47 protein-coding genes (1 of these 47 cut by a window edge) are annotated in these 56,785 nt (G+C 73.7%); 25 read left to right on the forward strand and 22 right to left on the reverse strand.

All coding sequences use genetic code 11. From position 1 onward, the window contains the following. Positions 1 to 2: 2 nt before the first annotated feature. Positions 3 to 842, reverse strand: coding sequence for a 2,3-dihydro-2,3-dihydroxybenzoate dehydrogenase (locus ACZ4M8_RS11140; RefSeq protein ID WP_467605630.1), 840 nt, complete (start codon positions 840 to 842; stop codon positions 3 to 5). Then, positions 839 to 1,819 carry an ABC transporter substrate-binding protein gene (locus ACZ4M8_RS11145; protein WP_467605631.1) on the reverse strand — a complete coding sequence of 327 codons (981 nt, stop codon included), beginning with the start codon at positions 1,817 to 1,819 and terminating at the stop codon, positions 839 to 841. The genes ACZ4M8_RS11140 and ACZ4M8_RS11145 overlap by 4 nt, the downstream gene beginning before the upstream one ends. Positions 1,820 to 1,973: 154 nt before the next feature. Between ACZ4M8_RS11145 and ACZ4M8_RS11150 the strand changes: the two genes are divergently transcribed. From ACZ4M8_RS11150 to ACZ4M8_RS11160, 3 genes are read left to right on the forward strand one after another with little or no spacing between them, the layout of a single operon-like run. Next, complete coding sequence (locus tag ACZ4M8_RS11150; protein WP_467605632.1) at positions 1,974 to 3,059, forward strand: FecCD family ABC transporter permease; 1,086 nt, start codon at positions 1,974 to 1,976, stop codon at positions 3,057 to 3,059. Then, positions 3,056 to 4,147, forward strand: a complete 1,092-nt coding sequence (locus tag ACZ4M8_RS11155; protein WP_467605635.1) for a FecCD family ABC transporter permease — start codon at positions 3,056 to 3,058, stop codon at positions 4,145 to 4,147. Before ACZ4M8_RS11150 ends, ACZ4M8_RS11155 begins: the two co-directional genes overlap by 4 nt. Before the next feature lie 6 nt (positions 4,148 to 4,153). Further along, positions 4,154 to 4,972 carry an ABC transporter ATP-binding protein gene (locus ACZ4M8_RS11160; protein ID WP_467605636.1) on the forward strand — a complete coding sequence of 273 codons (819 nt, stop codon included), beginning with the start codon at positions 4,154 to 4,156 and terminating at the stop codon, positions 4,970 to 4,972. 138 nt (positions 4,973 to 5,110) lie between these two features. Here the strand turns inward: ACZ4M8_RS11160 and ACZ4M8_RS11165 are convergent, their stop codons facing one another. Beyond that, positions 5,111 to 6,622, reverse strand: coding sequence for a glycoside hydrolase family 3 protein (locus ACZ4M8_RS11165; protein WP_467605637.1), 1,512 nt, complete (start codon positions 6,620 to 6,622; stop codon positions 5,111 to 5,113). 657 nt (positions 6,623 to 7,279) lie between these two features. On the opposite strand from ACZ4M8_RS11165, the gene ACZ4M8_RS11170 reads away from it, so the two are divergent. From ACZ4M8_RS11170 to ACZ4M8_RS11190, 5 genes are read left to right on the forward strand one after another with little or no spacing between them, the layout of a single operon-like run. Then, complete coding sequence (locus ACZ4M8_RS11170) at positions 7,280 to 8,341, forward strand: phytanoyl-CoA dioxygenase family protein (protein ID WP_467605639.1); 1,062 nt, start codon at positions 7,280 to 7,282, stop codon at positions 8,339 to 8,341. Continuing rightward, positions 8,323 to 9,639, forward strand: coding sequence for a DUF6271 family protein (locus ACZ4M8_RS11175; protein WP_467605641.1), 1,317 nt, complete (start codon positions 8,323 to 8,325; stop codon positions 9,637 to 9,639). The genes ACZ4M8_RS11170 and ACZ4M8_RS11175 overlap by 19 nt, the downstream gene beginning before the upstream one ends. After that, the gene (locus ACZ4M8_RS11180) at positions 9,636 to 10,844 is read left to right on the forward strand and encodes a type III PLP-dependent enzyme domain-containing protein (RefSeq protein ID WP_467605643.1); all 1,209 of its coding nucleotides are present in this window, start codon (positions 9,636 to 9,638) and stop codon (positions 10,842 to 10,844) included. Before ACZ4M8_RS11175 ends, ACZ4M8_RS11180 begins: the two co-directional genes overlap by 4 nt. Next, positions 10,834 to 11,397, forward strand: coding sequence for a GNAT family N-acetyltransferase (locus ACZ4M8_RS11185; protein ID WP_467605646.1), 564 nt, complete (start codon positions 10,834 to 10,836; stop codon positions 11,395 to 11,397). The genes ACZ4M8_RS11180 and ACZ4M8_RS11185 overlap by 11 nt, the downstream gene beginning before the upstream one ends. A 4-nt stretch (positions 11,398 to 11,401) precedes the next feature. Continuing rightward, positions 11,402 to 12,610, forward strand: coding sequence for an MFS transporter (locus tag ACZ4M8_RS11190; RefSeq protein ID WP_467605648.1), 1,209 nt, complete (start codon positions 11,402 to 11,404; stop codon positions 12,608 to 12,610). A gap of 61 nt (positions 12,611 to 12,671) precedes the next feature. Here the strand turns inward: ACZ4M8_RS11190 and ACZ4M8_RS11195 are convergent, their stop codons facing one another. Then, positions 12,672 to 13,082, reverse strand: a complete 411-nt coding sequence (locus tag ACZ4M8_RS11195; RefSeq protein WP_467605649.1) for a DUF5997 family protein — start codon at positions 13,080 to 13,082, stop codon at positions 12,672 to 12,674. 59 nt (positions 13,083 to 13,141) lie between these two features. On the opposite strand from ACZ4M8_RS11195, the gene ACZ4M8_RS11200 reads away from it, so the two are divergent. After that, a complete protein-coding gene (locus ACZ4M8_RS11200; protein WP_467605651.1) occupies positions 13,142 to 13,924 on the forward strand; it encodes a LysR family substrate-binding domain-containing protein in 783 nt (260 codons plus the stop codon). 103 nt (positions 13,925 to 14,027) lie between these two features. Here the strand turns inward: ACZ4M8_RS11200 and ACZ4M8_RS11205 are convergent, their stop codons facing one another. After that, entirely contained in the window at positions 14,028 to 16,223 is a 2,196-nt protein-coding gene (locus ACZ4M8_RS11205; protein ID WP_467606523.1) for an FUSC family protein, read from the reverse strand. Between the two features lie 434 nt (positions 16,224 to 16,657). On the opposite strand from ACZ4M8_RS11205, the gene ACZ4M8_RS11210 reads away from it, so the two are divergent. From ACZ4M8_RS11210 to ACZ4M8_RS11220, 3 genes are all read left to right on the forward strand, one after another. After that, positions 16,658 to 17,761, forward strand: coding sequence for an NAD(P)-dependent alcohol dehydrogenase (locus tag ACZ4M8_RS11210; RefSeq protein WP_467605653.1), 1,104 nt, complete (start codon positions 16,658 to 16,660; stop codon positions 17,759 to 17,761). 204 nt (positions 17,762 to 17,965) lie between these two features. Next, on the forward strand, positions 17,966 to 18,835 hold the full coding sequence (locus ACZ4M8_RS11215; protein WP_467605655.1) for a D-alanyl-D-alanine carboxypeptidase family protein: 870 nt from the start codon (positions 17,966 to 17,968) through the stop codon (positions 18,833 to 18,835). 259 nt (positions 18,836 to 19,094) lie between these two features. Next, positions 19,095 to 19,631 (forward strand): DUF4232 domain-containing protein, encoded by a 537-nt coding sequence (locus ACZ4M8_RS11220; protein ID WP_467605658.1) that lies wholly within the window; start codon positions 19,095 to 19,097, stop codon positions 19,629 to 19,631. 27 nt (positions 19,632 to 19,658) lie between these two features. Here ACZ4M8_RS11220 and ACZ4M8_RS11225 read toward each other — a convergent pair whose 3' ends face one another. The 3 genes from ACZ4M8_RS11225 to ACZ4M8_RS11235 form a co-directional block, all read right to left on the reverse strand. Beyond that, the gene (locus ACZ4M8_RS11225; RefSeq protein ID WP_467605660.1) at positions 19,659 to 20,738 is read right to left on the reverse strand and encodes a chitinase; all 1,080 of its coding nucleotides are present in this window, start codon (positions 20,736 to 20,738) and stop codon (positions 19,659 to 19,661) included. A gap of 211 nt (positions 20,739 to 20,949) precedes the next feature. Then, entirely contained in the window at positions 20,950 to 21,687 is a 738-nt protein-coding gene (locus ACZ4M8_RS11230) for a class I SAM-dependent methyltransferase (RefSeq protein ID WP_467605662.1), read from the reverse strand. 316 nt (positions 21,688 to 22,003) lie between these two features. Further along, positions 22,004 to 23,068: an ATP-dependent DNA ligase gene (locus ACZ4M8_RS11235; RefSeq protein ID WP_467605663.1), complete on the reverse strand. Its 1,065-nt coding sequence runs from the start codon at positions 23,066 to 23,068 to the stop codon at positions 22,004 to 22,006. Positions 23,069 to 23,142: 74 nt separating this feature from the next. Here ACZ4M8_RS11235 and ligD point away from each other — a divergent pair, with 74 nt between their 5' ends. Continuing rightward, positions 23,143 to 24,147, forward strand: a complete 1,005-nt coding sequence (ligD, locus tag ACZ4M8_RS11240; RefSeq protein WP_467605666.1) for a non-homologous end-joining DNA ligase — start codon at positions 23,143 to 23,145, stop codon at positions 24,145 to 24,147. 66 nt (positions 24,148 to 24,213) lie between these two features. On the opposite strand, the gene ACZ4M8_RS11245 is transcribed toward ligD, so the two are convergent. Together ACZ4M8_RS11245 and ACZ4M8_RS11250 are read right to left on the reverse strand one after the other, a co-directional pair. Then, entirely contained in the window at positions 24,214 to 24,693 is a 480-nt protein-coding gene (locus ACZ4M8_RS11245) for an Lrp/AsnC family transcriptional regulator (protein ID WP_467605668.1), read from the reverse strand. 143 nt (positions 24,694 to 24,836) lie between these two features. Beyond that, the gene (locus ACZ4M8_RS11250) at positions 24,837 to 26,630 is read right to left on the reverse strand and encodes a coagulation factor 5/8 type domain-containing protein (RefSeq protein WP_467605671.1); all 1,794 of its coding nucleotides are present in this window, start codon (positions 26,628 to 26,630) and stop codon (positions 24,837 to 24,839) included. Positions 26,631 to 27,190: 560 nt separating this feature from the next. Between ACZ4M8_RS11250 and ACZ4M8_RS11255 the strand changes: the two genes are divergently transcribed. Continuing rightward, positions 27,191 to 28,696 (forward strand): FUSC family protein, encoded by a 1,506-nt coding sequence (locus tag ACZ4M8_RS11255; protein WP_467606525.1) that lies wholly within the window; start codon positions 27,191 to 27,193, stop codon positions 28,694 to 28,696. Between the two features lie 174 nt (positions 28,697 to 28,870). After that, complete coding sequence (locus ACZ4M8_RS11260; RefSeq protein ID WP_467605673.1) at positions 28,871 to 29,926, forward strand: lactonase family protein; 1,056 nt, start codon at positions 28,871 to 28,873, stop codon at positions 29,924 to 29,926. 276 nt (positions 29,927 to 30,202) lie between these two features. Here the strand turns inward: ACZ4M8_RS11260 and ACZ4M8_RS11265 are convergent, their stop codons facing one another. From ACZ4M8_RS11265 to ACZ4M8_RS11275, 3 genes are all read right to left on the reverse strand, one after another. Next, positions 30,203 to 31,159: a sirohydrochlorin chelatase gene (locus ACZ4M8_RS11265; protein ID WP_467605676.1), complete on the reverse strand. Its 957-nt coding sequence runs from the start codon at positions 31,157 to 31,159 to the stop codon at positions 30,203 to 30,205. 387 nt (positions 31,160 to 31,546) lie between these two features. Further along, positions 31,547 to 32,554 carry an N-acetylglucosamine kinase gene (locus ACZ4M8_RS11270; protein ID WP_467605679.1) on the reverse strand — a complete coding sequence of 336 codons (1,008 nt, stop codon included), beginning with the start codon at positions 32,552 to 32,554 and terminating at the stop codon, positions 31,547 to 31,549. After that, complete coding sequence (locus tag ACZ4M8_RS11275) at positions 32,547 to 33,554, reverse strand: LURP-one-related family protein (protein WP_467605682.1); 1,008 nt, start codon at positions 33,552 to 33,554, stop codon at positions 32,547 to 32,549. Before ACZ4M8_RS11275 ends, ACZ4M8_RS11270 begins: the two co-directional genes overlap by 8 nt. A gap of 572 nt (positions 33,555 to 34,126) precedes the next feature. On the opposite strand from ACZ4M8_RS11275, the gene ACZ4M8_RS11280 reads away from it, so the two are divergent. After that, entirely contained in the window at positions 34,127 to 34,804 is a 678-nt protein-coding gene (locus ACZ4M8_RS11280; RefSeq protein ID WP_467605684.1) for a uracil-DNA glycosylase, read from the forward strand. A gap of 173 nt (positions 34,805 to 34,977) precedes the next feature. Here ACZ4M8_RS11280 and ACZ4M8_RS11285 read toward each other — a convergent pair whose 3' ends face one another. The 3 genes from ACZ4M8_RS11285 to ACZ4M8_RS11295 all read right to left on the reverse strand — a co-directional run bounded on the left by ACZ4M8_RS11285 (position 34,978) and on the right by ACZ4M8_RS11295 (position 38,103). After that, positions 34,978 to 36,063, reverse strand: a complete 1,086-nt coding sequence (locus tag ACZ4M8_RS11285) for a WD40/YVTN/BNR-like repeat-containing protein (RefSeq protein WP_467605687.1) — start codon at positions 36,061 to 36,063, stop codon at positions 34,978 to 34,980. Between the two features lie 223 nt (positions 36,064 to 36,286). Next, a complete protein-coding gene (locus ACZ4M8_RS11290; protein ID WP_467605690.1) occupies positions 36,287 to 36,868 on the reverse strand; it encodes a DUF4352 domain-containing protein in 582 nt (193 codons plus the stop codon). 137 nt (positions 36,869 to 37,005) lie between these two features. After that, a complete protein-coding gene (locus ACZ4M8_RS11295) occupies positions 37,006 to 38,103 on the reverse strand; it encodes an NADH:flavin oxidoreductase/NADH oxidase (protein ID WP_467605692.1) in 1,098 nt (365 codons plus the stop codon). 297 nt (positions 38,104 to 38,400) lie between these two features. Here ACZ4M8_RS11295 and ACZ4M8_RS11300 point away from each other — a divergent pair, with 297 nt between their 5' ends. Beyond that, positions 38,401 to 39,120, forward strand: a complete 720-nt coding sequence (locus ACZ4M8_RS11300) for a DNA polymerase ligase N-terminal domain-containing protein (protein ID WP_467605694.1) — start codon at positions 38,401 to 38,403, stop codon at positions 39,118 to 39,120. A 125-nt stretch (positions 39,121 to 39,245) separates the two neighbouring features. Here the strand turns inward: ACZ4M8_RS11300 and ACZ4M8_RS11305 are convergent, their stop codons facing one another. The 4 genes from ACZ4M8_RS11305 to ACZ4M8_RS11320 form a co-directional block, all read right to left on the reverse strand. After that, a complete protein-coding gene (locus tag ACZ4M8_RS11305; protein WP_467605696.1) occupies positions 39,246 to 39,716 on the reverse strand; it encodes a DUF5709 domain-containing protein in 471 nt (156 codons plus the stop codon). A 45-nt stretch (positions 39,717 to 39,761) separates the two neighbouring features. Continuing rightward, complete coding sequence (locus ACZ4M8_RS11310) at positions 39,762 to 40,424, reverse strand: phosphoribosyltransferase (protein ID WP_467605699.1); 663 nt, start codon at positions 40,422 to 40,424, stop codon at positions 39,762 to 39,764. 38 nt (positions 40,425 to 40,462) lie between these two features. Further along, on the reverse strand, positions 40,463 to 40,879 hold the full coding sequence (locus ACZ4M8_RS11315; RefSeq protein ID WP_467605702.1) for a DUF2795 domain-containing protein: 417 nt from the start codon (positions 40,877 to 40,879) through the stop codon (positions 40,463 to 40,465). A 151-nt stretch (positions 40,880 to 41,030) separates the two neighbouring features. Continuing rightward, positions 41,031 to 41,573 (reverse strand): type 1 glutamine amidotransferase domain-containing protein, encoded by a 543-nt coding sequence (locus tag ACZ4M8_RS11320; RefSeq protein WP_399082514.1) that lies wholly within the window; start codon positions 41,571 to 41,573, stop codon positions 41,031 to 41,033. A 588-nt stretch (positions 41,574 to 42,161) separates the two neighbouring features. Between ACZ4M8_RS11320 and ACZ4M8_RS11325 the strand changes: the two genes are divergently transcribed. Continuing rightward, positions 42,162 to 42,974, forward strand: a complete 813-nt coding sequence (locus ACZ4M8_RS11325) for a VOC family protein (RefSeq protein ID WP_467605705.1) — start codon at positions 42,162 to 42,164, stop codon at positions 42,972 to 42,974. A gap of 252 nt (positions 42,975 to 43,226) precedes the next feature. On the opposite strand, the gene ACZ4M8_RS11330 is transcribed toward ACZ4M8_RS11325, so the two are convergent. Further along, positions 43,227 to 43,415 carry a DUF6381 family protein gene (locus ACZ4M8_RS11330; protein ID WP_467605708.1) on the reverse strand — a complete coding sequence of 63 codons (189 nt, stop codon included), beginning with the start codon at positions 43,413 to 43,415 and terminating at the stop codon, positions 43,227 to 43,229. Positions 43,416 to 43,812: 397 nt separating this feature from the next. On the opposite strand from ACZ4M8_RS11330, the gene ACZ4M8_RS11335 reads away from it, so the two are divergent. The 3 genes from ACZ4M8_RS11335 to ACZ4M8_RS11345 all read left to right on the forward strand — a co-directional run bounded on the left by ACZ4M8_RS11335 (position 43,813) and on the right by ACZ4M8_RS11345 (position 50,007). Further along, positions 43,813 to 44,628 (forward strand): SigB/SigF/SigG family RNA polymerase sigma factor, encoded by an 816-nt coding sequence (locus ACZ4M8_RS11335; protein ID WP_467605710.1) that lies wholly within the window; start codon positions 43,813 to 43,815, stop codon positions 44,626 to 44,628. Between the two features lie 263 nt (positions 44,629 to 44,891). After that, positions 44,892 to 45,893, forward strand: a complete 1,002-nt coding sequence (locus ACZ4M8_RS11340) for an SCO6745 family protein (RefSeq protein WP_467605714.1) — start codon at positions 44,892 to 44,894, stop codon at positions 45,891 to 45,893. A 1,519-nt stretch (positions 45,894 to 47,412) separates the two neighbouring features. Next, positions 47,413 to 50,007, forward strand: a complete 2,595-nt coding sequence (locus ACZ4M8_RS11345; RefSeq protein WP_467605717.1) for a phosphoketolase family protein — start codon at positions 47,413 to 47,415, stop codon at positions 50,005 to 50,007. A gap of 35 nt (positions 50,008 to 50,042) precedes the next feature. Here ACZ4M8_RS11345 and ACZ4M8_RS11350 read toward each other — a convergent pair whose 3' ends face one another. Continuing rightward, on the reverse strand, positions 50,043 to 50,699 hold the full coding sequence (locus ACZ4M8_RS11350) for an endonuclease (protein WP_467605720.1): 657 nt from the start codon (positions 50,697 to 50,699) through the stop codon (positions 50,043 to 50,045). Between the two features lie 267 nt (positions 50,700 to 50,966). Between ACZ4M8_RS11350 and ACZ4M8_RS11355 the strand changes: the two genes are divergently transcribed. The 4 genes from ACZ4M8_RS11355 to ACZ4M8_RS11370 all read left to right on the forward strand — a co-directional run. Beyond that, entirely contained in the window at positions 50,967 to 51,338 is a 372-nt protein-coding gene (locus ACZ4M8_RS11355) for an ArsR/SmtB family transcription factor (RefSeq protein ID WP_467605723.1), read from the forward strand. Positions 51,339 to 51,594: 256 nt separating this feature from the next. Then, positions 51,595 to 52,743 carry a DUF6214 family protein gene (locus ACZ4M8_RS11360; RefSeq protein ID WP_467605725.1) on the forward strand — a complete coding sequence of 383 codons (1,149 nt, stop codon included), beginning with the start codon at positions 51,595 to 51,597 and terminating at the stop codon, positions 52,741 to 52,743. Positions 52,744 to 53,194: 451 nt separating this feature from the next. Then, the gene (locus ACZ4M8_RS11365) at positions 53,195 to 54,925 is read left to right on the forward strand and encodes a recombinase family protein (RefSeq protein ID WP_467605727.1); all 1,731 of its coding nucleotides are present in this window, start codon (positions 53,195 to 53,197) and stop codon (positions 54,923 to 54,925) included. 1,744 nt (positions 54,926 to 56,669) lie between these two features. After that, positions 56,670 to 56,785 carry the 5' portion of a P27 family phage terminase small subunit gene (locus ACZ4M8_RS11370; RefSeq protein ID WP_467605728.1) on the forward strand. Its footprint extends 364 nt past the window's final position, so 116 of the gene's 480 nt are visible here — the first part of the coding sequence; the start codon lies at positions 56,670 to 56,672; its stop codon lies off the right edge, out of view.

Consider the following 56,785-nt stretch of genomic DNA (forward strand, 5'->3'; position numbering starts at 1 on the left):
GGTCAGGCGCGGAGTGTGGCGCCGCCGTCCACGTACAGGTCGTGCAGGGTGATGTGGCGGGCGCGGTCGGACACCAGGAAAGCGACGGCCTCGGCGATGTCGGACGGGTCGGCGATCCGGCCCAGCGGGATACCGGTGCGGTGCGCGGTGAGGTCACCCTCGATGACGCGGCGGGCGGCGGCCTCGGCGTCCTGGCCGGACGCCGACCACATGGCGCGCTGCATGGCGGTGAGGGTCGAGCCGGGCGAGACGGTGTTGCAGCGCACGCCGTGCGCGGCGACCTCCAGCCCCAGGCACTTGGTGAACATCACCGCGGCCGCCTTCGACGCGGCGTACGCCGCCATCCCGGCACGCGGGATGCCCGCCGCGTTGGAGGCGACGGTGACGACGCTGCCGCGGCCCCGGGCGGTCATCCGGCGGGCGGTGGCCCGCGAGACGTGCATGACGCCGTCGGTGTTGACGGCGAACGTCGCCGCCCACTCCGCGTCCGTCAACTCGCTGACCGGCGCGGTGCGCAGCACGCCCGCGACGCTGACGGCGATGTCGAGCGGTCCGACGGTCTCCTCGACCTCGCCGACCAGCGCGTCGACGGCCGCCGAGTCGGTGACGTCCAGCGTGCGGCGGACGATCCGCGCCGCGTACGGCCGGGTCTCCTCGGGGAGTTCGCCGGGGGTCAGGTCGGTGGCGACGACGCGGGCGCCGCGGGCCGCGAGGGCGGTGGTGACGGCGGCGCCGATGCCCCGCCCGGCGCCCGTCACGAGGGCGAGGCGGCCGTCGAGTTCGGGTGCGGGGGCTCGGGATCCGGGGTCCACGGGTGCGGGGCGTTCGGGTGCGGCGCTCACTTCACCATCGCCTCGCGGATGTCGTCGAGGACCGAGACGGCGGCCTGCGGGCCGCCCAGGCTGGTCCACTTGGAGCCGTCGATGACGGTGGCGTGGTGGTCGCGGACCGCGTTCAGCCGGCGGTAGGCGGGCTTGCCGGTCAGCTTCGTCAGCAGCGACGCCTGGGAGCTGCCCGGGTCGAGGGTGCCGATGAACAGCCAGTCGGCGTCGATCTCCTTGAGGTTCTCCTCGCTGAGCGGGGTGGAGTGGCCCTTGCCCGGCTGTGCCTGGATGCCCGGCCGCTGGAAGCCGAGGTCGTTCAGGACGTCGCCGATGAAGACGCCCTGCTGCATGACGGCGGTGCCCTTGGCGGAGTAGCGGGCCACCGAGACGGAGGCGCCGGCGCGGTCGCCGAGGTCCTTCTTGAGAGCGGCCACCTTGCCGTCGTAGTCGTCGAGGAACTTCTCCGCCTGGTTGGTCCGGCCCAGCGCCTTGCCGGTCAGCTCCAGGGCCTTGCGCCAGTTCTTGTCGGCGCCGATGGTCACGACGGTCGGGGCGATGGTGCGCAGCTGCCCCAGGACCTGCTTGTCGGCGAGTTGTCCGGCGAGGATGACGTCCGGCTTCGCCTGGACGACCTTCTCGATGTCGGGCCCGGTCACGGCGCCGACGACGGGTATCCCCTTCGCCTTCGCGGCGAGGTAGGCGGGGGCGCCCTGCTGGCCGCGGCCCGCGGTGAGGCCGACGGGCCGGGCGCCGAGGGTGAGGGCCGCGTCCAGGTCCATCTCGCTGAGCGCGACCACGCGCTTCGGGGCGGCGGGTACGGAGACGGCGGTGCCGGTCGCGTCGGTCACCTCGACGCCGCGGCTCTTGCCGCCGCCGGACCCGGTGTCCTCGGAGCCGCAGGCGGTCAGGGTGAGCGCGCAGGCGGCGAGCGCGGCGACGGCGGCGGTGGTGCGGCCGGGGCCGGAGAGGGGTCTGCGGGTGGGGGTGGGCGCCATGGCCTGGGTCTCCGTAAGGGTGCGTCAGCGGCGGAAAAGTGCCGGTGCCGAGCGGTACGCGGCGTACGGGTACGGCGTGTTCGTCCGCTTTCGGGCATGCGGCGGACCGCCCCGCAAAGAACCCGGAGCGGCTTATTTAGGTTAGGCTAACCTTATGTTGATCGTGCAAGAGGGGCCGCCGGACGGCGCCGGGGAGCACGCGGGACGGCCCCTGGAACCGGACCGCCGCCCCGTTCGCCGCACCGCGCTCGCACTCACCGCCGCACTGCTGGTCCTGACCGTCCTTTCGCTGGTCATCGGCACAGGCAGCAGCTCCGCCTGCGGCGCCTGGCACTTCCTCACCGGCGACCCCGTCGCCCGCGCGGACGCCCAACTGCGGCTCGCGGTGCTGGACGTACGGCTGCCGCGGACCCTCGCCGCCGTCTTCGTCGGCTGCTGCCTCGGCGTCTCCGGCTGCCTGCTCCAGGCGGTCACCCGCAACCCACTGGCCGAAACCGGACTGCTCGGCGTCAACTCCGGCGCCGCCTTCGCCGTCGTCCTCGGCCTCACCTTCTTCGGCGCCGCCTCACCCACCGCCCTGATGGGCTGGGCCCTCGCCGGCGGACTGGCCGCCAGCGCCGTGGTGCTGCTGCTCGCCGCGTCCGGCCGCACCGCCGGCTCCCCGCTCCGCCTCGTCCTCACCGGCACCGCCATCGGCGCCACCTGCCACGGCCTGACCTCGTACGTCCTGCTCGGCACCCAGGCGACGTTCGACACCTACCGCTACTGGACGATCGGTTCGCTCGCCGGGGTGGAGAGCGCCGACCTGCTGCCGCTGCTCGTCCCGGCGGGCGGCGGGCTGCTCCTCGCGTTCGGCTGCGCCCGCCCGCTGTCGGCGCTCGGTCTCGGCGACGACAGCGCCCGCTCGCTCGGCCACCACCCGGGCCGCGTCCGCCTCGTGGTGGCCGCCGCCGTCTCCCTCCTCGTCGGCTGCGCGGTCGCCGTCGCCGGACCGATCGCCTTCCTCGGGCTGCTCGCGCCGTACGTCGCGCGCGCCGTCGCCGGGCCACGCCTCACCGCCCAACTCGCCCTCTCCGCACTGGTCGCCGCCGCCGTCATGCTCCTCGCCGACATCCTCGCCCGGGTGATCATCCGCCCCTGGGAGACACCGGTCAGCGTGCTGCTCGCCTTCGTCGGCGGCCCGCTGCTCATCTGGATCGCCCGCTCCTCCCGGCTGAGCACCGCCGGAGCCTCCGCATGAGCGCTCCGCACACCACGGCCCCGCGCACCGGAGCCCCGCGTCCCGGGATCGAACTGCCGGACACCACCGTGCTGCGCACCGGCACCCTCTCCTGGCTCTTCCCGCGCCGCGGCGCGCTGGCGGCGGCGCTCCTCGTCCCGCTGCTCGCCGTACTCGTCGCCCTGTCGGTGACGGCGAGTTCGACGGGGATGAGCCTGTCGCGGACGCTCGGCGGGCTGCTGGGCACCGGCGACGCCGGAACGGTCATGGTCGTCCGGGACTTCCGGCTGCCGCGTGTCCTGGTGGGCCTCATGGTGGGCGCCGCGCTCGGCGTATCCGGCTGCCTCACCCAGACCCTCGCCGGCAACCGCCTCGCCACCCCCGACCTGATCGGCGTCAACGAGGGAGCGACCGCCGCGGTCGTCGCCGCCGCGGCCGGATCGACCACCGGCATGGTCGGCGACTGGTGGCTCGGCCCCCTCGGCGCGGTCGCCGCCGCCGGTGCCGTCGTCCTCTGCGCGGGCGGCGCGGGCACCGCCGGCTACCGCGTCCTCGTCGTCGGCATCGGCGTCTCCACCACCGTCGGAGCCGTCAGCGACCTGCTGATGTCCCGGGAGAACGACAACACCGCGGGCGGCGTCTTCCTCTGGGCCGTCGGCAGCCTCAACGGCCGCGACTGGAGCGCCGGTACCCCGCTGCTGACCGCCCTCCTCGTCCTCGTCCCGCTCGCCCTCGCCTCCGGGCACCGGCTGCAACTGCTCCGCTTCGACGACGACATGGCCGCCGCCCTCGGCGTCGAACCGCGCCGGGTGCGGGCCGCCGCCCTCGCCCTGGCCGTGGCGCTGGCCGGGGTCGCGGTCGGCGTCGGCGGGCCCCTCGCCTTCGTGGGTCTCGCCGCGCCCGTCCTCGCCCGGCGGATGGCCGGGCCGACCCGCGTCCCGGTGGTCTGCTCGGCGCTGACCGGCGCCGCCCTCGTCGTCGCCGCCGACGCGCTCGGCCGTGTCGCCGCCCCCGTCGAACTGCCCGTCGGTGTCGTCACCAGCGCCCTCGGCGGCCCCTTCCTGCTCTGGGTCCTCTTCCGCGCGGACCGCCCCGCCCGAAAGGACTGATCCGCCATGACCGACCGGCCGACCCGCACCCCCGGCCTGGAGATACGCGACCTGCACGCCGGATACCCCGGCCGCCCCGTCGTACGGGACGTCTCCCTCACCGTGCCCGCCGGACAGGTCGCCGCGGTCGTGGGCCCCAACGGCTGCGGCAAGTCCACCCTGTTGCGCGCCGCCGCCCGGCTGCACGCCCCGGACGCCGGCACCGTGCACGCCGGCGGCGCCGACCTCTGGGCCCTCGGCCGCCGCCGCGCCGCCCACCGCGTCGCCCTGCTGCCGCAGTCGCCCCGCGCCCCCGAGGCGGTCACCGTCGCCGGACTCGTCCGCTACGGGCGCCACCCCCACCAGGGGCTGCTGCGCCAGTGGTCACGCGAGGACGAGGCGGCCGTCCGCGCCGCGCTGGACGCGACCGGCACCACCGCGCTCGCCGCCGAACGCCTCGACCGGCTCTCCGGCGGCCAGCGCCAACGCTGCTGGCTGGCGATGGTCCTGGCCCAGCACACCCCCGTCGTCCTGCTTGACGAACCCACCAGCGCCCTCGACCTCGGCCACGCCGTCGACGTCCTCACCCTCGTCCGCGAGGTGGCCGCCGCCGGCCGCACCGTCGTGATGGTCCTGCACGATCTGGCCGCCGCCGCCCGCTACGCCGACACCGTCGTCGCGATGAAGGACGGCCGCGTCGTCGCCCAGGGCGCCCCGTCCGAGATCGTGGACGCCGCGCTGGTCAAGGAGGTGTACGGGGTGGACGCCGACATCCTGCGGGCCCCGGGCGACGGGGCGCCGGTCGTCGTCCCCCGCGCGGGCGTCCCGCTGCCGGCGGACGGCTGACGGCGCTGCCCCAGGGGCTCACCCAGGTGCGGGACGGCGGACGCGCCGCCGCCCCGCACTCCGCCGGGCCGCGCCCGGCCAGGTCGCGTCCCGCGGTTCGAAGGGCCCGGGTCCGGCCGTGCTCCGGCCGGCGCCGGGTCAGCGGGGGCCGGCCAGGGCCTCCGCCGCGGCGACGCCGGAGGCGGCCGTCGCCCCGTGCGTGAAGAGCCGCACCGCGCCGGGGATCTCCGTCCCGGGCAGCCCCATCTCCACCACGACCGCGTCCGGCCGCGCCGTCACGAGGGAGGCGAGCGCGTCGGCCATCCAGCCGTGCCGGGCGGCGTCGCGCACCACCACGACCAGCGGCCGCCCGGCGGCCGGGGTCAGCGCCCGCTCCTCCAGCACCCCGGGACGGCCGGTCACCTCGTGGCGGGGGATCCGTACGGACGTGGTGCCGGGCAGCCGCTCGCGCAGCGGCGCGGCGACGCCCCACGGCGTGACGTTGCCGACCGCGAGGTTGGTGGACGGCACCAGCTCCACCACGTGCGCGGGGGCGGCCAGCGGCAGCACCCCGTCGCCAGCGCCGCTGATCCGCAGGGCGCGCCGCGCGGCGACGAACCCGATGTCGCGGCTGACCGGATCGGCGGGCACCGAGCGGCGCAGCGCGGCCGACCAGCGGGCGAACCCGCCGACCCGCTCGGCCGCCTCGGCCAGCCGCTCCGGCGGCAGCGTCCCCGCGGACGCGGCGGCGACCAACGCGCCGACCAGCAGCTCGGCGGTGTCCTCCCCGGCGTTCTCCCCGCCGACGCAGAGCGCGTCGGCGCCCGCGGTGATCGCCCGCACGGCGGCGCCGTCGATGCCGTAGAGACCGGTGACGGCGCCCATCTCGATGGCGTCGGTGACGATCAGCCCGTCGAAGCCCAGCTCCCCGCGGAGCAGATCGATCAGGATCCGGCGGCTGAGCGTGGCGGGCGCCTCCCCGTCGTAGGCGGGGACGAGGAGGTGGGCGCTCATGACGGCGCGGACGCCCGCGTCGAGGGCGGCGCGGAACGGCGGCAGCGCCTGCGCCGCGATCTCCTCGGCACTCGCGTCGTAACGGGGCAGCCCGTGGTGGGAGTCGACGGCGACGTCGCCGTGGCCGGGGAAGTGCTTGGCGCACGCGGCGACCCCGGCGGACTGGAGCCCGCGCACCCACGAGGAGGCGTGCCGGGAGACGACCTTGGGGTCCACCCCGAACGACCGGACGCCGATGATGGGGTTGTCGGGGTTGGAGTTGACGTCGACGCTGGGCGCGTAGTCCAGGCTGACCCCGGCGGCGTGCAGCTGGCGTCCGAGGTCCCGGGCGACGGCCTCGGTCAGCTCGGTGTCGTCGACGGCGCCGAGCGCGAAGTTGCCGGGCCGGGTGGCGCCGGTCGCCGCCTCCAGCCGGGTGACGTCACCGGCCTCCTCGTCGATGGCGATGATCAACTCGGGGTTCTCCGCGCGTAGTTGCGCCGCGAGCTGCGCCACCTGCTCCCCGCTGGTGATGTTCCGGGTGAAGAGCACCACGGAGGAGAGTCCCTCGGCGATGGCGCGCAGGATCCACGGCGGCGCCACGGTGCCGGTGAACCCGGGCTGGAGGACGGAGAGGGCGAGCCGCCGCAGTTCCTTGCTGTGCATGGTGGAGGACATCGACCGGCCTTCCGGGTAGTGCCGACACATCGCCACGGTCTTCATTGGTACAGGCCAATGGATATTGGCCTGTACCAATTGCCGCTGTCAAGGATGCCCGCTGCCGGACCCGACGGCCACCTCCGTGCCGCCCCCGTTTCCCGGTCGTCCACCCCGCCGCCACCCGGCGCCCCTACGGGGCGAGGCTCAACAGCCGTTCATCCGCCGGTCGTTGATGCTGTGCCGAATACGGGACGAGTGTTGACAGCCGCCGTGGTCTAGTCCACTTTGGTGTGACGCGAGTGAAGCAAGGGGCAGTTGTGACCCGCCCCGGGCAGCGCGGCACACCCGCCGCCGCTGCCGGGAAGGGCCGCCCCCTCCCGGAACGGTGCGCCGCACGGCGCCCCGCCCCGGCACTTCACCCGCCTGGCGACCACCGTCCTGACGGTGACGGGCGAGCGCCCGCCGCCCCCGTCACCACCCGCACCGACTCCTCCCGTACGCGCATCCCTCCCGACCGACGGCCGTCCGTGCCGCCGCGCCCCGCGCGGCCCCCCACCGCCACCGACGCGCCCGTCCGGCAACTCCCGCACCCGCCGCCCGCCCCACCGGGCCCGGCGCGGCGCACCCGGGAAACGGCCCCGCGGCCACCGGACCTTCGAGCTTTGGAGTGCACCCATGCCGGCCCCCGGCCACCTGTACCGAGCACCTTCCGCCGTCCCGTACTTCAGCGCGGACGCCGACACCTACCTGGCCCGCACCCCGCTGCGCGACCTCACCAAGACCCGCCCGCTGCGGGTGCTGTCGGAGGCCGACTTCGCCCACTGGCAGACCTACGGATACGTCATCGTCCGCGAGGCCGTCCCCGCCGCCGCGGCGGCCCGGCTCCTCGACTTCGCCTGGGAGTTCCAGGGCCTCGACCCCGCCCGCCCCGACACCTGGTACCAGGACCGTCCCTACCGCTCCGACCTCGACCGCGAACTGCACGTCTACGGCTTCGTCGAGGCGTACCACCACCAGCTGCTGTGGGACAGCCGGCAGACGCAGCGGGTCTACGACGCGTTCACCGACGTCTGGGACTGCGAGGAGCTGTGGGTCACGCTGGACCGCCTCAACCTCAACCCGCCCAACATCAACAACCGCGACCGCGCGCTGATCCCCGCCACCGACCGGGGATTCGACATCACGCTCCACTGGGACATCGACACCTCCCTCGGCGTCCTGCCCCAGCGCGTCCAGGGAATCATCGCCCTGAACGACACCGACCCCGCCACCGGCGGATTCCAGTGCGCCCCGGAACTCTTCCGCGACTTCGACCGCTGGAAAGCCTTCCAGCCACCGGGCCGCGACCCCATAAGGCCGCATATCGACCCGGCCGAAATTCCCGTCGTACGCCCCGAATTGCGCGCCGGTGACCTGCTGATCTGGAACGGCGCACTCGCACACGGCGTCGCCCCGAACGCCTCCGACGGCAGCGTCCGCGCGGTGCAATACCTCTCGATGATGCCCGCCCTCGAATCCCACGAGGAATTGCGCCGCTCCCGTATCGAATCCTGGCGCCACCTGCGGACCCCGGAATGGAACGCGACGCTGCTGGGCGACGTGTTCCGGCACGAATCCCTCCGCTACGGCCGGGCCACGCTCAATCCGCTCGGCGCCAAACTGCTGGGCCTCGAAACCTGGCACGCCGAACCCACCGCACAGCCGACCGGAGACGGGGCATGGACCGCATCTGTCTGACCCTTCCCACCAACCGGGAATGCGCCGCGACCCTCACCGCGCTCGGCGAGGAAGCCGCCTACGCCGCCGCGCACTTCGGCGTCGAGGTCGACCTGCTGATCCTCGACTCCGCGGACGCACCGGACCGCGCCCGCCACGCCCGCGCGGCACGCGCCGCCGCCGGTGCCCACGTCACCGTCCACCACCTCGACGAAGCCGCCCAACGCGACTTCCTGCGGCGCGCCATCGCCCGCGCCGGACTGGCCAAACCCGAGCTGCTGCTCGACCTGATGCTCCCCGGCCGGCTCTCCTACGGCGCCTGCACCAACCGCGCCTTCCTCCTCGCCGCCGCCCTCGGCTGCCGCTCCGTCCACCGCCGGGACTCCGACAGCCGCTACCAGACCCACCACGGCGAGCCGGTGTACCCGATCCACCACGAACTGCTCACCCTCGGCAGACCCGCCCGCGACGCGGCCGGCGCCGTCACCGAGAACGCCCTCGGCGCCGTGCACGCCGGTAAACCCGTGGTGATGGCCGGCGCCTCCTTCGTCGGCGAACTCTCCGTCGACATCGGGGAAATCCTCGCCACCGACCCCGAGACCTACCGGGAAATCGTCGGACTGTGGGCCCCCGAAAACTGGTCCGCGGAAGAGAAGAAGGAATTGGCGGACGTCTCCTTCCGCGGCGCCGGAACCGCGCCTTTCACCGGCGACCGTTCCTCTCTGGAACTCGTCGATCCCATGGACGTCGACATGTGCAACATCGGCTTCCACCGCATTCAGGAAGACGTCCCGCTGCCCCCGGCCACCGACACCATCGGCAGCGACTATCTCCTCTTCCACCTCGCCCGCAGCGCCACCCTCCCCGGCGTGCTGCACAACCGCCACATCGTCAACTACTACACGAAGGAGCGCCGCACCGACGCCGGATTCCTCGCCTACCAACTGCGGTTCGTGAAATTCCTCCTCTCCATGCTGTACCTCCACCACCTCTACGACCGGATGGCATACGCCGGAGCCGCCCTGCTCGACGCGGACGACCGGGTACGCGCCGCCGACATCGCCCTCTTCGCCCGGGAGAGCGCCCACCTCGACCCGGCGGAGAACCGGCGCCGGCTCACCGTCCTCGACCGCTGCTACCGCCGCCTCGGCGGGCGCTACGCCAAGGTCGCCGACCACCTCGTCACCCACCGCGCCCGGCTGCTCGACGAAGCCCGCCGCGACATCGAGGACTTCGCCCTGCTCACCGAGGTGTGGCAGCCCCTCGTCGCGGCGAGCGCGGCGACCGCCGTACCCCGCCCGGACCGGGGGCGCGGATGACCGGCCCCGGCCCCCGGCTGCGCACCGCCCTCGCCGCCACCGACGACGACCGCCTCCTGCTCGACCTCACCGGCATCGAGGAGCGCTACGAGGCGCTGATCCGTGAACTGCCCGGCGCCGATGTCCGGTTCGCCCTGAAGGCGTGCCCCGCCGACGAGGTCCTGACCCGCCTCGCCCGGCGCGGCGCGGGCGTCGACGCGGCGAGCCCCCGCGAGATCACCCAGGCGCTCGCCGCCGGCGTCCCGCCCGTCCGCATCCACTACGGCAACACCGTCAAATCCGACCACGACATCGCCCGCGCACACCGCCTGGGCATCACCGACTTCGCCACCGACAACACCGAGGACGTCGCCGCCCTCGCCGCCCACGCCCCCGGCGCCCGCGTCTTCTGCCGCCTCGCCACCGACGGCGACGGCGCCCTGTGGGGCCTGACCGGCAAGAACGGCTGCTCCGCCGAGGACGCCGTGGCCGTCCTGGAAACCGCCCGGGACACCGGACTGACCCCCGCCGGACTCTCCGTCCACGTCGGCTCGCAGCAGATGACCGCCGGCGCCTGGCGCACCGCACTCGACCGCCTCGTCGCCGTCCTCACCGCCCTGCGCCGCCGCGGCATCACCCCCGACCACCTCAACCTCGGCGGCGGACTGCCCGCACTCGGCTACCGTGACCGGCACGGACGCGACCTCGACCCGCCGCTCGACAAGATCTTCGCCGTCCTGCGCGAGGGCATGCGGCACCTCTCCGACGCCGCCGCCCGCCCGCTGGACTTCCGTATCGAACCGGGCCGCCACCTCGTCGCCGACCACGGCGCCATCCGCGCCCACGTCAGCCGCCTCGCCACCCGCCGCGCCCCCGACGGCACACCCCGCCACTGGCTCTACCTCAGCTGCGGCAAGTTCAACGGGCTCTACGAGATGGACGCCGTGCAGTACCGCCTGGTCTTCCCCACCCGTTCCGGCAGCCCCACCGTGCCCGCCGTCGTCGCCGGACCCACCTGCGACAGCGACGACGCCTTCTCGTCCGGCCACCCCGTCCCCGTCCCGGCGGACGCCGCCTCCGGCGATCCCGTCTGGATCCTCTCCAGCGGCGCGTACGCCCTCAGCTACATGACCCGCCAGTTCAACGGCTTCGACCCGCTCCCGTACACCTGCGTCACCGACGACGGCGCGAAGGTCCCCGAAAGGCAGTCGGCAGATGTGTCCTGACGTGCGGATACGGCAACTCGCCGACGGCGACTGGGACGCCGTGACGGCCCTGGAGGCGGACACCTACACCCCCCTCGGCCTGTCCGAGGGCCGCGCCGCCCTCCGGTCCCGGGCCCGTGTCTCCCCGGCGACCTGCTTCGTCGCCGAGACCGGCGGCCGCTTCGCGGGCTATCTGCTGGCCCTGCCCTACCCGCCCCACGCCCACCCCCGGCTCACCCGTGCCGAGGACCGCGCCTTCGCCTCCCGCAACCTCCACCTCCACGACCTCGTCATCGCCCCGCCGCACCGCCGCCGCGGACTGGCCGGACTGCTGCTGGAGCGGCTGACGGCCACCGCGCACGGCTACGACCAGCTCTCCCTGATCGCCGTCGGCGCCAGCCACCCCTTCTGGGTGGCCCACGGCTTCACCGCCGCCCCCGGGACAGCCCCCGTCCCCGGCTACGGACCGGACGCCGTCCGCATGGTGCGCCCGCTGCCCCCGCGCGCCGGACACGCCGACGGAGCACGGCACCCCGTACGCCACCGCCCCGCCGCGCCCCACGAAGTGAGCTGATCGCGTGTTCCGACTCGACGACCCGTTCCGCCGCGCCCTGTGCGCCATCGCCACCCTCTTCAGCTGCCTGGGCTTCCAGTACGCCACCTGGACCGCGCGGCTGCCGCAGCTCAAGACCGACCTCGGGCTGAACGCCGCCGAGGTCGGACTGCTGCTGATGGCCGCCGGAGTGGGCGCCGCGGTGTCGTTCCCGCTGGTCGCGGCGTTGATGCGGCGCCTGGGCTCCTACCGGCTGGCGCCGCTGGCGGCCCTCGGCCTGGCCCTCGCCCTCCTCGCCCTGGCCGCCGCGCCGACCTACCCGGCCGCCCTTGCGGTGATGTGCGTCGACGGCGTCCTGGTGGGCTGTCTGAACGTGGCGATGAACGCGCAGGGCGCCGCGCTGGAAGCCGCGTACGAGCGGACCGCCATGGCCCGGCTGCACGCCGTCTTCAGCGGCGGCTCCCTGGCCGCCGCCCTGCTCGCCTCCGCCACCCACGCCCTCACCCCGTCGGTGGCCGCGCACTTCACCGTCGCCGCCGTCCTGCTGCTGGTGCTGGTCGCCTTCGCGGCGCCGCGGCTGCTGCGGGAGGAGCCACCCGCGGCGGACGGCGGCACCGAGAAGGCGGAGCGGCCCCGCCGCGCCTGGCGGCTGCCGGCCGTGATGACGCTGTGGATGTGCTGCGCGATGGTGTTCGGCACCATCACCGAGGGCGCCATGAACGACTGGTCCGCGCTGTACCTGACGGACGTGACCCACGCCTCGACGCAGGTCGCGCCGCTGGGCATCGCCGTCGTCGCCGGAATGATGGTGGTGGCCCGGCTCTTCGCCGACGGCTGGCGCAGCCGCTTCGGTGACGGCCGCGTCGTCCGGGCCGGGGCCACCCTCGCGGGCGCCGGGCTCGCCCTGGCCCTGCTGAGCGGCGGCGTGGCCCCGGCGCTGCTCGGCTTCGCCTGCGTCGGCCTCGGCGTCGCCGCCGTCACCCCGTGCGTCTACGTCGCCGCCGCGCGGCAGGGCTCCGACGCCCTCACCCTCGTCGCCGCCATGGGCACCACAGGGCTGCTCGCCGGACCCCCGCTGATCGGCTTCCTCGCGGGCGCCGCCGGACTGGTCTGGGGAATGTCCGCCGTCGCCGCGTCGGCGCTGGTGGTGGCGGTGTGCGCGACCCGCATCCGCTGGCCGCGGCCCGCCGTGAGCGGCCACGCCGCCGGACCGGGGGAGAGCCGGGCGGTATGACGAAGGGGCCTTTCCGCCCTCCGCCGGACCGGCGGACCACGGAAAGGCCCCCTTCGTCAGGTCAGGACCGCGCGTCCTTGGCTTCCTGCTTCGCGCGCTCCGCCGCCTGCTTCTCCTTGATGCGCACGGCCTCCTTGCGCACCTCGGCCTGGGTGGCGCGCTCACGGACCAGCCACTCGGGCTGCTCCTGCTTCAGCGCCTCGATCTGCTCGGTGGTCAGCGGCTCGGTGACGCCGCCCCGGGCGAGCCCCGCGATGGAGACGCCGAGCTTCGCCGCCACCACCGGGCGCGGGTGCGGGCCGTTGCGGCGCAGCTCCGCCAGCCACTGCGGCGGCTCGGCCTGGAGCGCGTTCAGCTCCGCGCGGGTCACCACGCCCTCCTGGAACGCGGCGGGCGTGGCCTGGAGGTACACGCCCAGCTTCTTGGCCGCCGTCGCGGGCTTCATGGTCTGGGTGGTCTGCTGGGACTTCATGAGGTCAAGGGTATCGAGCGCCGGGCGGGCCGCCGACCACGACCGGATACCCTGGCGGCGTGACAGGCTCGGAAGTAACCCCGTCGTTCCGCCTCGCGTACGTCCCCGGCGTGATCCCCGGCAAATGGGTGCGGATCTGGCAGGAGCGGCTGCCGGACGTCCCCCTCACCCTCGTACCGGTACCCGCCGCCGACGCCCACGCGACGCTGCGCGCCCGCGCGGCGGAGGCGGGCTTCGTCCGGCTGCCGGTCGACGGCGACGACCTCCACGCCATCCCGCTCTACACCGAGACGACTGTCGTCGTGGTCCCCAAGGACCACCTGATCACCGCCGCCGAGGAGGTCACCACGGCCGATCTGGCCGACGAGACGGTGTTGCACCCGCTCGACGACACCCTCGGCTGGGAGACCCCGCCCGGTGAGGCGGCCTTCACCCGCCCGGAGACCACCGCGGACGCGATCGAGCTGGTCGCCGCCGGGATCGGGCTGCTCGCCGTCCCGCAGTCCCTCGCCCGCCTCCACCACCGCCGCGACCTCACCTACCGGCCGCTCACCGACGCCCCGGTCTCCCGCGTCGCCCTGTCCTGGCCCAAGGACGAACCGGCCGAACTGGTCGAGGACCTCATCGGCATCGTCCGCGGCCGCACCGTCAACAGCACCCGCGGCCGCCCCGCCGCCCGCCCGGCCGAGGACCGGTCGGACAAGGGCCGCGCCGCAGCCAAGGGGCAGAACGGCTCCGCCCGCAGGAGCGGCACCACCGGCCGCGGCGCCGCCAAGGGCCGCACCGCCCGCTCCGGCGGTGCGAGGAGCACCCGCCGCGGCGCGCCCCGCCGCAAGCCGTAGCCGTAGAGGTGGCCGTAGCCGTACGGAAAGCGTCCGGTCGGCGTGGCGCAGCGGGCCCGGCCGGAGCAGGAGTGCCCCGGCCGGGCCCGCGCCCGTACCTCCCTCAGTCCCGCAACCCGCCCGGCTGCGGCTCCGTGCCGTCGTCGACCGGGACGCCCAGGGGACGGGCGAGACCCACCACGCCCTCGTCGACGCGCTGGAGGTGGCGCAGCACGCGGGAGGCGACCGAACCGGTCGGCGGGGTGCGGCTGCCCTCCTCCTTCAAGATCGCGGCGATGCTGGCGCCGGCGCCGACCTTCGCCCCGGTCGGCTCGTCACGGACATGGGCGGCGACCACCTCGATGTTGCGGGCGATCCGCTGCCCGGCCCGGCCCAGCCGCGGATCGGCGGCGACGTTCCGGCTGTCCGGCACCAGCTCCGCGGTGGCCGCCAGCGACCGGGCGTGGAACGCGGACGTCTCCAGCAGCGCCACCAGATAGCGCGCGGTACGGCGCCGCCCGCGCAGCGGGGTGATCGGATGCGTCAGCGGTTTGGTGGACGCCCGCAGCTCGTCCAGCGCGGTGTCCAGATCCCGCGCCCGGCCCAGCAGATCGGACGCCGGGCCACCGCAGAGCTGCTCCACCGCCGCCGACACCACGTCACCGAGCCGGTCCAGGACGGTGCCCAGCAGTTCGTCGGTCCGGCTGTCGGTGTGCACCGGCAGCACCACCATCGCGGCGATGATCCCGCAGACCGCCCCCAGCGCCGTCTCCTCGATGCGCAGCACCAGCACGTCGAGGCTGTAGGTGTTCAGCAGCGTGTAGAGCATCCCCAGCATCGCCGTGACGAAGAACGACATCAGCGCGTACGACAGGGGAGCGGTGAAGAACATCGCGAAGATGAAGAGCAGGACGAGGGCGAACGCGATCCAGGTGTGGCCGCCGACCAGACCGGCCAGCGCCACACCGGCGACGACGCCGAGGACGGTGCCGACCACCCGGCGGTAGCCCTTCACCAGGATCTCGCCGGTGGACGCGGTGTTGAGGAAGACCACCCAGCAGGTCAGCACCGCCCAGTACCAGCGCTGGGTGGAGAGGAACTCCCCGCCGATGATGGCCAGCACCGAGCCGACCGCCACCTGGAACGCAGCGCGGGTGGTGGGCCGCTGCAACCCCGTCCGGTCCTCCTCCGGCTCCTCCTCGACGCCGGCGAGCGCCACGTCCTCCGCGTCGAACTCCTCACGGGAACGGGTCGTCGCCGGGGAGTCGTTGGACTCGTCCTGCGGCCCGTCGAGCGCCAGCCGCAGACCCATGACGGCACGGGCGACCTCACCCAGACCGCGGAAGACGTCCTGGACGGCGGTCGAGGCGCGCGGCAGCTTCTCCTCGTCGCGGTAGCCCAGCAGCCGGTTGCGGACATGGGCGACGGCGGTGCCCCGGTCGGCGGAGGCGGGCCGGGAGACGAGGTGGTGCAGGGCGTTCAGATCGCGGCGGAGGGTCGCGGTGACCTTGGCGTCCGCGGCGATGAGGTTGGGCCCCGACGCCGTCACCGTCGCGTCGGGCAGGTGCAGCGTCAGGGTGTTGGCGCGCTCGGCGCTGCGGGCGTTGAGCAGCAGCACGCCCAGCCGCTCGGTGGCGATCTCGGCGTCCGCGATACGCCGCTCCAGCAGCGCCGCGGTGGCGGTGTCCCGGGTGCCCTCCTCCAGCCGGTCCTGGATCATCAGGGCGGCCTCGTGCAGCCGGGCGGTGCGCTCGCGCAGATCGGCGACGACCCCGTCCAACTCCTCGGGTCCGGCGTCCAGCAGCTCGATCTGGCTGGTCACCAGCTGTGCCAGCCGGGCCCGGAACGCGTCGCGCAGCCGCCGCAGGATGCGCTGCGGGGTCTCGGGGACGACGGCGAACCGGACGCCGGCGCTGCACGCGAAGGCGAGGACCAGCGTCAGACAGAGCATCGGCAGCCCCTCGACCGACGAGCCGACGAAGAGCGAGACGAAGTAGATCTGGAAGCCGATGAGCCCCAGCGCGGTGCCGCGGTCGCCGAAACGCCGGCAGTAGACCGCGCCGAAGATCAACAGGATGAAGAAGACGTCACCCGCGATGATGCGGGAGTTGAGGAGAGTGCTGAGCGCCACCGCCGCCAGCGCCACGGGCAGCCCCAGCGCCAGCGTCACCGCCTGATCGCGGACCTGCTTTTCCTTGATGGCGAAGGTCGCGACCATCGCCGTCATCGCCCCCGCGACGGTGTGCGTCATATCGGTGCCGAGCGCGGTCAGCACCACGAGGGTCAAGGCGATGGCCGCGACCGTGCGCAGCCCCGCCATCAGCCGCAGCAGCCCGGGGTCGGATGCCGCGAATCGGTCCCACAGCCCGCTCGCACCCCGCCGTATCCCTGCGCTCACGCTCTCCCCACCTCTGCCCTGACCTGCGGATGCCTCAGCATGGCATGCGGTTCTCCCGCCGCACAGGGCCGGTCGTCCGGGTGAACACACCGCGACGGTCTCCCGCCGGCGCGCGACCGGAGCGAGCCGTCGTACGGGGGCGCGCGGAGCCGCGCCGCGCCGGTGTCCGACGTCCGAACACGGCCTGGACCGACAGGGGTTGACGTGTTACTCATGGTGACGGCCGTTGGGCGCACGGTGCTCGCGCCGTCCGCGGGGGCGCGCCCGCGTACGCCGTTTCCGCACACGACACCCGCCGCCGCGGCCGTGTGCGACGCCACCGGCCGTCACGTCCGTGAGACCCGAGGAGCTGTCCGATGCCCAAGTCCGTCGCCGCCGTCCTGCGTTCCACCGGCGCGCCGCTCTCCGTCGAGACCATCGACGTGGCGCCGCCCCGGGCGGACGAGGTCCGGGTGAAGGTGGCCGCCTCCGGCGTCTGCCACACCGATACGGGGCTGATGGCCACCGCCCAGGAGGGGCAGTTGCCGCTCGTCCTCGGGCACGAGGGCGCGGGCGTGGTGGCGGAGGTCGGCCGGGACGTCACCGGCGTGACGGTCGGCGACCGGGTCGTCCTCAGCTACGCCTACTGCGGTGCGTGCGTCCGCTGCGTCGCCGGGCAGTACGTCCACTGCCGCAGTGTGATGGCGTTGAACTTCGGCGGTACCCGCGCCGACGGCAGCACCGCCTACAGCTACCGGGGCGCCCCGCTCAAGGGGCACTTCTTCGGGCAGTCGTCCTGGTCGGGCCAGATCATCACCTCACCGCGCAACCTCATCCGGGTCGACGGTGACCTGCCGCTGGCACGGCTGGCCCCGCTGGGCTGCGGGGTGCAGTCCGGCGCGGGCGCGGTCCTCAACACCCTTGATCCGATGCCCGGCAGCTCCCTCGCCGTGTTCGGCGCCGGCTCCGTCGGCCTTTCGGCGGTGATGGCCGCGAAGGTCGCCGGCTGCGCCGTGATCGTCGCCGTCGAACCCCGTGCGGACCGGCGCGCCCTCGCCCTGGAGTTGGGCGCCACCCATGCCCTCGACCCCGTGGCCGCCGACGGTGCCGCGGAGATCATCCGGCTCACCGGCGGGGGAGCGGACCACTCCGTCGACTGCGTGGGGCTGCCGGAGGTCCTGCGCCAGGCCCTGGAGTGTCTGGCGTCGCCGGGCGTCTGCGCCACCGTCGGATTCCAGGGGGCCGAGAACGACATCACCATCAACCAGGGGCATCTGCTGTTCGGCCGCTCTCTGGTCGGTGTCGTCGAGGGCGACGCGGATCCGCATGAATTCATTCCGCGGCTGATCGCGCTGCACCGTGCGGGCCGGTTCCCTTTCGACCGGCTGATCACGGAGTTCCCCGTCGAGAAGATCAACGAGGCGATCGACGCGGCACGTCACGGAACGGTCGTCAAGCCGGTGGTCACCTTTTCCGGGTGATGCTCACGCGGAACTCCGGCCGGTACCCGGGCCGGGCAATTCCGTTCACCCTCCGTGCACCCCGGTAATTCGGACATGGTAAAGAATGCGTTAGGACATGCATCCATACAGTCTTACCGCGTGTCCTCGGAGTGAGCGGTCCTCCCATGTGGCCGCCCCGCAAGGGTATTTGGAGTACAAATCTTGAAAATTGGTATCAAAGGTATGCGGCGGTCCGGCGCGGCAGTCGTAACCGCCGGTGCCGTCCTGTCCGCCGGTGTGTTCGCCGCACCGGCCCAGGCGGCCGCCCCCAAGGCGCCGTCCATCGTCGCCAAGGGCGGCTTCGTGATGAACTACGGCACGGGCAAGGCGCTCTACGGCAAGGCCGCCGACACCCGTCGCTCCACCGGTTCCACCACCAAGATCATGACTGCCCGGGTGGTGCTGGCCCAGAGGGGGCTGAACCTCGACTCCAAGGTCACGATCCAGAAGGCGTACAGCGACTACATCGTCCGCAACAACGCCTCCTCGGCTCGCCTGATCGTCGGTGACAAGGCCACCGTCCGTCAGCTGCTGTACGGCCTGCTGCTGCCGTCCGGTTGCGACGCGGCGTACGCCCTCGCCGACAAGTTCGGCAGCGGCTCCACCCGCGCCGCCCGGGTCAAGTCGTTCATCGGCAAGATGAACGCCACGGCCCGGAGCCTGGGCATGAAGAACACGCACTTCGACTCGTTCGACGGCATCAGCAACGGTTCGAACTACTCGACCCCGCGCGACTTGTCCAAGCTCGCCACCAGCGCGCTGCGGTACTCCACGTTCCGCAAGGTCGTGGGGACGAAGTCGACGAAGCGGCACACCCTCATGAAGAACGGGGGCTACCGCACGATGTCGTGGCAGAACACCAACAACCTGCTCAGCAGCTACTCCGGCGCCATCGGGGTCAAGACCGGTTCCGGTCCGCAGGCCAAGTACTGCCTCGTCTTCGCCGCCACCCGTGGCGGCAAGACCGTCGTCGGCACCGTCCTGACGTCCTCGTCGGTCGCCAACCGTACGGCGGACGCCAAGAAGCTGCTGGACTACGGCTTCAAGCGGTAATCGCGGTACGCACCGTCCGGGGCGGTCGACCGGTCGGGGTGAGGGCCCGCCCGTGACTCACAGGTCAGGGGCGGGCCCTTCGCCGTTACCGCACCACCGGATTGTTAACGGGGGACGTTAGCCGAGTGTTAGTGGATCTTTAGAAACGCCCAGCAGACTCACGCGCAGGGAGAGCGCGCGGGGCGCCGGTCCGCCGGATGTCACCACTGCTCCGTCCCTCTTCCCGGAACGTTCCGTGAAACAACAGGAGTTGATGAATATGCGTGGTCTGCGTATCGCGGCCTTCGCCTCGGCCGCTGTCGCCGTGGCTGCCGTCACGGGTGCGGGTGTCGCCTCGGCGGCCCCGGCCGGCGCGACCGCCACCGCGGCCTCCGCCTGCGCCCCCGGCACCCTGAAGGTCGGCAAGGCCAACCTCCCCGAGGGTTCCGGCGGGATGAACCACGCGGGTGTCTACCTGGTGGCCAAGAACACCGGTAAGAAGACCTGCGTCATCAAGGGCTACCCGGGCCTGGCGCTGGAGGGCAAGGGCCACAAGGGCCTCAAGACCTCCGTGCACCACGGCAACACCTACTACTCCAAGGACGGTGGCGCCCGCGCCATCACCCTCAAGCCGGGCAAGGCCGCCTACGCCAACCTGGCCTGGACCCACAGCGGTGCGAACGCCGCCGAGGCCAAGTACCTCCAGGTCTCCCCGACCGGCAGCAACGCCCACGGCGTCATAGCCCTGGACGACCTCGTCGACAACCACAAGCTCGACGTGACCGCCTGGGCCGCCAAGAAGCCGAAGGTGAACTGAGGCCGACCCGCGTGGCCGGGCCGTGGATCAGCGCCCCTGGAGTGAGGCGGCGTTGTCCCCGAAGGTCCAGCCCTTGGAACCGTCCCAGTTGACCGACCAGGTCATCAGTCCCTTGAGGCCGTTGTTGTAGTGCTGCCACGCCTGGGACACCTGACCGGGCGCCAGGTAACCTCCTCCGGCGCCCGGTTGGGCGGGCAGCCCCGGCACCTGCTTGTCGTAGGGCACCTTGACCGTCGTGCCCTGGACCGTCAGGCCCTTGTTCAGGCAGTCGGTCTGCGCGGTGAACCCCTCGACGGTGCCCGCCTCGTACGAGTCGCCGGAGCAGCCGTACATGCTGCCGTTGTAGTACTGCATGTTCAGCCACCACAGCCGGCCGTTGTCCGCGTACTTCTTCACGATGGGCAGGTACGCGCCCCAGATCGAGCCGTAGGTGACGCTGCCGCCGGTGACGTACGCCGTCTCCGGGGCCATGGTCAGGCCGAAGCCGTCGGGCATCTTGGCGAGGATGCCGTCGATGATGCGGATCAGGTTGGCCTGTGAGGGCGAGAGTTCGTTGATGTCGCCGCTGCCCGACAGGCCTGTCTCGATGTCGATGTCGATGCCGTCGAAGTGGTACTTCTGCAGGATCGGCACGATCGTGGCGACGAACTTGTCGGCGACCGCCGCCGAGCTGAGGTCGATGCCCGCGGTCGCGCCGCCGATCGACATCAGCACCGTCATGCCGTCGGCCTTCGCCTGGCACATCTCCTCCGGCGTCGGCACCTTCACCGTCGCGTCCATCCCGTCCTCCCAGAGCGCGGTGCCGTCCGAGCGGACCACGGGGAAGGCGGCGTTGAGGACGTTGTAGCCGTGCGCGGCCATCCGGGAGTCGGTGATCGGGATCCAGCCGAGCGGCGGGTGCACGCCGTTGGCGGCGCCGTCCCAGTTCTCCCAGTAGCCCTGGAGGACCTTTCCGGTGGGCTTGGACTTCACCCCGCAGTCGGCCGTGGTCCGCGGCGCGGCGGAGGCGGCGGCCGGGGCGGTGGGGACGGCGGCGGTCAGCAGTGGCGCGGCGACGGCCAGGGCCAGACCTGCTCTGCGCAGGCGTGACGTGCGACGACCGGACATGGCGGCTCCTCGTCCGTGCGGGGCGATGGTTCGCGGTGGCGGACCGGGCGGCGGGCCCGGACGGGCAGGTACGGCTGTGCGGCGGCCAACAACGTAAGGTGGTCCAGACCTGTCGTCAATAGGTCTGGACCAGAACGGGTTCCCCTGGGCGGCGCCGGGCGTCGGCGCCACCGGCGTCCGGGCGGCCCGGCCGTCCGCCCCGCGGCCGCGCTCAGTCCCGGCGCGCCACCACCAGCCGGCACCGCGGCGCACCGTCCGGCCGCGTCCCCAGCTCCGGCAGCGCCCGCAGCCCGACCGTGAAACCGGCCCGCTCCAGCGCCGCGCCGACCTCACCCAGCCGGAACGGCCGGTAGTACATGACGAACGGCGGCCGCCACACCGCGTTGCGCACCCGCATCGCCCCGTCGAACGCCCACAGCGCCCAGTACGCCGCCGAACCGGGCCGGGCCGGCGCCACGATCGGGAAGACGAACCGGCCGCCCGGCCGCAGCACCCTCCGCACCTGCGCGAACAGCCCCGGCCATTCCCGCGGCAGGAAGTGCCCGAACGCACCGAAACTCACTGCCAGATCGAAGACCGGGGCGAACGGCAGCGCCCGCGCGTCACCACGCACCCACACCGTCCGGGGACCGTCGCCGTCTTCCTCACCGTCGCCGAGCGCCGCGCGGCCCACCGCGAGCATCCCGGCGCTGCGGTCCACCCCGACCACGCGCCGCCCGCACACCCGCCGCAGCACCTCCACCCCCGCACCGGTGCCGCAGCAGACGTCGAGCCCGTCCGCGAAGGGGCCGAACTCCGCCAGCGCCGCCGCCGTCGCGTCCAGCACCGCGGGCGGCGTACGGAACGGCGTGTGGTCGAACTTGGGGGCCAGCAGGTCGTAACCCCGCTCGACGGAGGAGAGCGCCTGCACGGCCAACTCGCGGAACGTGGGGCCTTCACGGGTGAACATGGCGGCTCAGCATAGGGGCGGGGCAGGTCCGGGCGGGCGTGGACGCGGTGGGGGCGCGGGCGCGGGCGATGCCGGGCGGGCCGGTGGCTCGGCGGGACGGCCGTTCGTGCGGCGGGACCGGGCGGGTGCGGGGAAGCCGCCCTGGGATCGGCCGGGCCTGCGGGGGAGTCGCCTCGGGCCCGGCCCGTACGCGCTCCGTGTGCCGGGAGCCGCCCCGGGCCGTTCGTCCGGCCGCGTGTGCCCGCAGCCGCGCCGGGACCGGCCGGGTGTGCCGGGAGCCCGCGCCCGTCCCGCCGAAGGCCGTCGTCCCGCGGCCTCACGGCTCCCCCAGTACCTCCGCGAGGTCGTACCGCACCGGTTCCGCCAGTTGGGCGTAGGTGCAGCTCTCCGGGGTGCGGTCCGGGCACCAGCGGCGGAACTGCGCGGTGTGGCGGAAGCGGTCGCCCTGCATGTGGTCGTAGGCCACCTCCACGACGCGGTCGGGACGGAGCGGGAGCCAGGACAGGTCCTTGCCGCCGGTCCACCGGCTCGGACCGCCCGGCAACCGGCCGGACGCCTGGGCCTCCTCGCTGGTCCACGCCTCCCACGGGTGCCCGGCCACCGACGGCATCAGCAGCGGCGTGAGCTCCGCCATCAGCTCCTGACGCCGCCGCATCGGGAACGACGCGCACACCCCGACGTGCTGGAGCCGCCCCGCGTCGTCGTACAGCCCCAGGAGCAGCGAGCCGACCACCGGTCCGCTCTTGTGGTGCCGCAGCCCGGCCACCACACAGTCGGCGGTCCGCTCGTGCTTGACCTTCGTCATCACCCGTTCGCCCGGCCGGTACGGCGACCGCGGCGGTTTGGCGACGACGCCGTCCAGACCGGCGCCCTCGAACCGCTCGAACCACTCCCGGGCCAGCTCCGTATCGTCGGTGGCGGGCGCCGTGAAGACCGGGGCGTCCGCCTCCCGCAACGCCGTGACCAGCGCCTCGCGTCGCGCCAGCTGCGGCTCGGACAGCAACGACGCGTCGCCGAGCGCCAGCACGTCGAACGCCACGAAGCTCGCCGGGGTCACCTCGGCGAGGTGGCGCACCCGGGACGCGGCCGGATGGATCCGCTCCAGCAGCGCGTCGAAGTCCAGCCGCCCCTCCCGGGCGATGACGATCTCCCCGTCCAGGACGCAGCGGTGCGGCACCTGCGTCCGCAGCGCCTCGACGACCTCCGGGAAGTAGCGGGTCAGCGGCTTGCCGGAGCGGCTGCCCAGCTCGATCTCGTCGCCGTCGCGGAAGACGATCGCCCGGAAGCCGTCCCACTTCGCCTCGTACAGGAAGCCCGGCGGGATCGTCGCGGCGCTCTTGGCGAGCATCGGTTTCACGGGGGGCATCACCGGGAGGTCCATGCACCGGATTGTCCGGCGAAGGCCCGGCGGCCGCCCGCCGGGCGCCCCCGCCGCGGTCCCCTTAGCGTGGCCCCATGGCAGACGCACTGGAGCTGACCGCGGGCGGCCGTACGGTCCGGGTGACCCATCCGGACAAGGTCTTCTTCCCCGAGCGCGGCTTCACCAAGGGCGACGTCGCCCGCTACTACCTCGCCGTCGGCGACGGCATCCTGCGCGCCCTGCGCGACCGCCCGACGACCCTGCAACGTCACCCGGACGGCGTCACCGGCGAATCCTTCTTCCAAAAGCGCGCGCCGAAGAACCTCCCCGACTGGATCCCCACCGGCCGGATCGCCTTCCCCAGCGGCCGGCACGCCGACGAGATCTGCCCCACCGAACCCGCCGCCGTGCTGTGGGCCGCCAACCTCGGCTGCCTCACCTTCCACCCCTGGCCGGTGCGGCGCGCCGACACCGAACACCCCGACGAACTCCGTATCGACCTCGACCCGCAGCCCGGCACCGACTACGCCGACGCGGTCCGCGCCGCCCTCGAACTCCGCGACGTCCTCGGCGGCCTGGGCCTGACCGGCTGGCCCAAGACCTCCGGCGGCCGCGGTCTGCACGTCTTCGTGCCGATCGCCGCCGAGTGGGACTTCACGCAGGTGCGGCGCGCCGCCATCGCCGTCGCCCGGGAACTGGAGCGCCGCGCGCCCGACCGGATCACCACCGCCTGGTGGAAGGAGGAGCGCGGCGCCAAGATCTTCGTGGACTACAACCAGACCGCCCGGGACCGCACCATCGCCAGCGCATACTCCGTGCGCCCCTCCGCCCGCGCACCGGTCTCCGCGCCGCTGACCTGGGAGGAGGTCCCCGACGCGGTCCCCGAGGACTTCGACCTCGCCACCATGCCGGAGCGGTTCGCCGCCCTCGGCGACCTGCACGCCGCCATGGACGACGAGGCGTTCCGGCTCGACGAGGCGCTGGACCTGGCCGCCCGCGACGAACGCGACCACGGCCTCGGCGATCTGCCCTACCCGCCCGAACACCCGAAGATGAAGGGCGAACCCAAGCGCGTCCAGCCGAGCCGGGCGCGGAAGTGACGACCGGCCGGGGGTGACGACCGGCGGCAACCGGCCACGGGGACACGGGCGCCCGGGTCCCCGCTCTCACCGCCCCCGGTCCGCCCCGCCCACGTCCCGCACCAGCGGCAGCATCCGGTGCGGCACCCGCTCCCGCAGCGCCACCTCGGTGCGGGTGCGGACCACGCCCGGCAGGCTGATGAGCCGCTGGATGACGTCCTCCAGATGCTCCGCGTCCCGGGCGACGACCCGGGCCAGCAGATCGCCGCCGCCGGTCGTGGAGAACGCCTCGATGATCTGCGGCACCTCCGCCAGCGCGTCGGCGACCTCCTCCAGATGCCCCTGCTCCACCTCGATATGGGCGAACGCCAGCACCGGATGGTCCAGCGCGGCGGGGGACAGGCGCGGTGCGTACGCGGTGATGACCCCGTCGCGCTCCATCCGGTCCAGCCGCGCCTGGACGGTCCCGCGGGCCACGCCCAGCAGCCGCGCGTACTCCCGCACGCTGGTCCGCGGCGCCTCCAGCAGCAGCCCCAGAATCTTCGCGTCCAAGGCGTCCACGGCCATGTTCCAGGGCCTTTCCAGGGGCGGTGTCCGACCCCGGGACTGTATCAACGCCCCAGCTCAGCGGCGTGGTGAGACCGCGCCGGGTACGCCGGCCCGCTCATCCGGCCGTCCGGAAGGCCCGCCCGCCGCGCGCCCGGCCCGGCTCAGGGGAAGGACACCACCGTCGACGGCACGGTGGTGTCGCCCGACGTCGGACCTCCCACCGCGTTGACGACGTGCTCGTACTGGCCCTTGCCGCCCAGCGACACCACCAGCAGCCCGTGCAGTTTGACGCCCGGCGCCTCGGGGACGGCGAAGCCGTGATCCTGCCGGATCGACGGATCGACGTTGTAGAAGCAGTAACTGCCCAGGCCCCAGCCCTCGTGCTCGGTGACCTCGCCGTCGACGAGGTACGCGGCGAAGCCCTTGGTGTCGCCGTCCTGGACCGCCGCCTGGTTCGGCGCGTCGTACGCCTTCTCGTTCTGGAAGAAGATCGTGCGGCCCCGCTCACCGAGCCAGTGCACGTCGTACTTGTTGAAGTGCTCGACGAACAGGCCGGTCGCCAGTACGTCGTCGCCGTGGACGCGGACGCCGTAGTCCGCGCGGTTGACGTCCCAGCCCACGCCCTCGCCGTGGTCGGCGCGCCACACCCAGGTGTGGTCGATGACCGTGTCGTTGCTGTTGATCACGATCGCGCAGGTCACCTTGCCGGGGCCGGCGCCGCCGACCCGGGCGAAGACGTCCTGCACCGTCGTCGGGTTCGCCGCGTGGCGCGCCGAGGCGCCCTCGGGGCCGACCTCCAGCAGCGAGGGCGAGTTCTCCGGCCCGGCGTCGAGCAGGAAGCCGGCGAGCCGCACCCCGTCCACGTCGGCGACCTTCAGCGCCGTCACCCCCTTCTGCGGTATCAGCGTGGCGTAGCCCAGGCCCAGCACGACCGTGTCGGGGCGCTTGACCTCGACGGTCTCGTCCAGGTGGTAGACGCCGGGCGTCAGCAGCAGGTGGAGCCCCTGGTCGAGGGCGGCGTTGAGGGTCGCCGCGTCGGCGTCCGGCTTCGCCACGTAGAACTTCTCCAGCGGCAGAGAGGTGCCCCGGGGTGTGCCGTTGCCCCAGCTGGTACCGCGCGCGTCGGTGCGCTTCTCGGGGACGAACACCTTGTACGCGTCGCCGTCGAGGTACAGGAAAGGCTTCTCGCGGGAGAGAGGGGTGTGCTCCAGCGTGGTGAACGGCGGGTCGGGGAAGGTCTGCGCCGGGGAGCCCTCGACGCCGGAGAAGACCATGTTCCACACGGCGCCCTCCCAGCCGCCGAGCGCGCTGTCGCGGGTGTACCACTGCTGCTGCGAGCGGGGCTCCACGGTGCCGTCGATACGGCTGTCGGCGATGTAGCCGCCGCTGGCCCAGCCGTCACCGTCCGGCGCGAGGTTCAGCCCGCCCTTGACGTGCATCCGCCGGAACGGCGCCGCCTGCGCGACCGCCCACCGGTTGGTGCCGCTGACCGGCTTCAGCGCCAGATTCTCCGCCGAGCGCCAGAAGTTCTGGGTGGCGTTGCCGTCGAACCAGCCCGCGTCCACGGTGACATCGCCGTTGATGGTGGTGTCGTCGGGTGACAGCCCGAGCCCCGCGATCGAGGTGTAGAACCCGAGCTGCGCGTTGAGCCCGTCGTACGTGCCCGGCTTGAGGAACAGCGCGTAGCGACCGGTGCCGAACTGCGCCTTCTCCTGCTTACGGAAGATCTCGTCGAGCTTGCCCTGGATGCCTGGCGTGGCCGGGTCGAGGACGATGACGTTCTCGCCGAGGTCACCGCCGCCGGACAGCGGCCCGGCGGCGCGCGCGGGGTCCGTGCGCGGGGCGGCGCAGGCGGTGGCCGGCAGGCCCGCCAGCGGCAGCGCGGCGGCCATCGACGCCAGGACGGCACGGCGCGGGAGGCCGGACGGCCGCTCAGGTGTGGGGGGAGTGGGCATGGAGCCCTCCTGATTCAGACAGTGAACACATGAAGTGCCAGAGAGCGCTCTCTCGCCCGCAGCATCGTCATGGTGTGTGGATGGACCGTCAACCCTTCTGCCCGGCCCGGCCGTTCCCATTCCGGGCGCCTCACGGCCGGCCTGCGGCGAAGCGGTCCGCGGCGGCGGTGTACGTGGCGGGCCTTTGGTGCGCCGCGTTCAGGAGGTGTCGGCGGCGGGGGGAGAGGCGGCCGCCCCGCCGCCGTGCCCGTGCGCCCGCCCGCGCTGCCCGTTTCCCGCCCGGTACGGGCAGCGCCCCGCCCGTGCGCCCGCCCCGCCCGTGCGCCCGGCCCGCCCGTGCGCCCGGCCCGGCCGTTGGCCCCCTCCGGAGCCGCGTATTCCGCTCGGGGCTGTACCAATGGCCCAGTAGATCCGGCAACTGTTGAACCAATGGGCGGGCGGATGCTGAGATGGCTCCGTCGATGGCGCTGCGGAACTCCGCGGCGCCTTTTTCATGCGCGGAGCGGCCGCCGGCCCCGCCGCGCACCGATGCGTACGGAGAGGAAGCGGTGCTGAAGAGGATGACGCTGCTGATGAGGAAGGTGTGGGTACCGGACCCGGGACGGCTGCGGCTGCGCGCCGCGTCCCGGGCGGTCCTCGGCATCGGCCTGGCGACCACCGCCTCGGGCCTTGCCGTCCACACCCTCACCGGGGCCATCGCCGGGGGACTCGCCGCGCTGCTGGCGCTCTTCACCGTCGCCGACCCCACGGTGCGCGGCCAGGCCGTCACCACCGCGCTGCTGCCGGTCGCCGGACTGCCCGTCCTGGCGCTCGCGGCGGGGCTGCACGGGCATCCCCTCTGGCGCGACGCGGCCTTCCTCGCCGTCATCGGCGCCGGGGTGTACGCCCGCCGCTGGGGACCGCGCGGCCACGCCCTCGGGATCTTCGCGTTCATGATGTTCTTCATGGCGCAGTTCCTGCATGCCGCGCCCGGCCACCTGCCGCCGCTCACCGCCGCGGTGCTCCTCGCCGTCGCCGTGTCCGCCGCCGTCCGCTTCGGCGCCTGGTGCTACGAACGGCGCCTGCGGCCGGCCCCCGCGCCCGCCGCGCCGCCGCCCGGCCGGGGACTGGCCCGCGCCACCACCCGGCAGGCCGTCCAGGCGACGGTGGCCTGCGCCGTCGCCCTCGCCGTCGGCCAGGCGGTCTCCGCCGACCGCTGGTACTGGGCCGTCGCCACCGTCTGGTGGGCCTTCGTGAACACCGCGTCGTGCGGCGAGACCCTGGTCCGCGGCTTCCGCCGGGTCCTGGGCACCGTCACCGGCATCGCCGCCGCCCTCCTCCTCGCCGTCCCGCTGCACGGCGCGCCCGTCCCCACCGCCGTCCTCGTCGCCGGCTGCGTCTTCGGCCTCTTCTACACGGCACCGCTGTCGTACACGTACATGATGTTCTTCGTCACCGTCATGGCCGGACTGCTCTACGGGCTCCTCGGCGTCCTCCACCCCGGACTGCTCGGGCTGCGGTTCGCCGAGACCGGCGTCGGGGCCCTCGCCACCGCCGTGGCCGTCGTCCTCGTCCTGCCGGTCACCACCCACGCCACCACCAACGCCTGGATCCAGCGCGCCGTGCGGTGCGTCCACGAGTGCACCGCGCAGGCCGTCGCCCGCCTCGGCGGCGCCCACGACGCGGACCCGGCCGCACGCATCGGCGAGCTGGAGGCCCTCCTCGGCAAGGTCCGCCTCTCCCTCGCACCGCTGGTCCACCCCCTCAACCCGCTCCGCCACCGCAAGGCCCGCGCCCGCCAGGTCCTCGCGCTGCTGGACGCCTGCGCCCACGACGTCGCGGCCCTCGCGGCGCTCGCCCCCGCCGAGCGGACCGGCGCCGCGCACGACACCCGCCTCGCCGACGCCTGGCGCCGCGTCGAGGCCGCCGTCGACGCCCTCACCGCCCGCCACACCGCGCCGGTGCCCGCACCGGCCCCGCCCGCCGGGGACGGCCCCCTCCTCCACCTGCACGGCCTGGAGCAGAAGCTCGCCGCGCTCGCCGCCCCGCTGGCCAGTCCGCCGCGCGCCCCGCTCGCCGGAGCCTGAGCCCGAACGCCGACCCCGCCGCCCGGCCACCCGCGCGGCGGCGGGGCCCGGCGACACGCCCCACGGCCCGCCCCCTCCGGCCGCGATCCCGCCCCCGCCGCCGCCCCGGCTGTTAGCGTCGCCGTGCCGCCCGGGGCGCGGGCGGCGGACGACCGGACGAGAGGCGGCACCACGGTGACCACGGACCAGGGCCTGCGGGCCTACATCGGATCGTTCACGCAGGCGGGCGGCGCGGGCATCACCACCGCCGCACTCGACCGGGAGACCGGCGCGCTCACCCCGCTGCACACCACAGCCGAGGTCACCAACCCGTCCTTCCTCGCCCCCAGCCGCGACCGCAGGCGCCTCTACGCGGTCAGCGAGACCGACCACGGCGCGGCCGCCGCCTTCGGCCTCACCCCCGACGGCCCCGTCCTCCTCGCCCCGCCGGTCCCCGTCGGCGGCGCGGGCCCCACCCACCTCGCCCTGGCCGCCGGACACCTCGTCACCGCCAACTACAGCTCCGGCAGCGTCAGCACCCTCCCGATCGCGGCGGACGGCACCCTCGGCGGACCCGCCGCCGTCCTCGCCCACCACGGCAGCGGCCCGGACCCCGAGCGCCAGAAGAGCCCGCACGCCCACTCCGTCTACGCCGCGCCCGGCGGCACCCGGCTCCTCACCGCCGACCTCGGCACCGACTCCGTCCGCAGCTGCGTCCTCGACCCCGTCACCGGCATGACGCAGATCCGCGACGAGGTCCGCCTCCGCCCCGGCAGCGGCCCCCGCCACCTCGCCTTCCACCCCGGCGGCGGCCACGTCTACGTCGTCAACGAACTCGCCCCCACACTCACCCGCTGCCGCTGGGACGCCGCCCACGGCACCCTGACGCCCCTGGGGGAGACCCCGCTGTTCGCGGACGGTGACGGGCCGGCGGAGGGCGAGCCCTGCTACGCCTCCGCGGCGGTGGTCTCCCCGGACGGCCGGTTCCTGTGGACCGCGGTCCGCGGCCGCGACCGCCTCTGCGTCCACGCCCTCGACCCCTCCGGCGCCGAGGCCACGCCCGTGACCAGCGTCCCCTGCGGCGGTACCTGGCCCCGCGACCTGGCGATGGACCCCACCGGCCGCTTCCTCTACGCCGCCAACGAACGCTCCGGCGACGTGGCGTGGTTCACCGTCGACCCCGCCACCGGAGTCCCCGCCCCCGGCGGCTCGACGGCGGCGCCCGCGGCCTCCTGCGTCGTCTTCGCCTGAGCCCCCGCCCACTCCGGCGGAAGGCACCGCCGGAGGACACCTGCGCCTCGGCGACCAGCGGCCCGGCCGGAGGGCCGGAACCTCCCGGCGACCGTAGCCCGGGAGCCGGCCTCCGGCGCACCGGAGGCCCCGGCGACGTGGCCCGCGAAACGGCCCGCCCGGTACACCGGACGCCTCCCGGCCCCGCCGCCGGACAGCGCGAAGGGCCGCCCCGCGCGATGCGGGACGGCCCTCACGGCTGGTGACGGCGGGGGGAGCCGCCGTCGGGGAACAGGGTCAGCGCGCCGGTGCGAACTGCGGGCCCCCGGCCGGCCGCAGCGTGATGCCGACCGCCGCGGCGTAGTTCGACAGCACCAGACGGCCCACCGCGCCGTAGGCGCCCAGCGCCTCCGCCGACGCGCAACCCGCCTCGGCCGCGGCCGCGGCCAGCAGCCCGTCGGAGATCTCCGGGCCGATCAGGTACGGGGCGAGCGCCAGCTGCCGCGAACCGGACAGCCGCAGCTGCTCCGCGGTGCGCGAGATCGCCCCGTCCTCGTCCAGCGCGGCGGCCAGCACCGGCACCGCCAGCCGGGCGGACAGCAGCATGCCGGTGATCCCCGCGGCCTGCACGGCCTCCTCGCCGCCCACCGTGGCCAGGATGATGCCGTCCGCCGCCGTGGCGACGGTGAACAGCCGCGCCCGGTCGGCGCGGGCCAGCCCCGACTCGGAGAGCCGTACGTGCAGCGCCTCGGCGAGCAGCGGGTGCGGGCCGAGGACATCCGTCAGCTCGGCGCCGGAACCGCTGTTCATCATCGCCTGGCGTATCCGCCGCAGCAGCGAGCTGTCGGGACCGGCCAGCAGCGGCACGACCACCGCGGCCGGACCGGTGGGCGCGCCGCCGCCCTGAGCGGCCCGCGCCTTGTGCTCGCCGCCCGCCTGCGCCAGCACCGCGTCCAGCGCCGGGAACTCCGCGCCGTCGCCGTCCACGTAACCGATCCGGGCGTCGAGGCCGGGCAGCTCGGAACGGGCGATGCTGCACACCTCCTCCGCCAGGGAACGGGCGGCGGAAGTGGGGGTGCCGGGCACGGCCAGCACCAGGACGGGCGCGCCCTCGGGTGCGGCGAGCGGCTCCGGCTTGCGGTGCCGGCCGGACTGCCGCGGTCGCGGCATTCGTACGGGCAGGCCGGGCGCCGGGCTCGGGGAATCGTCGTCAAAGCGGGGCGAGCCAGGTGCGGGCCCAGTGGGGGAACTCATGGCGCCGCATGCTAACGCCTCGCACCGACACACTGCCGGGGGAGGGTTCGGTCGGGAGGTATCCGTCCCGATTTATCCCGCGCGTCACGGTGGCCCACCCGAAAGCCGCCCGAACCGCCCCCTGATGACGCCCTCTTAGCGGTGGTGCACCCCGGCCCTGTGCGTTCCGTGCCGGTGGCGGCCGGCCGGAGGAACCGCTCCCGAGGCGCTGTCCCCGGGCCGAGCCTCGGCGGGGCTCCCTTCCGTGGCGGACGATCCGGGGCGACGCGCCGTCCCTCCGGAGCCCGGCCGTCTCCGCGGCGGCGCTCTCCGGTGGCGTGTGGTCCGGGTCGGTGGCGGCCGGTGGTGGAATCGGCGGACCGGCCTCGGGGGGCGCCACCCGGGGCCTCACTCCCCGTGGCGGACGAGCCGGAGCAGCGCGCCGTCCACCGGGAGCCGCACCGTATCGGCGGCCAGGTCGGCGGCCAGTCGCAGCGCGCCGTCGAGCGGGCCGCCCGCCGGTTCCGTGCACACCGCCTCCGGCAGCCGCGCCGCCAGCCCTGCGCGCACCGGCGCCCGCAACACCTCACCCAGGCGGAACAGCCCGCCGGTCAGCGCGACGGTCCGCCCCGCCCCGGGCGGACAGGCGGCCGCCGCCGTGTCCACGATCTGCGCCGCGGCCGCCCGGACGATGTCCGCCGCGACCGCGTCACCGGCCGCCTCACGCGCCACGTACGGCGCGAACGACGCCAGCACCGCGGGCCGGTCCGCCCGGGGATACAGCTGCCCCGGCAGGCCCTCGACCGGCCCGAACTCCTCCTCGGCGGCCCGCAGCAACGCCGGGGAGCCGCCGGGCCGCCCGTCGTGCGCCCGCAGCGCCGCCTCCAGGCCCGCCCGGCCGATCCACGCCCCGCCGCCGCAGTCGCCGAGCAGATGGCCCCAGCCGTCCGCCCGCCGCCAGCCGGCCCCGGACGCCGGGTCCGCGCCGAGCGCCACCAGCCCCGTACCGGCCGCGACGACCACGCCGGGCCGCTGCCCCAGCGCACCCGCGTACCCGGTCACCGCGTCGGCGGCCAGCGCCAGACGGTGCGCGCCGAAGGCGTCGGCCAGCGCCCGCGGCAGCACGGCGCGCAGCTCCTGCCCGAGCGTCGCCATCCCGGCCGCACCGATACAGACCGCCGCGAAACCGGGCACCCCCGCCGCCTGCCGCAGCTTCTCGGCGGCGGGCAGCAGCTGATCCAGCAACCGCCCCGCGTCGATACCGCGCTCCCCGGTGCGCACCGGGGTGTCCGACGTGTACGTGTTCTCCGGCCGGGCGTACGGCGCGGTGGCCGGCGCGACGGCGAGACGCAGCCCGGAGCCGCCCGAGTCGACGCCCAGGACGACCGGGCCCGTCGCGTGCGGCGGCTCAGCCAAGACCGCGGGAGTCCTGCTTGAGCGCGGTGTCGACGGTCAGCGCCGTGGCGACGACGAGGCTCAGGAGCGGGTCGGGCAGCTGGCGGTGGATCTGCAGGACGTAGTTGTCGGCGGTCGTGAACATCGTCTTCGCCAGCCCCTCCCACGTCTTGGTGATCCGGGCGATCTCGGTGTCGGTGTGGTCGACGATGGCGAAGTTCCAGGCCCGCCAGTTCTCGGCCTTGATCGCGCCGATCTGCTGGCCGTTGACCATCATCCCGAAGTTGATCTTGCCGATGGCGTTCTGCTGGACGATCTCACCGACCGGCTGCCCGTCCGGACGTGCCACCTGCACCTTGGACTTGATGAACTTCGCCGGCCGCGTCAGCACCAGCTGCGGCTGCCCGTAGGTGTCCCGGATCTCCAGCTTGTGCGTCATGTACTGGTCCAGGCTGGACATCACCCGCAGCACCTTCTTCGCGGTGCTCTGCCCGACCTGGACCACCGTGCCGAGGGTGTTGCCGTTCTGGTCGAAGACGCCGTACTCGTTGGAGACCTCGATCAGCTTCGCCTTCTGGTTCACCACCAGCACCGGCTCGGTGAACAGCGTCCCGCCGCCGGGGCCCGTCGGGGCGATGCCCGCCTGCTGCTGGACCTGGTGCGCCGCCCCGGGATGACCGGGCGCCGCCTGCGCCTGGGGGTACCCGGGCTGCCCGTAGGGGGCCTGCTGCCCCGGCCCGGTCTGCTGCGCTCCGTACGGGGCACCGGGGCCGGCGGGCGTCTGCTGCGGCGCCCCGGGACCGGCCGGGGCCGCCTGCGGCTGCTGCGGCGTCTGCTGCGGCGGAACCTGCTGAGGGGCCTGCTGCTGGGGGGCCTGTTGGGCCGGTGCCTGGCCCTGCGTCTGCTGCGGGGCGGCGGCGTGCGTGTGCTCGGTCCAACGGGCGCCATCCCACCAGCGCAGTTGGTGGGGAGTCCCCTGCGGGTCCGCGTACCAGCCCGCAGGGATGTTCGCATGTGTCATGGCGGCACAGTACCGGGCCGCGATGACACCGCAGAGTCCCGCCGCCGGCCCGCGCACCGGCCGAACGGGCCGGCGCGGCGGCGGGACGGGGAGCCCCCGGGACGGGGCCGCCGACCGGGCGAGTGGCGGCCGCGCCGTGCCGTGGCGGTCCGCCCCGGCTGCCCGGCCGGACCGACGGGCGGCTGCCCTGACCGTTCCGGCCGCCCCGGCCGGACCGACGGCTCCGGCCGTTCCGGTTTCGCGCCGTGCCGGTGGCACGGGCTCCACCGGCCCCGTCGGGGGCTATGGCCGGGCCGTCCCGCAACGTGCCGTGCCGGTGTACCGGCAGCGCCGACCGCGTCGGGCCGCGCCGGCAGGGCGGTACCGCCACATCGGCGAGACCGACCGCGCCCGCCCGACGCGGCCGCAGCGACGACTCCGGCTGTCCCGGCCACCTCGACGCGCCTTCTGCCCTACGCGGCCGCAGGGGTTGCCCCGTACGCACCGGACCGCACCGGCGGCCCCGCCCGTGATGCCCCGCGCCCACCGCGGGCGGGACGGGCCCCGGCGTTGGGCCGGTAGGGTGAGTTGTTGTGGCAGCACGACCCTTGAACGAACTTGTGGAACCCGGCTGGGCCGAGGCGCTGCGCCCCGTCGCCGGACGTATCGCCGAGATGGGCGACTTCCTCCGCCAGGAGATCGCCGCCGGCCGGACCTATCTCCCCGCGGGCGCCAACGTCCTGCGCGCCTTCCAGCAGCCGTTCGACGACGTACGGGTGCTGATCGTCGGTCAGGACCCTTATCCGACACCGGGTATGGCGATCGGGCTGAGCTTCGCGGTCGCGCCGGAGGTCCAGCGATTGCCGGGAAGCCTGGAGAACATCTTCCGTGAACTCCACTCCGACCTCGGCCTGCCCCGCCCCTCCAACGGCGATCTGACCCCGTGGACCCGGCAGGGCGTCCTCCTCCTCAACAGGGCGCTGACCACCGCGCCCCGCAAGCCCGGCGCGCACCGCGGCAAGGGCTGGGAGGAGGTGACCGAGCAGGCCATCCGCGCGCTCGCCGCCCGGGGCAAGCCGCTGGTGCCCGTGCTGTGGGGCCGCGACGCCCGCAATCTGCGTCCCTTCCTCGACGCGTACCCGGCGATCGAATCGGCCCACCCCTCCCCGATGTCCGCCGACCGGGGTTTCTTCGGCTCCCGTCCCTTCAGCCGCACCAACGACCTCCTCATCCGCCAGGGCGCCCAGCCGGTCGACTGGCGACTTCCGTGAGCTGACGTGCGGCGCCGGGCGTCCCCATCGGGGCGGGGCGCCCTCGGGCCGCACGGCGCGCCGCCCGGACCCGCACCACCCGGGCGGACCGGAACGGACGCCCCGGGGGACGCGGACCGCGCGATGTCCGGCCATTCGCACGCGACGCTCCGCTGACGCAAACTCCCGCGCCGTCAGGCCACCGCCGAGGCCCGTACGCACAGCACGTCCGGCAGATGGGAGGCGAGCTGCTGCCAGCTGTCCCCGTCGTCGGCGCTGGCGTACAGCTCGCCGTTGCGGTTGCCGAAGTAGACACCCGCGGGGTCGCTGTCGTCCACACAGAGGGCGTCGCGGAGGACCGTGCCGTAGTGGTCCTCCTCCGGCAGGCCACGGGAGAGCGGCTCCCAGGAGGCTCCGGCGTCGGCGGTGCGGTAGACCCGGCACCGGTGACCGGCCGGGACGCGGTCGATGTCGGCGGTGATGGGGAACAGATAGGCGGTGTCCGCGCGGTGCGGGTGGGCGGCCACCGCGAAGCCGAAGTCGGTGGGCAGCCCGGCGCCGATGTCCGTCCACCGGGCGCCCGCGTCGTCGCTGCGGTAGACGCCCCAGTGGTTCTGCAGGTAGAGGCGGTCGCGGTTGGCGGCGTCCTGCGCGATCTTGTGGACGCACTGGCCGAACTCGGGGTACTCCTCGGGCAGGAACGACACCTTGACCCCGGTGTTCGACGGCTCCCAGCTGGCGCCGCCGTCGGTGGTGCGGAACACCCCGGCGGCCGACACGGCGACCGTCACCGCGTCCGCGTCGCGCGGGTCGGTGACCACGGTGTGCACCGTGAGACCGCCGCCGCCGGGCACCCACCGCTCCCGGCTCGGGTGCTCCCACAACGGTCTGACCATCTCGAACGTCTCGCCGCGGTCCTCGGAGCGGAACAGCCCGCCGGGCTCCGTACCGGCGTACACCACATCGGGCGCGGCGGGTCCGGCCGGATGCAGCTGCCACACCCGCTCCAGCGAAGTGCCGGTGTACTCCGGGTACTTCACCGCCGGTCTCGCGGGCTCGTGCCACGTCTCGCCGAGGTCGTCGGAGTGGAAGACGGACGGGCCCCAGTGCGCGCTGTCGGCGCCGGCCAGCAGCCGTGGCGTGTCCCGGCGGGTGTCGATCCCGAGGGAGTACACCGCCTGCGCGGGGAAATGGGGGCCGCTCAGCTCCCATGCGCCGTGCCGTCTGCGGCCGACGAAAAGTCCTTTACGCGTGCCCACCGCGAGCAGCACATCGGTCATGACACAAACACCTCCGCGACGCCGTTGTCTCAGATGCCGCCAGTGTGCACCCGACCACTGACAACGGCGTCCCGGCACGCCATCGGCGCAGGTCACACGGCCCGTCGGGGCAAAGCGGCCGGACAGCGGCCGACCGTCGGCGCCGCTCGCGCGAAGCCGGCGCACACGACGGCGCGCCGCACCGGAAAGCCGGTGCGGCGCGCCGTCGTGCGTGGCCGGGGGCTCAGTCCGCCGGGACCTCGAACGAGAGGGAGACGGGGCCGGAGCCGTCGTAGTAGCGGAGCGCCCCGCTGCCCCCGGGCATGTCCAGGACGACATCGCCGGTGACGGTCTGACCCGGGCGGTACGTGGTGTCGAGGTTCCCTCCGGAGCCGGACTTCTCGCTGGTGGAGGCGGGCTGCTCCGGGCTCTGGCCGTCGGTCCACTTCAGCTGCTGCGGGTGGAAGGTGCCGTTCTTGTCGCCGGTGTTCTTCACCGTGAACGTGAAGACGGCGTACTGGTGCTTGGGCGGCTTGGTGGCGTGGATCTCCGACGCCTGCACCGCCCGGACGTCCTTGAACGTGACCGTCATCTGCGTCCGCGCGCCCGAGGCGCTGTCGACGGCCTGGTACGTCCCGGATTCGCCGATGGTGATCGGGGTCTTCCCGGACTTGCCCGAGGGCTGAACGGCGAGGTCACCGGCGGGGGCGCCGGTCTTCGACGCGGTGGGCCCGGAGTCGCCGCCCGAGGACGAGCAGCCTGTCGCCAGGCCGGCGGTGAGGACGGCGCCCGCGAGGAGCGAGACGGCACGGATGGATGGACGCATGGCGTACCCCGACGGTTCAGGCGGGCCGACCTGCCCGCGATTGGCGTCAGATTACGTCATCGGAGTGACGGTGATCATGCCGGGAGGGCGGGTGGAGCCATGGCCTCCGCCTGGTGGGACGGAGGCCGGTGGCCAGGTCAGACGGCCCGGTGGTACGGCTGCGGGACGTGCACCTCACCGCCCAGATCCCGGGCGGCGCGCTGCGCCCACGAGGGGTCGCGGAGCAACTCCCGGCCGAGGAGTACGGCGTCGGCCTCGCCGTCGGCGAGGATCTTCTCGGCGTGGGCGGGCTCGGTGATGAGCCCCACGGCGGCCACCGGCAGCGGCGTCTCGGCCTTCACCCGGGCCGCGAACGGCACCTGGTAGCCGGGGCCGCTCTTGATGAGCGCCCGGGGGGCGTTGCCGCCGCTGGAGACGTCCAGGAGGTCGACGCCGTGCTCGTGGAGCACCGACGCGAAGCGCACCGTCTCGTCGACGGTCCAGCCCTCCCGGCTGTCCTCGGGGTTCTCCGTCAGCCAGTCGGTGGCCGAGATCCGGAAGAACACCGGCAGGTCGTCCGGCCACTCCTCCCGTACGGCGTCCACGACCTCCAGGGCGAGGCGGGTGCGGTTCTCGAAGGAGCCGCCGTACGCGTCGGTGCGGTGGTTGCTGTGCGGGGAGAGGAACTCGCCGATGAGGTAGCCGTGCGCCCCGTGGATCTCCACCACCTGGAAGCCGGCGTCGAGGGCGCGGCAGGTGGCGGCGCGGAAGTCCGCGACCACCCGCTGGATCTCGTCGGTGGTCAGCTCGTCCGGGACGGGGCTCTCCTCGTCGAAGGGGAGCGGGCTCGGGGCGACGGGCGTCCAGCCGTTCGCCTCCGGGCCGACCGGCTTGCCGCCCGTCCAGGGAGCGGCGGTGGACGCCTTGCGGCCCGCGTGGGCCAGCTGCACGCCGATGGTGCTGCCCTGGGACTTCACGAAGTCGGTGATCCGGCGGAACGCCTCGGTCTGGGTGTCGTTCCACAGCCCGAGGTCGGCGGGGCTGATGCGGCCCTCCGGGCTGACCGCCGTGGCTTCCGTGATCAGCAGGCCCGTCCCGCCCAGTGCCCGCGCCGCGAGGTGGGCGAAGTGCCAGTCGGTGGGCGTCCCGGCGAGCGGCCCGGTCTCCGCCGCGGAGTACTGGCACATCGGCGCCAGCCATATCCGGTTCGGAATGGTGAGGGAGCGCAGGGTGTACGGCGTGAAGAGCGTGCTCAAGGGAGGTCTCCTTGACGTGGAAGGGCCGCGGTGAAGGGCGGCGGCCGGGGGCCCGCCGCTCATACGGTAGCCATCGTAGTACGTCACCTGTCAAACTACGATGGACCTCGTACGAGTTGCCGTCCGCCGGGCAAGGCGCGGGGCGCCGCGCCCGCCTTCCCGGGGCGCCAGGTGGCCGCGCCGCACGCCCCGTACCGCGCTGCGGTGGCCGCCCCGTCCGGCGGGCGCAAACATGGGCGTGCGGGGCGCGCGGCCCCGCGGACGCGCCGGTACGGCCAGAGGGGCGGAGGGACGGACATGAACGGCGACGGCACCACGCACGACCCGGGCGGGCGGAACGCCCCGCGCGCCCCCTCCGCGCCCGGCGGCGCCGCCCCGGAGGGCGCCGACCGGCTCGCCGCCTACCGGGACAAACGGCACTTCGACCGCACCCGGGAGCCGCGGGGCGAACCGGCCGTCCCCGGAGAAGCACCCTGTTTCGTCGTGCAGATCCACGACGCGCGCCGGATGCACTTCGACTTCCGGCTGGAGGTCGACGGCGTACTGAAGTCGTGGGCCGTGCCCAGAGGGCCGTCCGCCGACCCGCGCGACAAGCGGCTCGCGGTGCCCACCGAGGACCATCCGCTGGACTACCGGGAGTTCGAGGGCGTCATCGCCCGGGGCGAGTACGGGGCGGGCACCGTCATCGTCTGGGACCAGGGCACCTACCGCCCCCTCCCGGGCAAGGGCAGGCACCGCGCCGGCAGCTTCGCCGAGGCGCTGGAGCGGGGCCATGCCTCCTTCTGGCTCGACGGCGCCAAACTGCACGGCGGTTACGCCCTCACCCGCTTCCGTACCGGCCAGGAGGCCGACGACCGGGAATCCTGGCTGCTGGTCAAGGAGAACGACGACCGCGCGGCCGGCCACGGCGCCCCCGACCCGCTGCGCGCCCGCTCCGTCCGCAGCGGGCGCACCCTGGGGCAGGTGGCCGCCGACGCCCGCGACGCCGCGGACGGCGGCCCGCCGCACGGCTCCTGAACCACCCGGCCCGAGGGCCGCAACTCCCGGTCAGCGACCTGGACCACCCGGTACGGCGGTCGTGATCCGGTGCGGCCCGTGCGCGGCACCGAGGGAACTCGCCCGGCGGCACCCGGGCACCGCCCTCACCCGGTGGTGGCCTCCTCACCGCTCTCCGGGCACACGTGCACCGCCGCCTCCTCGGCGGACGCCGCCCCGCCGTCGATCCCGACGTCGTGCGCGACGACATCGTTGCGGTGGCGCGGGAAGCCCTCCTCGGCGGTCAGCAGCCGCCCGGCGCGCTCCTCGCCCACCTGGTCGTCCACCGGCTCCCCGTCACCGTCCACCTGGTCACCGATGCCGTCCCCGTCCGGCTCCCACACCTCCGGAACCTCTTCGGAGAGGCGCTGCTCCAGGGATTCACCGTCGGACTGTTCCCGTGCCGTGGTGCCGCGATTCACCGCGAGCGGACGCTCGGGCGGCGAATATCCCTCGTCCAGTATCTGGTCGAGATCCGGCTCGTCGAGAGCGTCCTCCATATCCAGGTCATCGGGATTGTCCTGCGGATCGGAAGCGGACGGCTGATAGACATCGTCCCCCATCGCACTGTCGGGCATGTCCGCTCTCCTTCTCCGGATGTGAGGGAATTTCACCCTGCTTTCTCACACTGCGGTGCCGGATCCCCGCAGAATACTGAGGACTTCCGCGTCCTGCACCTGGTCGAAATCGAGATACCACTCGCCCACCGCACGGAAATTCCGCGGCTGGTGCAGACACTCCACATGGTCCGCCTCCTCGCGCAGTGCCGCAGCCGCAGCCGCGTCCCCGACCGGCACGGCCAGCACCAGCCGTGCCGGGCCCAACCCCCGCAGATACCGCAGCGCGGCGCGCGCCGTCACCCCCGTCGCCAGCCCGTCGTCGACCAGCAGCACCGTCCGGCCCGCCACGTCGGCGGCGCCCAGCGGCGGCCGGCCCGCCCGGTACGTCTCCTGCCTGCGACGCAGCTCCGCGCGCTCCCGCCGGACGTCATCGGACAGCCGCTCGGCGGTCAGCCCCAGCGCCGCCAGCGCGCCCGCGTCGAACACCGGTGGCTCCTCGCCGACCAGCGCCCCCACCCCGACCTCGGGCCGCCCCGGCACCCCGATCTTCCGCGCCACCAGCACCTCCAGCGGCGCTCCCAGCGCCCGCGCCACCTCCGCCGCGACCGGGACACCGCCGCGTACCAACGCCACCACCAGCGGGTCGGCGAGCACGCCGGTACGCACCAGCGCCAGACAGCGCGTCGCCAGTGCCTCCCCGGCGTGCCGCCGGTCGAAATACCGCACGCCCCGCCCTTCCGGCGTCGTATCAGCCCCGTCCACGGTCAGCCCCGGCGCCTTTCCGTACCGAGGCCGAGGGATTGCGCGATGCTCTGCACATTCGGATACGTCTCGTCCGCCGGAAGTTTTTCGGCGAGGGACACCAAACGGTCCGGAGCGTGGTCGCGGCGCAGTTTTCCGACCACCGACGGCTTGTCCGCCGGATAAATACTCCGCCCGAGATGCCGCGCGAGTTCGGAACGGATACCGACGTCCTCCTCCGTCATTCCCCGCGGTGTCCCCCCGCGGAAAACGCTCTCGGGTGCCTGAGCCACCTCCGGCTGGTCCTCGCCGGAGGGCTGGAGTTCCCTTTCCTCCGCGGCGCGCAGCGACCGGTCGGCCGTCATCTCCGCCCGCAGTTCCTTCTTCATCATCTCGTCCCGCGCGGGCCCGATCTTGTCCGCACCGTGCTCCATGACCATGCTTTCCTCCAGGTGACGACGGTTCGACGGCGGCGGGCGACGGGCGCGGAGCCCGCCCCGAAACCGCCTGGGGACAGGGCGCCCGGCCGGTCGTCCGCGCACCTTTCGCCACGGCGGCCGACGGCCGCCCCACGGCCTTTGGCCGGGAAATTCACCGCCTGTCATCGCCCAATTCATTGACCAGCGTCGCGCAGAACGCCTTCAAGTCATCCGGTTTACGGCTGGTGACCAGAGTGTTCGGTCCTCCGGTGCAGATCTTCACCCGCTCGTCGACCCAGGAGCCGCCCGCATTACGGATATCCGTCGCCAGGCTCGGCCAGGACGTGAGGGTGCGCCCCCGCACCACATCCGCCTCGATCAGCATCCACGGCGCATGGCAGATCGCGGCCACGGGCTTTCCGGCGTCGAAGAATCCCCGGGTGAAAGCGACCGCCCTTTCGTCGAGCCGCAGCGCATCCGGATTCGCCACCCCGCCCGGCAGTACCAGCGCGCCGTAATCCTCCACCCGTGCCTCGTCCAACGTGCGGTTCACGGTGAACGAGTCGGCCTTGTCCAGGTGGTGGAATGCCTGTACCGACCCACCCGACGGCGATACCAGATGCGGAACCGCACCGGCATCCACCACCGCCTGCCACGGTTCCGTCAACTCGACCTGCTCCACGCCCTCGGAGGCCACCAGAAACGCGATCTGCATGTCGTCCGTCCTCTCGTCGCGATGCGCCGGATGTATCGAATGCCGGATCAAACCCGCCCCCGCCCCGCCCCCTTTTCCCCTCTCGGTGGCCCCCTTCTCAGCGGCCCCGCCCTTCTCCCCGTACGCACATTTCTCCCGAACATGCATTTCCGAGGAGGGGCGCCCTTGCCGAATACGCGGCCACATCGCGTTCGGGGAACGGGGAAGCGGCTGTCCGCCGGAAATCCCGGGGAGGGCGGCGGTAACGAACCCGGGCCCCGGACCCTGCCGAGGCCACGCGCGCCCCTCCTCGCCGATACGCGCCCCGGCCCCCTCCATCGCACTCCGGATACGGCGAGATCGCATCCCGGCGCCGGTCCGGCGGGCCCTTTCCGGGGCGGATGCCCCGCCCGGCCCCACGAGCGCGCCGGGCACCCGCCGGAGGCGTACTGTCGAAGAGGGGCCGCCTCGCCCTGGAGCGACCACGGCCGCCCGGCCACCGTCCGGGCAACGGCCGCCCGTCCACCCCGCACCCGCACCGTTCCCGAGTGCACCACGCCGACCCGGCGGAGTGCTCACCACGTGGCCCGCGAAAGGGAGATGTCCACCATGTCGGCCGCTGAGCACCGCACCACCGGCGCCGCGCGCACCACTCCCGCCCACGGTGCGCCCTGCTGGGTCAATCTGATGACTCGCGATCTGCGCACCACCCAGGACTTCTACACCGAGGTCCTCGGCTGGAAGTTCCGGCAGGGCAGCCTCGGCGACGAGTTCTGCGTGGCGTTGGACGACGGCCGCCCGGTCGCCGGAATCGCCCAGCTCACCCAGCGTCTGCGCACCACCACGGCCTGGACCCCGTACTTCGCCGTCGACAGCGCCGACGACGTCGCCGCCCGCGTCCGCGAACGCGGCGCCACCGTCGCCGTCGGTCCCCTCGAATTCGGCACTGGACGCGCCGCCCTCGCCTCCGACCGGGACGGCGCCGTCTTCGGCTTCTGGGAGGGGCAGACCCTGCGCTGGGCGATCGGCCGCGAGGGCGCCCCCGCCTGCCTGGAACTGCGCACCCGCGACGCCTTCGCCGCGGCCATCTTCTACGCCGAGATCTTCGACTGGGCCACCCTGCGCCCCGGCGGCTGCGACGTCACCTACGAGGACGACCAGGTCATCGTCTGCCAGGACGGACGCCCCGTCGCCGCACTCCGGGGCGGCGGCGTGGAGGAGGCCCCCGACCCGCACCTGCGGCCCCGGTGGCACGTCCACTTCCAGGTCCGCGACCTGCCCGCCGTCATCGCCGCGGCCGTCGCCGCCGGCGGCACCGTCATGTCCCCGGCCCCCCTGACCGGCCGCCCCGGCGGACGCTCCATGATCTGCGACCCCCACGGCGCCCTCTTCACCGTCACGGACACCCCCGAGAGCGACTGATACCCCGCGCGGGGCCCCGCAGGCGCCCGGACGTCCCGTGGGCGGCCCCATGCCGGCATGGGACCGCCCACGGGACGCACGAGAAACAGCACTTCAGGCGCACAGGAAATCGGGACTCGAACGGGACTCACCACACCTGAGGCAGCCCAGGGACACCCGAACGTCCGGCCACGGGCGGGAGTGTCCACGGGGCCGAGGGCCCAGCCGGACGCTGACCGCCCGGTCGCCGGGCCCCGCGGGGACGGCCGGGCCTCACGGGGACGGGTGGATGTCCCCGCTCCTCATGCCGCTCTCCTGCTCACTGCGGCTCTGCAGCTTCCGGGCCTTCTCCTTGAGCCGGTCGCGTTCGGCGGGGTCACTGGTGTGCTGCGCCGTGTCCTCCAGCTGCCGCGCCTTCTCGCGCATCTGCCGGAGCCGGCTGCTTACCTCGTCAGCGCTCATGATCACTCCTCGAACGGTCCCGATGGGACCGCGGTTCGGCCAAACCTCCACCACCAGCGAATCAGCGACCGCCTCCATCGGCACCTTGAAGAATCACCCACGGTGACCGCCCCGCCCCGGCTTTCCGTCACCGGCCGCCGGACGCTGTCGCGCGCACCGCTCCCGCCTGCGGCACAGTGGAAGGGACATCACGCGGACGAGTGAAGGAACGCCGCGCCCATGGGCGGAGACGCCCCGCGTACCCGGTCGCCCGGCCCCCGGACAGGTGCCGGGCACGGGAAACGCACCGCCGCACCACGGCCCCGCGGACACCGGTCACCGACCGGAGACCCGCCGGAACACCACCGCGGACCAGGCACACCGCGGACCGCCGAACGGAACGGAAGGCGTGAGGGGAATGACAATCCACACCGGACGCGTCGCCCACCAGGCGCCCACCGGACGCCGGAAGCCGCAACTCGACCCGGACACCCGCGTCGCCCTGCACCGGCTCGCGGCCCTCCCGGACGGCCCCGCACGTACCCGGCTGCGCGAGGAGATCGTCTGCGCGTGGCTCCCGATGGCCCACCGCCTCGCCCGGCGCTACAGCGGACGCGGTGAGAGCGACGAGGACCTCCGCCAGGTCGCCGCGCTCGGCCTGCTCAAGGCCATCGACCGCTTCGACCCCGGCGTCGGCACCGCCTTCGGAGCCTTCGCCGTCCCCACCATCATCGGCGAGATCAAACGCCATTTCCGCGACGAACTGTGGGCCGTCCACGTCCCCCGGCGCGCCCAGGAACTCCGCGCCCGCGTCCACCGGGCCCGCCAGGAACTCTCCGACCGCCCCGGCCACGCCGCCATCACCGTGCAGGACGTCGCCGCCCACACCGGCATGCCGTACGAGGACGTCCTCATCGGCCTCGACGCCCAGAAGACCTTCACCGCGCTCTCCCTGGAACGCCCGCTCGGCGGCGAGGACACCCAGCAGACCCTCGGTGACCTCCTCGGACAGGAGGACCCGGCGCTCGGTCTGGTCGACGACCGGGAAGCCGCCGCCACCGGCCTGCGCACCCTTCCCGAACGCGAACGCCACATCCTCTATTTGCGCTTCTACCTCGGCCTGACGCAGAGCGAGATCGCCGACCGGGTCGGCGTCTCCCAGATGCACGTCTCCCGCCTGCTGCGCCGCTCCTGCGCGTACGTACGGGAGAAGGCCCTCGCCCCGCAGCCGTGACCGGCACCGGCGGGGCGGCGGCAGGGCCCGGACCAGCGAGGTTCCGCTCGCAGCGACGGTGAGTTCCCGCCGCGCGCCTGATTTCTCCCCGACTTCACACACCGTGATCAGCCATGAGCGCTCAGGGATATCCCCGAACAACCCCTGACCTTCCCCGAAACCGGTGCCCGCACCGCTTACGCGACGGTAGCGTTCGCCCCATCGACGCCATCAACTGGCAGGCAGCGTAAGGGAAGAAGGGCGGGGGAGAGGTGCAGGGGCAGGTGCAGGACCGCAGTCGACCACATGACCGGAGCGAGGAACACGGCGGGGCCGGGCAGGGCCGGGAGCGGGGGCGGCCCCGGCCGGACGTCCCGGCGGAGGCGTCCGCCGCCGCCCGGACGCTCTGGCACCTGACCGAGCCCCTGCACGCCGTCAGCTACTTCGACGAAACCTGCCGTGGCCTGGGGAGGGCCATCGGGCTCAAGGGCTTCTGGATGGGCTACTTCGCCGCCCGCACCGCACCCCTGGGCGCGGTGCCCGCGGCCCGCGCCACCGAACTGCTGAGCCTGTTCGCCCCCGCTATGACCGCCCGCTCCCTCCCGGCGGCCTGGGACGTGGTCCGTCCGGAGCGGGTCCTCGACGCGCGGGCCCGCTGTGCCGCCGGTGCGCTGCGGGCCGCCGATCCGGCGATCGAGGCGTCCGTGGCGAAGGTGGCCCCCGCCCTCCGGGCCATGGTCGACGCCGCCCCGCCCACCGCACGGCCGCTCTTCGCCGCCAATCAGGCGCTCTGCGACCGCGCCGATCCGGTCGAAGATCTCTGGCAACTCGCCACCACCCTCCGCGAATTCCGCGGCGACGCCCATCTCTCCGTGCTCGCCGATCATGGTCTCGACGGCTGCGAAGCCCTGGTCCTGGCCGTGGCCTGCGCAATCGTCCCCGAGGAGCCGATGCGCTACGGCCGGGGCTGGAGCGAGGAGGAATGGGGCGCGGCGACGGCCCGCCTGTGCTTGCGCGGTCTGGTCGACGCCGACGGCACGGTGACCGCCCTCGGCGCGGCGGAGCGGGCGGAGATCGAGCAGCACACCGACGAGCTCGCGGCCCGGCTGCTCAGACCCCTCACCTCTGAACAGACCGCACAACTCCTGCGGGAGCTGAAACCCGTCACCCACCGCGTTCTCGCCGCCAACCTGCTGCCGTTCCCCAACCCGATAGGTCTGCCGTCCCCGCCGGCGCCCAGCAGGCACACCGACGGCCGGAAGGCGGGGCGCCGAGCGCTCGGCTGAGGAAGGTCGGGCGGCCGGACGCGCCCGCTGACGGGCGAGTGCCTCCGCCGACGGAACGGCCGCGCCGCCGCCCGGCACGCCTCGCCCGGCGGCCGTGGCGGCGCCGCCTCTCCCGCCGGGGCAGCCGCCGTCGTGGGCCGAGCCGCGGCAGGCTTGCGATCTCCGCCGTGCCTGGCCGTACCACGGGCCTCCGTCTGCGCCGGGGCGGCCGGAACCGTCCTGCTCCTCCCGCTCCGTGAGCGTGACGTGTGGGCGGCCGGTGCCGGATACGGCCTCGTGCAGAGCCTCGGGAAGCGGCGGGCCCGGGTGGGCGGTCGCCGTCGCCATGTGTGGGGCGTGCGGAATCGGGAAACCGGGAGGCAGGGCCGACGGGCGGACCGCATCGGCCCGCCGGCCGGTGCGGTCCGGTTCGACCGGGCCGCTGCCGCCACGGAGTGACGGCCCGGGTGGCCCGAGGGCCCGGACCGGCGCAGGAGGCCCGATCGGCGAAGCCGGCCGTGAGCGCCACGCGCCGCCGTGTGCGTCGCGGACCGGCCGCTCCGACAATTGAAACTGGCTGGTCAGGGCGTACGGACGGAGTGGGCCCCTGGGCTGTCGCGGCATCGATGCCCTCCTCCGCGCCCGCTGAAGCGGCGCCCTGGAAACCGAGTCCCCGCCGACTCCCAGATGCCGCACAGCGGCCGGGAGACGTACCCCTCCGCTTCCCGGAAGCCGTTCGTGCCGGCGCCGTCCGCCGTATCCGGGCGGTCCGTACAGGGACTTCGCCGAGTCATTCGCGTGAGGGGTACGGACGGGCCGGCGCCTCCCGGGACCGGTTCGTACGTCCCGGCCGTGCTGGTCCGTACGTTCCGGCCGTGGCCGCCGGAGTCCGCAGGTGGCAGCGCTGATGCCTCGACCGGGAGGGACGTAGGCGCCGGGCCGGGTGCCGGTCGGATGGGTGCGGGGGTTCCGAACACTTCTGGAGAAAGGGATGACGATGAGGACGAACGAGGCAGTGGCGGGAAGGGCCCGGGTGGCCGGATCGGGGACCGAGCCGGTGCCCGACAAGCCGGGCCCGGTGCCGAGGGACCCGCAGCCGCGAGGTCCGGTGCCCGGCCGGCCGCGGGGCCCGGGGGCCGACGAACCGGACTCGCCGGACGGGCCCGAACCGGAGCACCGGCCGGACGCCGACCCCGACGCCGAGCCGTCCGTACCCGAACCACCGGACTGACGGAACCGGCCGGCCCGCCCGGGGCGGAACCGAGCCGACCGGGCCTTGCCCGCACCGGTCCCCTCCGGACCGAGCGGCCCTGGCCGTCCGGAGCGATGCCGGCAGACAGGGGCCGGCGGCGGCGCACCGGCTGCCCGCAGCCCACCACACCGGCTGATCCGAGCCGACAGCCCCGCCCGCGCCGACAGGCCCACCCCGAGCCGACAAGGCCCGCCCGAGCCGACAGGGCCACGCCGCACAGGCCCGACCGTCCCGGAGCCGGCCCGATCACGCAGACCACTCCGTGACCCCTCCCAGGAGATGACCCGGATGCCTCACCCCACCGACCCTCCCGACCCCGTCGACCCCGTACCTCCCGCAAGCAGAGGCGCCCCTGCCCACGGCAGCGCCCCCGCCCCCGCCGACGCCGACCCCGACGGAGCCGAAGGCTCCGGGCCTGAGAGGACCCACGGGGCGGGCACCAACGGCGCCGAGCGCTCCGGGCCCGGCGCCACGGACGGGGCCGGACCCGAGGGCGCCGCCCCCGTGGAGGTGGCCGCTGCCGCCGTGCTCTCTCCCGTCGAGTTGGCGGAGCTGGACGCGCAGTGGCGGGCGGCGAACTATCTGGCGGCGGGGCAGATCTACCTCCGGGACAATCCGCTGCTCACCGAGCCGTTGCGGCCCGAGCACATCAAGCCCCGGCTGCTCGGTCACTGGGGGACCTCTCCCGGCCTCACCCTCGTCCACACCCACCTCAACCGTGTGATCAAGGCCCGTGACCTGGACGCCGTGTGCATCTGGGGGCCGGGGCACGGCGGCCCGGCCGTGCTCGCCCAGTCCTGGCTGGACGGCTCGTACTCCGAGACGTACCCGGACGTCTCCCGGGACGCGGCGGGGATGGCGGAGCTGTTCCGGCAGTTCTCGTTCCCCGGGGGCGTGCCCAGCCATGTCGCGCCGGAGACGCCCGGGTCGCTGCACGAGGGCGGTGAGCTGGGGTACGCACTGGCGCACGCGTACGGGGCGGCACTGGACAATCCGGACCTGGTCGTCGCGTGTGTGATCGGTGACGGTGAGGCGGAGACGGGGCCGCTCGCCGCGTCCTGGCACGCCGACAAGTTCCTCGATCCGGTGCACGACGGCGCGGTCCTGCCGATCCTGCACCTCAACGGCTACAAGATCGCCAACCCGACGGTCCTGGCCCGTATCCCCGAGGCGGAACTGGACGCGCTGCTGCGCGGATACGGCCACGAACCGCTGTACGTCACGGGTGACGAGCCCGGAGCGGTGCACCTCGCGATGGCCGCCGCCATGGACCGCGCATTGGACCGGATCGCCGCGATCCAGCGCCGGGCCCGCGCGGACGGCTCCGCCGAGCGGCCCCGCTGGCCGATGATCGTGCTCCGTACGCCCAAGGGGTGGACCGGCCCGCACGACGTCGACGGGGTGCCGGTCGAGGGCACCTGGCGGGCCCATCAGGTGCCGCTGCCCGCCGTCCGCGAGAACCCCGCCCACCTGCGGCAACTGGAGTCCTGGCTCCGCTCGTACCGTCCGGCCGAGCTGTTCGACGAGGACGGGCGCCCGCGGCCGGAGGTGCTGGCGCACGTCCCGTCGGGCGCCCGCCGGCTCGGCGCGTCCCCGCACGCCAACGGCGGGCTCCTCCTTCGCGACCTGCCGCTCCCGCCGCTGGAGGAGTACGCCGTGCCCGTCGAGGCCCCGGGGCGGGGGACCCACGAGCCGACCAAGGTCCTCGGCGGCTTCCTCGAAGGCGTGATGGCGGCGACGGCCGCGCGCCGCGACTTCCGCGTCGTCGGCCCCGACGAGACCGCCTCCAACCGCCTCCAGGCGCTCTACGGCGCGACCGCCAAGGCGTGGCAGGCCGAAACGCTCCCGACCGATGAGCATCTGGCGCGGGACGGCCGCGTGATGGAGGTGCTGTCGGAACACCTGTGCCAGGGCTGGCTGGAGGGCTATCTGCTCACCGGCAGGCACGGGCTCTTCGCGAGTTACGAGGCGTTCGCGCACATCGTGGACTCGATGGTCAACCAGCACATCAAATGGCTGCGCACCGCCCGCCGGCTGCCCTGGCGCCGCCCCGTCGCCTCGCTGAACTACCTGCTCAGCTCGCATGTCTGGCGCCAGGACCACAACGGTTTCTCCCACCAGGACCCCGGTTTCGTCGACCATGTGCTGAACAAGAGCCCCGAGGTCGTCCGGGTGTATCTCCCGCCGGACACCAACACCCTGCTCTCGGTCGCGGACCATGTCCTGCGCTCCCGCGACCACGTCAACGTGATCGTGGCGGGCAAGCAGCCGACGTTCGACTGGCTGACCCTGGAGGAGGCGCGGGCGCACTGCGCGCGGGGCGCCGGCGTCTGGGAGTGGGCCGGGACGGAGGACGGCGGCCGGGAGCCGGACGCGGTGCTGGCCTGCGCGGGCGATGTGCCCACCCAGGAGGCGCTGGCCGCCGCCTGGCTGCTCCGCCGCCACCTGCCTGATCTGGCGGTCCGCGTCGTCAACGTCGTCGACCTGGCCCGGCTGCTGCCGCGCGACGCGCATCCGCACGGGATGCCGGACGCCGAGTACGACGCGGTCTTCACCCGCGACCGGCCGGTGATCTTCGCGTACCACGGCTACCCCTGGCTGATCCACCGGCTGACGTACCGGCGGAGCGGCCACGACCAGCTGCATGTGCGCGGCTATCAGGAGGAGGGGACGACGACCACACCGTTCGACATGGTGGTCCGCAACGACCTGGACCGGTTCCGGCTGGTCATGGACGTCGTGGACCGGGTGCCCGGACTCGGCGCCCGCGCCGTCGCGGTACGCCAGGCCATGGCCGACGCCCGTACCCGTCACCACGCCTGGACCCGCCGCCACGGCACGGACCTCCCGGAGGTCGCCGATTGGGCGTGGGACGGCGGCTGACGGCGGCCCGTCCGTACCCGCGGCGGCGCCCCGGTTCAGCCGCCGCGGCTCTCGCGGACGTCGTCGGCCACGTGGGCGTCGAGCGCCGCGCGGACGAGGGCGGCGGCGAACGCGGCGATGTCCTTGTCGGGGACGAGTGCGGCCAGGCGCGCGGGGTCCTGGGGGAGCCCGAGCCGTTCCGCACCCTGGAGGGCCTTGCCGTCGAGGTACGGGGCGAGGCCGGGCCACACGCCCTGTGCTTCGCGGAGGAAGATGGCGGCTCCGGCCGGGCCGATGCCGGGGACCTCCTGGAGGGCGTCGCCGATCGCGTCCGGGTCGCCGTCGGCCGCGTCCCGCATCCGGCGCAGATCGCCGCCGTAGGAGTCACGCAGCAGGGTGGCGCCGGAGCCGAGTTGGGTGGCGGTCCGCTCGTCGTAGCGCCGGTAGCCGCCCTCGCCCAGGGCGTCGACGCGCCGCTGCCAGGTGGCCTCGGCCATCGCGCGGGGGCTGCGCATCCCGGCGGCGAACAGTTCGCGGGCCGCCGCCACCGCGACCGAGGCCCGGATCCGGGCGCTGAGCAGCAGCGCGAGCACCAGCAGTTGGTAGAGCGGCTGCGGGGTGTCCTTCAGCCGGATGCCCGCCTCCGCCGCGTACGTCCTGCCGTGCCGCTCCAGCAGAGCCCCGGCCACCTCCCGGTCACGTTTCCTCGTCATCCTCCACACCTCCGCTCCCCGCCCGGGGGGCCACGGCGACCGTCGCTCGGGCCCTCTTCTTCCTTCTCCTTCCGTTGTCTCACGGGTGGGCGGGGGCGGCGCGTGGGGCGGGCGGGGGAGGGCGGGACGCTCCGGGGGCGCGGGGCGGCCGGTGCGGTGACGCGGGAAAGTGTCCGGCGCCGGTCGGCGAATTACGATGCCCCTCGTACAATGAGGGGCGTGGGCCGCCGGTCCGCCGTTTATCGCCGCCGTACCTCAGGAGCCACCATGCCGACCGAGACGCCGTCCGCCGGCACCGCGACCGGCGCGCGCTCCCTGGAGCACCCGCACCGCGAGGACATCCGCCTCGCCGAGGTGCTGCACGCCCTCGCCGACCCGATGCGGCTGCGGATCGTGTGCCGCCTGGCATCCGTACGCACCGAGCTGGCCTGTGCGGACATCCCGCTGCCGGTGAGTCCGTCCACCTGTACGCACCACTTCCGTGTCCTGCGCGAGAACGGCGTCATCCAGCAGACCTACCGGGGCACGGCGAAGATGAACGCCCTGCGGACGGCGGACCTCGACGCGCTGTTCCCCGGTCTGCTCGACGGCGTGCTGCGCGCGGCCGGTCTCCAGGCCGACCGGCTCGGCGAGCGCTGATCCGGCGCGTCCGCCGCCGTCGGTGGCGTCCGCCGTCCAGGGGCCGCGGGTCCGGCGCCGTACTCCGGCAAACGCGCCGCACGGCGGGCCCCCGGGCAGGTGAGCCGCGTTCCGCCGGTGAGGTGAGCTGCGCTATCGGGGTAGTCCCGGTGCGATGAGCGTGCCGCGTGGCTGGGCCGGGCGGGGCGGGCGCTAGGTTTCCCCCGTGTCGGAAAGCGACTTTTATACCGTTAGTGAACGATATGAAGCCCAGGGTGTGTGGGGTGACTGGCCCGCCTGGGAACTGCGCGGACACGGCTCGGCGGCCCCGCCCCGCGAGGGCGCGGACGGCCTCCCGGACGGGCACGGCCCCTCGGCGGCGGCCGGAGCCGCGCCGTCGCGGCTGGATCCGCTGGAGCCCTGGGTGAGCGCCCGGTTGACGTTCCCCGACGGGGCCCGGATCGATGTGCTGGTCACCGTCGAGGACGACGGCATCACCGTGGAGGACCTGCGGGCCGATCCGCCGTTGCCGCTCAGTGGCCTCGCCGCCCTCGCCCACTGGATCGAGGGCCCGCTCGACGACGCCTGCCGCATCGCCATCGGCCGCGCCCGCCGGCCCCGGCCCGTACCGGCGCCCGCCACCGACCCGTCGGCCGCGTCCGGCCCGGTCGGCGGCGCCGCGCGCGGCGGTGACGGGGCGACCGGTCCGGAGGCGCGCGGGGCGGCGCCGACCGCCGGTTCCGGCCCGGTGACCGGGGCGGACGGGGAACCCGAGGCGGGCACCGCTACGGACCCGGCGGCAGCCCGCGCGACGGATACGGTGGCGCGTCAGCCGGCGCACCGCCCGGTGGAAGCGGCGAGCGCGCCGGAACCGGACCCCGAGAAGGCTTCAGCGCCGTCCCCGGGAGCGGGCCCGGACCCCGGGCCGGCCACCGGCACCGCTGGGCCACCGGCGGATCCCGCCACGGACCGCGCCGACCGAAGCGCTGGTCCGCCGTCCGGTACCGCCTTGGACCGCACCGCCGACCGGAGCGCCAGGCCACCGGCCGAACTCTCCGAGGGCCGCACCGCCGACCAGGGCGGCGACGCATCCACCGGCCCCGGCGCCGGGCCACCCGACGCCCCCGTCACCGATCCCCCCTCGGACCGGAGCGCCGCCGACCCCACGGAGGCCGCGGCCCCGCCCTCGTCCGCCTCCCGGACCGGGGACGCCGATTCGGCCGAGGCCGGCGGGCAGGCGGTGCGGGGCCGGGCCGGGGAGCGGTGCAAGGCGGTGGCGGAGGCGTACCGCGAGGCGCAGCGGGACGGACGGGACCCGGTCGCGGCGGTGATGAACGCGACCGGACGGGGCCGGCGCCGGGCCCTGCGACTGATCGCGGGTGCACGCGACGCGGGCCTGCTGACGCCCCGGCACCACAGACGGTAGGAAAACCGGACGAGGTCACGTAGCGGGGCGGGTGAGGCCCGGCCGTGCGCGATCCGGGCGGCGGGGCGAGCCCCGGGGCGGCCGGCAGCTCGACGCGGAGAGCGGCGCACGTCCCTCCGGTCGGCCCGTTCCGGCACGGTGCAGCGGATGCCGCGCCCGTTGCCGCCAGGCCCGGATCGCCCGGGAGCGTTATCCCTTGTCGCCCGGCGCCTGGGCGGCCGTACCGGGGCCGGCCGTGATCCGCCCCCGGGATCACCATTCGTCGGGGGCTCGGGGCCGCCCCGGGGGGGCACAGAGTGGTCAGAGCGGGTTGAGCCGGGCCTTGAGCAGGCAGAACTCATTGCCCTCGGGGTCTCCCAACACTCAGAACTAGTGGTTCTGGAGTGTCGGCATGGTGGCATCAGTCCTGGTCAGGCCCGGTAATGGGAATCCTTCGGCCCCTACCGGGGGCATGGGCAACACATCACGAAACCCCCTCGCGGGGACGGTCTACGCCGAGACCCTGCGGGGCGTGCGGTGTGTCCGTCTGTCCGTGCTCACCGACGAGACCACCAGCCCCGACCGGCAGCGCGAAGCCGACGACATAGCGGCAGCCGCGCACAACATCAGTTTCGGCGAGGGCGACCAGCTCCGCGAAGCGGTGGACCTTGACGTTTCCGCTTCCAAGATCAGCCCGTTCGACCGTCCCGCTCTCGGCACATGGCTCGCGCGCCCGGACGAGTTCGACGCTCTGGTGTGGTGGCGCTTTGACCGCGCGATCCGGTCCATGGCCGACATGCACGAGCTTGCGAAGTGGGCCCGCGAGCACCGAAAGGTTCTCGTGTTCGCCGAGGGCATCGGCGGCGGGCGCATCGTCTTTGACTTCCGGAACCCCATGGACCCCATGGCGGAACTCCAGATGACGATGTTCGCCTTTGCCGCGCAGGTGGAAGCGCAGAGCATCAGCGACCGCGTCACCGGTGCCATGGCTGCGCTCCGAAACATGGCGCTGAGGTGGCGCGGCGGGGGGAGGCCCCCGTACGGCTACATGCCCGCCCCCATGCCCAAGGAACACGGCGGAGTCGGCTGGACGCTGGTACCGGACCCGGATGCCGTCGAGGTCATTGAGCGCATCGTTCGTGAGTTGCTGGAAGGTAAAACGGTCTCGGCTATCGCTGTGGGGCTCAACGCCGACCAGGTGCCGAGCCCGCGCGATCACTGGGCAGTGAAGAACGGACGCAAGACCGGCGGCAAGACCGGCGGAGTCAAGGGCAAAGCCAAAGACGCGTTCCTCTGGAACCCCGCGGTCATTACGCGGATGCTCCGGAACCCCTCGCTCATCGGCTGGAAGATGCATAAGGGCAAGCCCGTCCGGGACGCCGAGGGGAACCCGGTCATGCAGACGGAACAGCCGATCATGACCCGCGAAGAGTTCGATCGGATTGGCGCCGTTCTCGACGCCCGCAGCATCGACAACCGGGAACGGTCGGACACGGACGCACTGCTGTTGCGCGTGATCCACTGCGACGCGTGCGGGGGACGGATGTACCTGAACAAGCAAGACAACAAGCAATACCCCACGTACAAATGCAACCCCTACTCGCGAGGGTTCAAGTGCGACCGGTCCGCGAACATTCGGGGTGACTGGGCGGATGAGTACGTGACCACCGAGTTCCTGCGGCTGGTCGGCTCCATCCAGACGACACACGTAGTCGAGATTCCCGGCTACGACCCCGGACCCGAACTGCGCGCCACCCTCGCCGAGTTCAACGAGCACCAGGAACAGAAGGGACGCCAGAAGTCCCGGCACGCACGGCAGGCATGGCAAGAACGCGCGGATGCACTGGACGCACGCATTGCTGACCTTGAGACCCGAGAGAAGCGCGAGGCACAGCGCATAGTGACCCCCACGGGCCGCACGTTCGCGGACGAGTGGGCGGAGAAGGACACAGCGGGGCGCCGAGCCATGCTCATTGAAGCGGGTGTCCGGCTGGAAGTACGACGGGGCGTTCGTGGCGGGTGGCGGAAGCTGGACACCCGCCGCGTGGACCTCACCATGTCCGGTGCGCTAGACCCTGCCGCGGAAGCGGTGAGCGTCGCCGCTGCGGACGACGCGGCCGAGAAGCGCGGCGATGCACCCCCGGCCCCGGGCAGCGCTGCACGGCTCTCCGAGCCCGCCCCCGAACTGGTCGCCGCTGCGTAGCCGCGTACCGCCCCGGTAGGCCCCCGCCTGCCGGGGCTTTCGTGCGTCCGCAGCGTGGGCTGCCAGCGGGAAGGGATGACGGAGTGACGGTTTAGAGGTGTTTTTTGATTACACATAAAAAATAAGAGAGAAACCCAAAACGGCATCCGAACCGTCATCTCGTCATCGGCCCGGAATCTCTCGTCCCCCACAACAGAGTGAGGGACCGTACGGAGTCGCCGAGCACGCCGCGAGCGGGTGCCGGGAATTCGCCGGTCCCCACAACAGAGTGAGGGCGGGACTACCGCGCACCCCGCTAGCCCGGAACCGGCGGACCGAGTGCCCGACCCTCAACATCAGCTCTGCCCGTGCACCACGCACCCGCTCGGGGTGGCCGCAGGGGTCACGCAGGCAGAGCGCGGGGACCACACAAGCTCACTGGCGGGTGTGGTCCCCACGGCGTCCGCACCGGGCCCCGTGCCGGCGAGGACGTGCACGCCCGCTGACCCAACAGGTAGAGGTGCGCGGTACCGGCCCCTTCGGGGAGATCCGGACCATTCCGCAGAGTTCCCCGGTTCAAGTCCGGGGGCGGGCACTCAACAACAGAGAGCTTCACGTTGTGTGTGCGGGCGCGACGGGGCGGTGCGCAGCGAACCCTGCGACCCCCTCAATGCTTCTAGCGAGTCGATCGCTTGCGCCCCAGACCGTCTGGCAGTGCGCCAACCAGGCCGGCCCCGCCCGTTGGCTTGCCCTGGCTCCATCCCACTGGCGCCGGGGGTGGTGGGCAACCTTTTCGATCCGCGGATGCCGTCAAAGCCGCCAAAGATCATTTGCGTGGGGGAGTCGGTGCCCCGCTTCAACGGTTCGTCCACCAGGCCGCTCGGGTGCCGACGATCGTTGTCGTGTGGCGGACGAGCCGTGCGGGGACGCGTAGGCGGGGCATGCGCTGGATGGCCACGCGCGTTCCTCGGTAGCAGAGTTCGAACTGTGGTTGCTGATTACTGTTCCCTGCGCTCGTCATGCCCACCATTTAGCCGCGTGCGCCGCGGATTCTCTACCGAACTCTCTCCACTGTCCGCATTAGCCGAATTACTTGATGCAGGTGCCGCACTGGTCGGCAGGCCGTGCGCAGCACCGATCGCGGACACGCCTTCCGTGCTGCCTCTGGAAAGACTTTCTGATGCGGACAGGTCCAGTTGTCTGCATGAGAGTGCCTATCTCGCTTGACTCATCCGCACGTTCGGAAATTTCTCCCAATCGAGGAGGTGCCCCCGTGCCCCGCAGACCCCGCCCACCGTGCTCCGTCCCCGGATGCCCCGAGCTGACCCCCGCGGGCGGGCGCTGCCCCCGCCACGCGCGCGAGGCGAACGCCGACCGCGCATCAAGGGGCGGCGCCGTCTACTCCTCCCGCTGGCAGCGCGTCCGACGGGCATACCTGTACGCGAACCCGTGGTGCGTGTTGTGTGGTTCGGCGGCGAAGGTTGCGGACCATTTCCCATTGAGTCGGCGTGAGTTGATCGCAAGGGCTGATTCGAATCCTGATGCTGCGAAGCATCTTCGGCCGTTGTGTGTCGCTTGTCATAACCGTGAAACGGCGAGACTTCAGCGCGGTGGATTCGCTGCTGAAGCTGTTTCGCGTCGTGAGTCGGGTGAGCGTCCGCCGTTCTGACCAGGCGGGTGCCCCCTCCCCGTCCGCGCGCTGAGCGGCAGGGAGGGAAAAAACTTGCATGGCTCATTTGAGCGTTTCTGTGAAAGGAGAGCGGCCGTGGCGGTGCCCGGACAGAAGCCGAAACCCCATATCCAAGCGGTCCGCGAGGGTACGTTCCGCCCCGACCGCAATTCCGAGGGCGCCATTTTCGCCCCGGTCTCTCCAGTGGAGCC

The sequence above is a fragment of the Streptomyces sp. NPDC027185 genome, assembly GCF_055567035.1.

Bases quoted from the DNA above. Each gene is read 5' to 3' on its own strand.
- ACZ4M8_RS11160 (WP_467605636.1), top strand. From the start codon at position 4,154: ATGACCGACCGGCCGACCCGCACCCCCGGCCTGGAGATACGCGACCTG.
- ACZ4M8_RS11245 (WP_467605668.1), bottom strand. From the start codon at position 24,693: ATGGCCGTGGACGCCTTGGACGCGAAGATTCTGGGGCTGCTGCTGGAG.
- ACZ4M8_RS11180 (WP_467605643.1), top strand. From the start codon at position 9,636: ATGACCGGCCCCGGCCCCCGGCTGCGCACCGCCCTCGCCGCCACCGAC.
- ACZ4M8_RS11315 (WP_467605702.1), bottom strand. From the start codon at position 40,879: ATGGTCATGGAGCACGGTGCGGACAAGATCGGGCCCGCGCGGGACGAG.
- ACZ4M8_RS11210 (WP_467605653.1), top strand. From the start codon at position 16,658: ATGCCCAAGTCCGTCGCCGCCGTCCTGCGTTCCACCGGCGCGCCGCTC.
- ACZ4M8_RS11235 (WP_467605663.1), bottom strand. From the start codon at position 23,068: ATGGACCTCCCGGTGATGCCCCCCGTGAAACCGATGCTCGCCAAGAGC.
- ACZ4M8_RS11250 (WP_467605671.1), bottom strand. From the start codon at position 26,630: ATGCCCACTCCCCCCACACCTGAGCGGCCGTCCGGCCTCCCGCGCCGT.
- ACZ4M8_RS11230 (WP_467605662.1), bottom strand. From the start codon at position 21,687: ATGTTCACCCGTGAAGGCCCCACGTTCCGCGAGTTGGCCGTGCAGGCG.
- ACZ4M8_RS11330 (WP_467605708.1), bottom strand. From the start codon at position 43,415: ATGAGCGCTGACGAGGTAAGCAGCCGGCTCCGGCAGATGCGCGAGAAG.
- ACZ4M8_RS11220 (WP_467605658.1), top strand. From the start codon at position 19,095: ATGCGTGGTCTGCGTATCGCGGCCTTCGCCTCGGCCGCTGTCGCCGTG.
- ACZ4M8_RS11265 (WP_467605676.1), bottom strand. From the start codon at position 31,159: ATGAGTTCCCCCACTGGGCCCGCACCTGGCTCGCCCCGCTTTGACGAC.
- ACZ4M8_RS11205 (WP_467606523.1), bottom strand. From the start codon at position 16,223: ATGGCGGGGCTGCGCACGGTCGCGGCCATCGCCTTGACCCTCGTGGTG.
- ACZ4M8_RS11290 (WP_467605690.1), bottom strand. From the start codon at position 36,868: ATGCGTCCATCCATCCGTGCCGTCTCGCTCCTCGCGGGCGCCGTCCTC.
- ACZ4M8_RS11195 (WP_467605649.1), bottom strand. From the start codon at position 13,082: ATGAAGTCCCAGCAGACCACCCAGACCATGAAGCCCGCGACGGCGGCC.
- ACZ4M8_RS11355 (WP_467605723.1), top strand. From the start codon at position 50,967: ATGCCGACCGAGACGCCGTCCGCCGGCACCGCGACCGGCGCGCGCTCC.
- ACZ4M8_RS11225 (WP_467605660.1), bottom strand. From the start codon at position 20,738: ATGTCCGGTCGTCGCACGTCACGCCTGCGCAGAGCAGGTCTGGCCCTG.
- ACZ4M8_RS11335 (WP_467605710.1), top strand. From the start codon at position 43,813: ATGACAATCCACACCGGACGCGTCGCCCACCAGGCGCCCACCGGACGC.
- ACZ4M8_RS11300 (WP_467605694.1), top strand. From the start codon at position 38,401: ATGAACGGCGACGGCACCACGCACGACCCGGGCGGGCGGAACGCCCCG.
- ligD (WP_467605666.1), top strand. From the start codon at position 23,143: ATGGCAGACGCACTGGAGCTGACCGCGGGCGGCCGTACGGTCCGGGTG.
- ACZ4M8_RS11215 (WP_467605655.1), top strand. From the start codon at position 17,966: ATGCGGCGGTCCGGCGCGGCAGTCGTAACCGCCGGTGCCGTCCTGTCC.
- ACZ4M8_RS11285 (WP_467605687.1), bottom strand. From the start codon at position 36,063: ATGACCGATGTGCTGCTCGCGGTGGGCACGCGTAAAGGACTTTTCGTC.
- ACZ4M8_RS11325 (WP_467605705.1), top strand. From the start codon at position 42,162: ATGTCGGCCGCTGAGCACCGCACCACCGGCGCCGCGCGCACCACTCCC.
- ACZ4M8_RS11150 (WP_467605632.1), top strand. From the start codon at position 1,974: ATGTTGATCGTGCAAGAGGGGCCGCCGGACGGCGCCGGGGAGCACGCG.
- ACZ4M8_RS11255 (WP_467606525.1), top strand. From the start codon at position 27,191: ATGACGCTGCTGATGAGGAAGGTGTGGGTACCGGACCCGGGACGGCTG.
- ACZ4M8_RS11275 (WP_467605682.1), bottom strand. From the start codon at position 33,554: ATGACACATGCGAACATCCCTGCGGGCTGGTACGCGGACCCGCAGGGG.
- ACZ4M8_RS11165 (WP_467605637.1), bottom strand. From the start codon at position 6,622: ATGTCCTCCACCATGCACAGCAAGGAACTGCGGCGGCTCGCCCTCTCC.
- ACZ4M8_RS11305 (WP_467605696.1), bottom strand. From the start codon at position 39,716: ATGCCCGACAGTGCGATGGGGGACGATGTCTATCAGCCGTCCGCTTCC.
- ACZ4M8_RS11185 (WP_467605646.1), top strand. From the start codon at position 10,834: ATGTGTCCTGACGTGCGGATACGGCAACTCGCCGACGGCGACTGGGAC.
- ACZ4M8_RS11155 (WP_467605635.1), top strand. From the start codon at position 3,056: ATGAGCGCTCCGCACACCACGGCCCCGCGCACCGGAGCCCCGCGTCCC.
- ACZ4M8_RS11145 (WP_467605631.1), bottom strand. From the start codon at position 1,819: ATGGCGCCCACCCCCACCCGCAGACCCCTCTCCGGCCCCGGCCGCACC.
- ACZ4M8_RS11345 (WP_467605717.1), top strand. From the start codon at position 47,413: ATGCCTCACCCCACCGACCCTCCCGACCCCGTCGACCCCGTACCTCCC.
- ACZ4M8_RS11365 (WP_467605727.1), top strand. From the start codon at position 53,195: ATGGGCAACACATCACGAAACCCCCTCGCGGGGACGGTCTACGCCGAG.
- ACZ4M8_RS11170 (WP_467605639.1), top strand. From the start codon at position 7,280: ATGCCGGCCCCCGGCCACCTGTACCGAGCACCTTCCGCCGTCCCGTAC.
- ACZ4M8_RS11175 (WP_467605641.1), top strand. From the start codon at position 8,323: ATGGACCGCATCTGTCTGACCCTTCCCACCAACCGGGAATGCGCCGCG.
- ACZ4M8_RS11350 (WP_467605720.1), bottom strand. From the start codon at position 50,699: ATGACGAGGAAACGTGACCGGGAGGTGGCCGGGGCTCTGCTGGAGCGG.
- ACZ4M8_RS11320 (WP_399082514.1), bottom strand. From the start codon at position 41,573: ATGCAGATCGCGTTTCTGGTGGCCTCCGAGGGCGTGGAGCAGGTCGAG.